General features: G+C 39.2%; 35 protein-coding genes and 1 pseudogene (2 of these 36 cut by a window edge). 23 read left to right on the top strand and 13 right to left on the bottom strand.

Going from position 1 to position 57,671, the window contains the following annotated elements; translation table 11 throughout:
* On the top strand, positions 1-11,262 hold the 3' portion of the coding sequence (locus tag R3E32_08260; protein ID MEZ4884702.1) for an SdrD B-like domain-containing protein. The gene continues 1,782 nt to the left of window position 1, outside the view; the window shows 11,262 of its 13,044 coding nt (coding positions 1,783-13,044); its start codon lies beyond the left edge, outside the window; its stop codon occupies positions 11,260-11,262.
* 1,236 nt (positions 11,263-12,498) lie between these two features.
* On the opposite strand, the gene R3E32_08255 is transcribed toward R3E32_08260, so the two are convergent.
* Positions 12,499-13,587, bottom strand: a complete 1,089-nt coding sequence (locus tag R3E32_08255; GenBank protein ID MEZ4884701.1) for a methyltransferase — start codon at positions 13,585-13,587, stop codon at positions 12,499-12,501.
* Positions 13,588-14,075: 488 nt separating this feature from the next.
* Positions 14,076-14,585, bottom strand: a complete 510-nt coding sequence (locus tag R3E32_08250; GenBank protein ID MEZ4884700.1) for a carboxypeptidase-like regulatory domain-containing protein — start codon at positions 14,583-14,585, stop codon at positions 14,076-14,078.
* Positions 14,586-15,444: 859 nt separating this feature from the next.
* Here R3E32_08250 and R3E32_08245 point away from each other — a divergent pair.
* The 10 genes and pseudogenes from R3E32_08245 to R3E32_08200 all read left to right on the top strand — a co-directional run bounded on the left by R3E32_08245 (position 15,445) and on the right by R3E32_08200 (position 30,836).
* Complete coding sequence (locus tag R3E32_08245; protein MEZ4884699.1) at positions 15,445-18,408, top strand: TonB-dependent receptor; 2,964 nt, start codon at positions 15,445-15,447, stop codon at positions 18,406-18,408.
* Positions 18,409-18,609: 201 nt separating this feature from the next.
* On the top strand, positions 18,610-19,881 hold the full coding sequence (pepT, locus tag R3E32_08240) for a peptidase T (protein MEZ4884698.1): 1,272 nt from the start codon (positions 18,610-18,612) through the stop codon (positions 19,879-19,881).
* A 146-nt stretch (positions 19,882-20,027) separates the two neighbouring features.
* Positions 20,028-20,618: an alpha-ketoglutarate-dependent dioxygenase AlkB gene (locus tag R3E32_08235; GenBank protein MEZ4884697.1), complete on the top strand. Its 591-nt coding sequence runs from the start codon at positions 20,028-20,030 to the stop codon at positions 20,616-20,618.
* Positions 20,615-22,030, top strand: coding sequence for an MFS transporter (locus R3E32_08230; GenBank protein MEZ4884696.1), 1,416 nt, complete (start codon positions 20,615-20,617; stop codon positions 22,028-22,030). The genes R3E32_08235 and R3E32_08230 overlap by 4 nt, the downstream gene beginning before the upstream one ends.
* 715 nt (positions 22,031-22,745) lie before the next feature.
* On the top strand, positions 22,746-23,150 hold the full coding sequence (locus tag R3E32_08225) for a hypothetical protein (protein ID MEZ4884695.1): 405 nt from the start codon (positions 22,746-22,748) through the stop codon (positions 23,148-23,150).
* A gap of 134 nt (positions 23,151-23,284) precedes the next feature.
* Entirely contained in the window at positions 23,285-24,277 is a 993-nt protein-coding gene (locus tag R3E32_08220; protein ID MEZ4884694.1) for a hypothetical protein, read from the top strand.
* 441 nt (positions 24,278-24,718) lie between these two features.
* Positions 24,719-25,087: pseudogene (locus R3E32_08215) on the top strand (group I intron-associated PD-(D/E)XK endonuclease).
* A 325-nt stretch (positions 25,088-25,412) separates the two neighbouring features.
* The gene (locus R3E32_08210; GenBank protein MEZ4884693.1) at positions 25,413-26,249 is read left to right on the top strand and encodes a DUF4249 domain-containing protein; all 837 of its coding nucleotides are present in this window, start codon (positions 25,413-25,415) and stop codon (positions 26,247-26,249) included.
* A gap of 22 nt (positions 26,250-26,271) precedes the next feature.
* The gene (locus R3E32_08205) at positions 26,272-27,372 is read left to right on the top strand and encodes an AAA family ATPase (protein MEZ4884692.1); all 1,101 of its coding nucleotides are present in this window, start codon (positions 26,272-26,274) and stop codon (positions 27,370-27,372) included.
* 389 nt (positions 27,373-27,761) lie between these two features.
* Positions 27,762-30,836: a hypothetical protein gene (locus R3E32_08200; protein ID MEZ4884691.1), complete on the top strand. Its 3,075-nt coding sequence runs from the start codon at positions 27,762-27,764 to the stop codon at positions 30,834-30,836.
* Between the two features lie 137 nt (positions 30,837-30,973).
* Here the strand turns inward: R3E32_08200 and R3E32_08195 are convergent, their stop codons facing one another.
* The 7 genes from R3E32_08195 to R3E32_08165 all read right to left on the bottom strand — a co-directional run bounded on the left by R3E32_08195 (position 30,974) and on the right by R3E32_08165 (position 36,050).
* Entirely contained in the window at positions 30,974-31,507 is a 534-nt protein-coding gene (locus R3E32_08195; protein MEZ4884690.1) for a dihydrofolate reductase family protein, read from the bottom strand.
* Positions 31,508-31,533: 26 nt separating this feature from the next.
* Positions 31,534-32,868 carry an acetyl-CoA carboxylase biotin carboxylase subunit gene (gene accC / locus R3E32_08190; GenBank protein MEZ4884689.1) on the bottom strand — a complete coding sequence of 445 codons (1,335 nt, stop codon included), beginning with the start codon at positions 32,866-32,868 and terminating at the stop codon, positions 31,534-31,536.
* Between the two features lie 108 nt (positions 32,869-32,976).
* Positions 32,977-33,492: an acetyl-CoA carboxylase biotin carboxyl carrier protein gene (gene accB / locus R3E32_08185; protein MEZ4884688.1), complete on the bottom strand. Its 516-nt coding sequence runs from the start codon at positions 33,490-33,492 to the stop codon at positions 32,977-32,979.
* Positions 33,493-33,569: 77 nt separating this feature from the next.
* Positions 33,570-34,136: an elongation factor P gene (gene efp, locus R3E32_08180; GenBank protein ID MEZ4884687.1), complete on the bottom strand. Its 567-nt coding sequence runs from the start codon at positions 34,134-34,136 to the stop codon at positions 33,570-33,572.
* Between the two features lie 38 nt (positions 34,137-34,174).
* Positions 34,175-35,170 (bottom strand): beta-ketoacyl-ACP synthase III, encoded by a 996-nt coding sequence (locus tag R3E32_08175; protein MEZ4884686.1) that lies wholly within the window; start codon positions 35,168-35,170, stop codon positions 34,175-34,177.
* Positions 35,171-35,270: 100 nt separating this feature from the next.
* A complete protein-coding gene (gene rpmF / locus R3E32_08170) occupies positions 35,271-35,459 on the bottom strand; it encodes a 50S ribosomal protein L32 (GenBank protein ID MEZ4884685.1) in 189 nt (62 codons plus the stop codon).
* Positions 35,460-35,480: 21 nt separating this feature from the next.
* The gene (locus R3E32_08165) at positions 35,481-36,050 is read right to left on the bottom strand and encodes a DUF177 domain-containing protein (GenBank protein ID MEZ4884684.1); all 570 of its coding nucleotides are present in this window, start codon (positions 36,048-36,050) and stop codon (positions 35,481-35,483) included.
* Between the two features lie 206 nt (positions 36,051-36,256).
* Here R3E32_08165 and R3E32_08160 point away from each other — a divergent pair, with 206 nt between their 5' ends.
* Both R3E32_08160 and R3E32_08155 read left to right on the top strand, forming a co-directional pair.
* Positions 36,257-37,450: an MFS transporter gene (locus R3E32_08160; GenBank protein MEZ4884683.1), complete on the top strand. Its 1,194-nt coding sequence runs from the start codon at positions 36,257-36,259 to the stop codon at positions 37,448-37,450.
* A 703-nt stretch (positions 37,451-38,153) separates the two neighbouring features.
* Entirely contained in the window at positions 38,154-39,641 is a 1,488-nt protein-coding gene (locus R3E32_08155) for a vanadium-dependent haloperoxidase (GenBank protein ID MEZ4884682.1), read from the top strand.
* A gap of 140 nt (positions 39,642-39,781) precedes the next feature.
* Here the strand turns inward: R3E32_08155 and R3E32_08150 are convergent, their stop codons facing one another.
* Positions 39,782-41,470, bottom strand: coding sequence for a hypothetical protein (locus tag R3E32_08150; GenBank protein MEZ4884681.1), 1,689 nt, complete (start codon positions 41,468-41,470; stop codon positions 39,782-39,784).
* A 104-nt stretch (positions 41,471-41,574) separates the two neighbouring features.
* Between R3E32_08150 and R3E32_08145 the strand changes: the two genes are divergently transcribed.
* The 3 genes from R3E32_08145 (at position 41,575) to R3E32_08135 (ending at position 44,178) form a co-directional block, all read left to right on the top strand.
* A complete protein-coding gene (locus R3E32_08145) occupies positions 41,575-42,255 on the top strand; it encodes a metal-dependent hydrolase (protein ID MEZ4884680.1) in 681 nt (226 codons plus the stop codon).
* A gap of 142 nt (positions 42,256-42,397) precedes the next feature.
* Complete coding sequence (locus R3E32_08140; GenBank protein ID MEZ4884679.1) at positions 42,398-43,186, top strand: AAA family ATPase; 789 nt, start codon at positions 42,398-42,400, stop codon at positions 43,184-43,186.
* A gap of 110 nt (positions 43,187-43,296) precedes the next feature.
* The gene (locus tag R3E32_08135) at positions 43,297-44,178 is read left to right on the top strand and encodes a ParB/RepB/Spo0J family partition protein (protein MEZ4884678.1); all 882 of its coding nucleotides are present in this window, start codon (positions 43,297-43,299) and stop codon (positions 44,176-44,178) included.
* A gap of 5 nt (positions 44,179-44,183) precedes the next feature.
* On the opposite strand, the gene R3E32_08130 is transcribed toward R3E32_08135, so the two are convergent.
* Together R3E32_08130 and R3E32_08125 are read right to left on the bottom strand one after the other, a co-directional pair.
* On the bottom strand, positions 44,184-44,558 hold the full coding sequence (locus R3E32_08130; protein ID MEZ4884677.1) for a hypothetical protein: 375 nt from the start codon (positions 44,556-44,558) through the stop codon (positions 44,184-44,186).
* A gap of 83 nt (positions 44,559-44,641) precedes the next feature.
* Complete coding sequence (locus R3E32_08125) at positions 44,642-45,208, bottom strand: YIP1 family protein (protein MEZ4884676.1); 567 nt, start codon at positions 45,206-45,208, stop codon at positions 44,642-44,644.
* 173 nt (positions 45,209-45,381) lie between these two features.
* On the opposite strand from R3E32_08125, the gene R3E32_08120 reads away from it, so the two are divergent.
* Positions 45,382-46,413, top strand: coding sequence for a DUF5683 domain-containing protein (locus R3E32_08120; protein MEZ4884675.1), 1,032 nt, complete (start codon positions 45,382-45,384; stop codon positions 46,411-46,413).
* A gap of 104 nt (positions 46,414-46,517) precedes the next feature.
* Here R3E32_08120 and R3E32_08115 read toward each other — a convergent pair whose 3' ends face one another.
* Positions 46,518-47,318, bottom strand: coding sequence for an SDR family oxidoreductase (locus tag R3E32_08115; protein MEZ4884674.1), 801 nt, complete (start codon positions 47,316-47,318; stop codon positions 46,518-46,520).
* A 107-nt stretch (positions 47,319-47,425) separates the two neighbouring features.
* Here R3E32_08115 and R3E32_08110 point away from each other — a divergent pair, with 107 nt between their 5' ends.
* The 6 genes from R3E32_08110 to R3E32_08085 all read left to right on the top strand — a co-directional run.
* Entirely contained in the window at positions 47,426-49,192 is a 1,767-nt protein-coding gene (locus tag R3E32_08110; protein ID MEZ4884673.1) for a hypothetical protein, read from the top strand.
* Between the two features lie 189 nt (positions 49,193-49,381).
* The gene (locus R3E32_08105; protein MEZ4884672.1) at positions 49,382-50,434 is read left to right on the top strand and encodes a hypothetical protein; all 1,053 of its coding nucleotides are present in this window, start codon (positions 49,382-49,384) and stop codon (positions 50,432-50,434) included.
* Between the two features lie 361 nt (positions 50,435-50,795).
* Entirely contained in the window at positions 50,796-53,780 is a 2,985-nt protein-coding gene (locus R3E32_08100; protein MEZ4884671.1) for a TonB-dependent receptor, read from the top strand.
* Positions 53,781-53,899: 119 nt separating this feature from the next.
* Positions 53,900-55,384, top strand: coding sequence for a RagB/SusD family nutrient uptake outer membrane protein (locus R3E32_08095; GenBank protein MEZ4884670.1), 1,485 nt, complete (start codon positions 53,900-53,902; stop codon positions 55,382-55,384).
* A gap of 162 nt (positions 55,385-55,546) precedes the next feature.
* Positions 55,547-56,830 (top strand): Ig-like domain-containing protein, encoded by a 1,284-nt coding sequence (locus tag R3E32_08090; GenBank protein MEZ4884669.1) that lies wholly within the window; start codon positions 55,547-55,549, stop codon positions 56,828-56,830.
* Between the two features lie 151 nt (positions 56,831-56,981).
* Positions 56,982-57,671, top strand: partial view of a glucoamylase family protein gene (locus R3E32_08085; GenBank protein MEZ4884668.1) — the beginning only. 1,317 nt of this gene lie beyond the right edge of the window; only the first 690 of its 2,007 coding nucleotides appear in the window; it begins with the start codon at positions 56,982-56,984; its stop codon lies off the right edge, out of view.

The raw sequence follows: 57,671 nt of genomic DNA, 5'->3' as shown, positions 1-57,671 counted from the left end.
GTTAGTGCAGGTAACCATACCATCACCTTAGAATATGAATACGTAAACAATGGCACACCTTCAGGTTCATTTTGCTCCAATACGGTTGATATTGAAGTCTATGATACCTTCAACATCACTTTGGGCAGTGCTTGTGAATTGGTCAATGGCGTTACCATCACGTCTGTCACAGGAGGACGAGACCCCAACAATACCGTAGGTGGAAGTTTTGTAGGAGCAAGCTACACCGTTTTCTTGTCCACAACCGCAGCACCCTTTGCGACCAATGATGTGAGTTCCAATGAGGGTAGCTTATCGGGAGCAGGTTCTTTTACAGGTGTTACCGAAGAAGATTATTTTGTAGTAGTGCAAGACGACAGAGGTTGTCAATTTTCCACACCTGTCACGAGTATAGATTTGAATGATTTCACGCTTACCAATGTCACTCTGCCATGTGCCAACAACACCATTTCGCTGCAAAGTACAGGTGGAAATCCCAATTGGACTTATTGGCTCTATGCGCTAAATGTTCCCTTCAATGGGGGGGTATCCGCATTAGCCCCTCCCATCACCTCCACTACTCAAAGCCTTGGCGTTTATACAGGAACATTCAACAATATTTTTGTGAATCAATACACCGTTTATGGGCAAGATGGAGACGGATGTGTTACCCTTTCCTTAAATGTGAATGTCTTTAACGAAGTCGAACTCAACGAAACGACAGCTAACTGCAATAGCTTCAATACAGTCAGTGCAACAGCATCAGGTGGTTATGCAGGTGCTTTTTATGTTCCAAACGTTGATTTTACCTACTCTTTGTTAGATGCAACAGGTACAACTGTTTTAGCAACGAACAATACAGGTACTTTTTCAGGCTTCAATGCGGGTTTATACACCATTGAAGCAAACGACAACAATCCTTCTGTTACCCCTTGTGTAGAAAGCATTCCCGTAGAAATATACAATCCGTGGAATGTGACATTTTCTACAGATCCTTGTGTAGGCGCAAATTCCATTGAAGTCACCAGCGTAACAGGTGGACGTGATCCCGCCATTACAGGTTTCACCGGCGCACAATACACCATTGTATTGTCCACAACAGCAGGGTCATTGACACCCGCTTTGGATCAAAACAATGTGCCACTGAGTTTTACCACCTCCAATCCCACCGCCAATATTCCCTTCATTTTTGACAACATTGTAGCCACCAATACCTACTATATCGTGGTAACAGACGGCATAAGTGACGGTAATGGTGCCTGTACATTCACTGTTGGCCCTATTGACTTGAGCGACCCAATCAATTTGCAGGTCACGCCCAATGCTTGCGATACCTTCAATACCGCAACAGCCGAAATAGTAGGTGGTGCCGTAGCCAATGATTTTTACCTTTATCCACTAGGTTCACCACTATTGGGTGCGCCGAATCCCCCAAATACGGCCTACAATCCTACGGCAGCAGCAAATGGGGCAGCTGATGACAGCAATGGCAACAATATGGCGATAACTGGTGTAGCAGTTGCCGACTTCACGAATGTCCCTGCAGGTAGATATACCTTGTATGCAGTGGACGGAAATGGTTGCCAAGTTTCTTCTACCAACATTGAAGTATATGATCCATTTGATATTGAATTCAATGGAGACCCTTGTTCTTTCTTCAATTCTATCCCTGTTTCGGCAGTAATGGGCGGACGTGATCCCGCCGAAGGTTTTGCAGGAGCAACTTATTCGGTTTTCTTATCTACAACTTCTGCACCCAATGCCACCAACGATGTTCCCAACAACCAAGGAGTTTTATCGGGACCTGGCACTTTCACAGGCATTGCTTCGGGGAGTTATTTTGTGGTGTTGGAAGACGATAGAGGATGTCAATATTCAGAGAATGTATCCATAGGGGAAGCAACTACTTTGGTTGCTACTCCAACAACTTGTAGCACTCCATCAGGCACAGCCCAAGCCACTATTTTGGGAGGAGATGTTTCTGACTGGACTTTTTATTTATACAATGAGTCTGGAACGCTCAATGCTGCTGATCCCGAAAACACTGCAAATGGTTGGGTAGCGACAGATGGAGGCACAACTGCGGGGAGCAATGTGATAGGCAACTTTAGTGGTATTGCAGCAGGAAGTTACACGATTTACGCACTCGACCAAAATGGCTGTTCTACTGAATCCTCAGTAGATGTGGAGATTTACGCTTCTTTTGTTCTGGACATTAAGGCAGATGCCTGTGGTTCGGGTGAAGTAGTGGTCAATGCGGTCAGTGGAGGCAAAGACCCCGCTGTTTTTGCAGGAGCAAGTTATGAGATTTATCTTTCCACCGAACCTGCTCCAAATGGATTACTCAATGTCTTTTCCAATGAATTGACACTTACAGGTGCAGGTACTTTTACAGGTGTTCCAGATGGCACGTACTACGTGATTGTGGAGGATGAAAACGGATGTCAATTTGGCGCACTGTTTACGATGGATGACCTAATTACAATTTCGCAACAAGGCGGTAGTTGTGTAGAAGGTCAAATAAACGTTACTACTACAAATGGCTCACCTGATTGGAATTTTTACCTCTATACACAAGGTGGCACCTTCAATGCCAACGACCCTACAAATGTAACCAATGGGTGGTTGGCAAGTGACTTGGGTGATGGATCTGGTAGCGACAATTTGGGAACATTCACAGGATTGGCAGAAGGAGCTTATATTGTCTATGCTGTTGATCAAAATGGTTGCCAACGCTCCTTAAACGTGGCAACATACGATTCACTAACCCTCACCGACATTACAGAAACCTGTGATTACGGCAATATTGCAGTAATGGCAAGCGGTGGTAATCCTTTGGTGTATAACTTCGGTTTGATCAATTCACTGCAACAATTAGAGGAAGTGAATGGCACTGGGGTATTTACCAACGTTGATTTTGGCACATATTCAGTTATCGTGAGCGATGCAAATGGTTGTACTACAACGCTTGGTGGTTTTGTTATCAATACCACCCCGATTGTATTGACAGCAAGTTCGGACTGTACGAATGGCTTCACTGCAACGGGGGGAGCAGGCAACTTCACTTATGCGCTTTATGCCATTCCCGCAGATACTTTGGTAGCTGAAAATAGCACAGGCGTTTTTACAGATGTCGCACAGGCCAACTATACCTTGATTGTAACGGACGACAATGACTGTACTTTTTCAAAAGTCGTGAATTGTGCGGGCGATCCATGCGATTTGGCGGCAACAGCAGCTACCGAATGTGTGGATTCAGAAACCTTCAATGTCAATGTGACGCTTTCTGGAACAAGTACCTATACGATTGACGATGGCGTAAACACTGCATTGACAGGTCAAACAGCAGGTACAATTGCAGTAGGGCCTCTGCCAAATGGGAATTACAGTATTACCCTTTCGGATGAAGTGAATGACTGTGATGAGATTGTATTGACAGGTTCGGCAGATTGCTTCAATTGCAATTTGCAGGTGACAACATCGGCGGATTGTGAGGACAACAATGGCTACAATTTGAGCGTCACTATTGCAGGAAATGGTAGTTACAATGTGAGCGACAATACCCAAACTTTGCTCAGCAATCAAACGGCTGCAACGGTAGTTTTAGACACGCTTATTGCGCCTGATGCTGATTATACTTTCTATGTAATCAGTACAATAGATGCTACTTGTGGCGATACAATTACGGTGAACAATCCTTGTGAAGTGTGTGATTTGGCGATTGAGTCCTTCAATACAAGTTGTACTGACACCGAAAATTTTGATGCGATTTTGGTTATTTCAGGAACAAGCACTTACACAATAAGCGATGGCGTACATCCTACTTTGACGGGGCAAGTTGCTGGTTCAATTGACTTAGGTAGTTTTCCGCACGATGTAGATTACACCTTGACGATTACAGACGAAAATGTAGCCAATTGCAGCCTGACCCAAACCTTTACACAAGATTGCTTTAGCTGCAATTTGAGCGTGACGGCTACTGAAGACTGTATTGATTTGAGTACCTATGAGGTGATGGTAACGGTGACAGGTAGTGGCACGTATTCGATTACGGACGGTGTTTCGACCAATCTCACCAACCAACCTGCTGGAACATATATAGTTGGCCCTCTATCCAATGGTGCATATAGTATTTCAGTAACGAGTGATACAGATTCCAATTGTAACCAAACGATAACAGGAGAGTTTGTTTGTTTCGATTGCGACATAGCTGGCAGTGTGGTGACAGAATGTTTGGATATTGATACATACGAAGTGAGTTTAACTTTTACAGGTGAAGGCACTTACACGATTGAAGATGGACTCAATGAACCTTTGACCAATCAAGTAGCTGGAACTTATACTTTTGGTGCGTTTCCGAATGGAATTTACAGCATTGAAGTAACGAGCGAAGTAGATGAAACTTGTACGCAAGTATTTACAGGTAGCAAAAACTGTTTTGAATGTGGCTTGGCGACTTCCAACATCGAAACCAATTGTATTGATTTGAGCAGTTATGAAGTTACCTTCAATTTGAGTGGAAACGGCACGTATGCCATTCAGTTCAATGGTCAAACGCTGACAGGTCAAACTGCAGGTACAATTACAGTGGGCCCTTTTGCAGAAGGAGCTTACAATATACTCATTTCGAGCGAAGAAGATTTGACTTGTACCCAATCATTGACAGGAGAACATACCTGTTTTGAATGTGATTTGGTAGTGAGCAATGTCGGTACAGATTGCTCGGACAGCAATACTTTTGAAGTGACCTATACTGTAGAGAGTTCGGGTACATTCACCATTTCGGATGGCATCAACCCTCCTTTGACAGGTCAAGTAGCAGGCACTTTTGTTTCGCCTACTTACCCAGAAGGTGCTTACAACATCACTATTACGAGCGAAACAGATGAAACTTGCACACAAACCATTGCAGGCACAAGAGATTGTTTTGTCTGCAATATCACTGTTTTTTCTGCAATACCAGATTGTATAGATGCCAATACCTTCAATGTGCTGCTGACATTTACAGGTGAAGGACTTTACACGATTACCAACAATACGAATATTACACTCGTCAATCAGAGTGCTGGTACGTTCAATTTAGGCCCTTTTAGCAACGGAATTTATGGACTCAACATTATCAGTGAAGAAGATCCTGCTTGTCAACAATCTGTGGCGGGCAACAATGAATGTTTTGAATGTGTCTTGCCCAGTTTTGCAACACCCAATTGTATAGATGACAATAGTTATGAGGTCATTTTCACGCTTACAGGGGATGACAGCTATACCGTTGCGTATGGCAATACTGTTTTGACAGGACAAACGGCTGGAAATTTGAGTGTTGGACCTTTCTTGAATGGAGGGTATGCAATTTCTGTAACGAGTGAAACGGACGACAATTGTACGCAAAATTATGTGGGAACGCTGAATTGTACGCCTGATGTGATTTGCGACCCTTCGGTGGTAGCTGTTCCAGAATGTGTGAACGAAAATAGTTACAATTTGAAGCTCAATTTGGGTGGAACAGGTACGTTTACCATCGAATACGGCAACAATGTATTGACAGGACAAACGGCTGGTGAAATTACAATTGGGCCATTCAATAATGCTACCTATACGGTAGTAATCACGAATGAAGCTGATCCAACATGCCAAGTATCCCTCATGGGTAGTCATAATTGTACGGAGTCACTGCCTTGTGATGTAGCGGTTACCTCTTCAACGACTTGTGCAGGAAATACAGGCTACAATGTGGAAATACAGCTCACAGGAACAGGCCTTTTTACGATAGATGATGGCATTAATCCTGCACTAACCAACCAAACTGCAGGACTGATTATTGTAGGCCCTATTCCTAATATTCCTTATACCATTTCCATTGTCAGTGAGGCAGACGAAACCTGTGCCATTGAAGTAAGTGGCTCGGACAATTGTACTTTTAATTGTGAATTGCAGGTAGAATCGTTTGTATCATGTATTGAAGGCTCCAATAACTTTGAAGTTTTGTTGAGCATTGCAGGGAATAGCACTTACACTGTTTCGGATGGTGTGAATCCTCCGCTTACAGGTGTAACGCAGGGAACTGTATTGGTTGGCCCATTTTCGGGTACAGATGGCGAATATGAAATCACCGTTTCCAACGAAGCCAATTCTTTCTGTTTCCAAACCATTTCGGGAATAAAATTCTGTGAAACGCCCTGTGATTTGAATGTTACACTCGACAACATAAGCTGCAATGACGATGGTACAACGACAGTAGAAATCACCATTGAAGGAAGCAGCACTTATACCATTAACTACGGATTTTTTGGGGAATCCATTTTTGGAGCAACTGCGGGAAGCTACGTTTTAGAGAATATTTTTATAGAATTTGAAGACTTTTTCAATCTATTTGTACAAGACGAAGTAGATTTTACATGTAGTGAAAGCATATCAGGAGCGGGAGCTTGTGCTGCCGATTGCAATTTGACGGGTGATGTGTCCATTGATTGTTTGGAGGAAGGCGGTTTTGATTTGACCGTCACTTTTCAAGGAGACGAAGCATCTGTTTACGACATTTTCATCAATTTGGGTTTTGGTGGTTTGGATACACTAGCATTAGGGGTATCTCCTGGTAACTATGTATTCGAGGACTTATCTGCCAATTTCTACAACGTGTCCATTGTCCAAAACGACCTCATTTTTGAAGATTGTTTTCTCAACTTCAATGGCTCGGTAGATTGTGTTTTGGTGACAGAATGTGATTTGGATGCCAACATTACTACCAATTGTCTTGATGATGAGAATCTTGAGATTGTAGTGACCATTGAAGGTACTTCTTCTTATTCGATTTCCATTGATGGTGATGTCATTGTCGCAATTAATGAAAACGGCTTGACAGCAGGGACATATACTTACGGTCCTTTTCAGGACAACAATGGCGGATTTTTTGGGTATTCGGTCTTCATTCAAGATGAGGTCAATGTGAACTTTGAATGTTTTGAAACTACTTTTATCAGTCGAAACTGCAATTCAGACTGTGATTTTGTGGTGGATTACGATGTCATTTGCAACAACGATTTTACCTTCAATGTAGAAATAACCCTTGAAGGTTCTTCTACCTATGACATATTTGGCGACTTCAATCCCGATCCCTTGTTCAATGTTCCCGAAGGAACCTATTTTTTGGGACCTTATCCACAAGATTTCTTCTTTTTCTTCAGTGTGAGTGACAACCAAAACCCCGAATGTTTCCAAGACATTTTCGGTACATCTAATTGTGACAACAATGTAGATTGTGACCTCAATGTCAATATTGCCCCAACTTGTGTAGAAGGAGAAGGTTCATTTACTGTTGAATTAAGTATCACAGGTTCAGATACCTATACGATTAGTAATGCAGGAGACGAAGTATTGACAGGTGTTGAAGCAGGGGCTTTTACCATTGGTCCTTTTGATAGTGGAACATATTCTATTGCCATTGTAAACGAAAACAATCCTTTGTGTTCTCAAAGTTTTGCAGGTGGATTTTTCTGTGAACCACCGCCACCATGCGATTTAGATGTCGACTTTGCAACCGTATGCAACAACGCCAATACAGGATATGCAATTGAACTACAAATCGTAGGCAGCAGCACCTACCAAATCATCAGCAATGGCGAAACAGTGGCTTCGGGATTCCCTGCCAACCCGATTACCATTGAAGGTTTTGCCAACAATGCTGCTTACGAAATAACCATTGTAGATGAAAACAATCCACTTTGTAAGCAAACTTTCTCAGGTGTTTATGCGTGTAGTGCAGCACCGAGTTGCGATTTGGGAGCAAACGTCAATGTGGTTTGTTTGGATGATAATTCGGGGGGCTACAATCTAGAAATTGAACTTATAGGTTCAGGTTCTTACTTCATCGAAACTTTTGTTGTACCTCCGCTTGAAGGTCAAACGGCGGGAACTATCACCATCGGCCCATTCTTCGACGAATTTTACAATGTATTGATTTTTAAAGAAAACAATGATATTTGTAACCTCTCCTTATTTGGGATTGCCGACTGCCAACCTGATTTCCCTCCCTGCAATGTCACCGTACAATTGGATATCAATTGTATCAACGGTGATGAATACGAAGTTACGATGCTTATTGACGGCAATAGCACCTACGATATTTACGAAGGGCTGTATGTCGATTTGCCTGACAACGAATTGATTCAAGGCAATGTTTCACCAGGGACTGTCACCGTAGGGCCATTTGAGAACGGAGTCTATGATTTACTTATTGTCGACCAAAACAATCCAACTTGTTATGTCGACTTCATTGGCTCCCGAAATTGTAACAACCCCAACGGTTGCAACATCAATGCAGGGGTAACAACGGTTTGTAATCCAGACAGTTTGAGCTTCAATGTCATTATTAATTTGGAAGGAACTTCAAATTATGAAATAACCGTATTCCAAGAATTGGGCGGGCCGATTGTCTTGAACCTCGAAAACCAACAAGCAGGCACCATTGAAGCAGGGCCTATTTTTGGAGATGAATACTACATTTTCATTCAAGACGAAGACCGACCTTTCTGTACACAAGACTTTTTGGGTATCAGAAGCTGTATTTCGGAAGAAACACCTGTTTGTGATTTGGAATTTGGAGCAACAACAGAATGTTTGGCAGATGGAAGTGGCTTCAATGTCATATTAGACCTCATGGGTTCAGGAACTTATGTCATTGAAGATGGCTTTATGGGAACACTCTTTGGCGTGGAAGCAGGAGAAATCGTTTTGGGACCTTATCCCAATGGCTTCTTCTACAACATTTTTGTGCAAAGTGAAAGCAATTTTACCTGCTTTGGAGGTTTGAATGGTTTTGCAGATTGTTCGGATGCAGTGTTGTGTGATTTGACCACAAGTGCTGCCATCAACTGCATTGCAGGAGATAGCTATACGATTGACCTCACGATTGGAGGAACAGGTACTTACAATGTCACCAGTAACTTGGGCAATCAATCGAACCTCAGTGCAGGAACTTATACCTTTGGCCCTGCGGCATTGAACTCCTACAATTTTACGGTAGCCAATGTTTTCAATTCTGAATGTCAACAAACGCTTTCGGGAACAGAAAACTGTACGGATGTAGTGCTGCCCTGCGACTTGTCTTTGACGGCGAGTACTGCTTGTACGGACAACAATAACTTTATGATTTCGCTCAATGTTGGTGGCTCTGATACCTACACTGTTTACAACAACGGACAGCCGATTCAAACGGGCGTAACGGCTGGTTCTTTGCAGGTTGGGCCGTTCAATAGTGGCACGTCCTACAACATTGAAGTGGTGAACGACAACAACGTCAATTGCAAGAAAAGTGCTTCGGGCATTCGCAATTGTGCGGTCACAACCAACTGCGATTTGACAGCTACTGCCGAAACGCTTTGTTTGGACAATGGTAGGTTTGAAATTGTGGTCAACTTTAGCGGAAATGTGGGTGACACCTACACCATCAATGATGGAGTGAACACGCCAATTACTGGACAAACGGGTGGCGAGGTCACCGTTGGCCCTATCTTCAATGGTACTTATGCAGTGGTCATCAGTAGCGAAAGCGATCCTAATTGTTCGCTGACCATCAATGGCTCTAAAGACTGCGAACAGGTTTTGCCGTGTGACATTGAAGTGACTGATGTGGAGGTGAACTGTACGAGTAGCAATGGTTATACGGTGACTTTTGAGTTTGAAGGAACGGGAACATTTACCCTTTCAGACAATATGAACACTACAATGACAGGTCAAGCGGCAGGCAATTATACCTTCAATAATTTCGCAAATGGCGATTATGCCATCACCATTACCAGCGAAACAACGCCCAACTGTTCCTTGACCTTCAATGGTTCAAAGGATTGTTTGACAGGTGGAGGCTGTGATTTGTTGGCGATTCCGAAAACGATTTGTACCGTCAATGGCGATTATTTGGTGGAAGTAGAAGTCAATGGCAGCAGTACCTATATGTTGAACGATGGTGTGAATCCTCCAACGACGAATCAGTCGAGTGGCAGTATCTTGATGGGCCCATTGCCGCAAGGGGACTATTTCATTACGGTTACGGATGAAACGGATGCCAATTGCAGTGTTACCCTGATGGGTACGAAAAACTGTCCAAGTCTCTTAGCGACTATTGGCGATATTGTGTTCAACGATTTGAATAAGAATGGCTTGCAAGATGATTTGGAGAAAACAGTGGGCTTGCAAGGCATCAAAGTAAGACTTGTCAGTACGGTCTTGGGAGATATAGCTACCGATGAGACGGATGCAAATGGTGCATATTCTTTTGCGGATGTTCCTGCGGGCAATTACTTCTTGGCTTTCGAGATTCCCGATGGTTTTGCAGCATCGCCGCAAGATGTAGGGTTGGATGATACGATTGACAGTGACATCAATGCGAATGGTATGACCACGATTTTCACCGTAGCAGAAGGAGCTACCTTGTCAAATATAGATGCAGGAATGTATGATGAGGGTGAATGTGCAGGCTTCGAAATCACCGTCAACGAAATTTGCCCAGACGGTACGACTTCTACTTTCTATCAATTGGTGCTTGCGATTCAAGGCGGAACGCCTCCTTATACGATTGATGTGGGTTCTTACTACTTCAACGACCAAATTACTCCTGCTGACTTCCCTTTGTTGCCTATCGGAACGATTCCCGTAGGTCAAGTTTATACTTTGGTGGTCACGGATACAAATGGCTGTCAGGAAGGGCCGATTACCAAAGGGGTGAATTGTGTAACCGTAGGCGTGGAGTTGGTGACCTTTGAAGGCGAGGTGCAAAAAGAGGGCAATTTCCTTCAATGGGTGACGGCTTCGGAAACGAACAACGACTATTTTACACTTTTGCGCTCAACGGATGGCGTTGATTTTGAAGTAATCGCCAAAGTAAATGGCAATGGCACAAGTTCGGCAGCCCATTCTTACGATTTCTTGGACCGCAACGCACCTGATGGTAGAAGTTATTACCGCCTCGACCAAACGGATTTTGATGGTACAAAAACGGCTTCTGATGTGATTTCTTTGATGCGTGGGGAAAGTGCTGTTTTTGAAATTGTACAAGTTTATCCGATTCCTGTGAGTGACCGACTTCAGGTGCGCTTCAATAGCCCGCAAGCAAAAGAAATGACGCTGCAATTGTACGATATTGTGGGGCGGGAGCTACTTGTAGAATCATTCACTCCAAAATCGGGCTTGAACAATTATTCGGTGGATGTGTCTGCTTTGCCAACAGGTACGTATTTGCTGGTGCTTTCCAATGGTTTGGAAAGACGGACGGTGAAGGTGGTGAAGGAGTAGGATTTATCATAGAATGGGAAAGCGGAAATTTTCAAAATTTCCGCTTTTTTTGTTTTGTTTGGGATGTACTCAATACACTGGAACGAAAATTATTTAATACTACTTCAAAACTGGCGCATCCTCCCCCTGTCCCCCTCCAAAGGGGGAATGTATTGATAGTGAGAAAATTTCCTCTTTGAAGGGGGACATAGAGGGATGAAAATTGACAAATTTTGTCATAGAACGATGTTAAGAAACTTCTGTGACACTGTACTCAATGCCGTGTAACGGAAATAGTTTGTTGATTTTTTAAGCGGCAAACTTCCGAAGTCTCAAATCATAGATTTTGTCAAAGAACCAATTATTTTATTGAAGTTTCTTGCCATTTTTGACCACTTTTCAGTTGAACGAAATTGGGTATAGGGGAAAAACTATGTTTTTTGCTTAACCCTCCAATCTTCTTAACTTTTACAAAATTGGAGGGTCAGGCAAATTTATACATCGACTGATTGTTTCATTTTAGAAAAGGTAAAAGAGCAAGTTGAAAAAGATGGATGAATCGCTGCGAAATTGCCTGAGTTATTGCATAGGACATCAATTACGAACCGTTCAGTATCCTGTAAAGAACTTATGTATATTTTCTCTACTTCGATGAAAGAAGTGTAATCAGAGGTGGTATTAGAAGGTCTCTGTACTCAATTTTATGCCAACTCAAATTACTTCTTTTGAAGTCGAAGCCTTTTTACGGTGCTAAGAGCTTCGGGTGTAATGCCAAGGTACGCAGCAATCATTCTTTGAGGTACTCTTTGAACAATGTCAGGATATGTTTCAACAAAATGTTCATAACGTTCAATAGCCGAAGCAAACATAAAGATATATTCTTTTCCTTTTTCGTCAATGGAATAACTTTTTAGTATGCCCGATTCTACTTTAAAAACTTTGCTGTTTTTATCCCCTTTTCGTTGAAGGATTTGTCCTTTTTTACTTTAATTCGTTTCATACTACAAAGTATCAACTTTAGTCCTTTACTAATGACATATAAATTAAAGGAATATCCATGCTTACTTCAAGATTCGGCATCGTTTGAGAATAGAAGGTTGGTGCATTACTCAAAGTCCGTAAACTATCGCCATCAAACGATTGAATGCGAGGGCTTACGAAAATTTGGTAAACTGCTATCACCGCATGAGGGAGAGTTATCCAATTGTAGAAATTCTTCTTTACTTTTCGCTAAAATGCTGACAAATAAATTATTAATTATCCCTGCTTATGCTTTAATACCCATAATTCTACCTCTTCTGTGGCACGCCAATATTGGTTTCTTTTTGTTTTTGCAGATGCCTTTTTTACTGATTTTTTAAAACATTTATCTAAGGTAAAACGAGATTCATTGAGCAACTCATTTTCTATCGGATGTTCTCTTGTCACATTTGTTATTTGACCTAAGTTAGAAAATAATAGTACAACTCTGCCATCTGGAAGCAATCTTTTCTTCGCTTCTTCAAAAAACTCAGGAAAAAGTTGGTTGTTATAGTAAATTGCTTCATCAAGACGATCTAAATCATGTGATGCTGGCAACCAAGGAGGATTGAAGACAATCAGCTCTGTTTGTTTTTCCCACGTACCAAATAAATGACCGCAAACAATCTCTATTTTCAAAGATAACTTCGTTCCTTTCATGGATTCCTTCAATCCAATAATGGCATTGGGATTCAGATCCGTACCATACGATTTTTGAAAGCCATACTTCATCAGTTGAAATGAAAGTATGCCACTTCCTATACCAACATCAATAGCTGATTTTTTGGGACCTTCATAGCGTTTTAACCAATTGTCAAAAAGTTGCAAATGTTCAAAACGAGTTGGAAAATAAACACCATAATAAGGATGAATCTTATTTCTCAAAACAGGAATGATTACACCCTTAAGATACCATTGCCAAGCACTGTTTAAACCTTGAATCTGAGGAAGGGTGAGTAGAAAGTCGTGTGATTCAGGGTATAATTTTTCCAACCATCCGATTAATGGAGCTTTCTTGACCACTAATTTGTGTTCATTAACTTCAATTAATACAAGATTTGATAATTTTTGATATTCTAAACGAAATGCCCGTTGTTCCAGAAAACCTTGATTTGGATGTTTTATTTTGAGATAAGATTGCAATTCATTTAAGAGATTCAAACCATTGCTATAAAATCCTTCTATTAAGACGTATTTTCCTAAAAGTAAAGTATCAATCGTTTCTTGAGCATCCGTTTCTATATTAAAATAGGCTAATTCTGCTCCAAACTCTATGGGTTTAGGTCTATTTATTTTTATGTCAGCATCTATCAATTCCTTGTTCATTGTACTAAGGTACTATATTCTTTAGTACGAAAGTGTTTAAAGAATATTCTGCCCTACACAATATTCTGTAAAGTAACTATTTTTCACCCTCCAAATATAAATTGTTCTTGGACAACCGCCACCACAACGCATCACACAATTTCAAAAAAAGGCTGGTGTATTGACAGAGAAATATCCTGTGTACCCAGTTTATCTTCAAAGAAGAAGTTATTTTGTGTACACAGGATTTTCATACTATAACCTTCTATGATCATGATTAATCCTATTGAATGGATTATTCAATCATCAATTTGATGCTGCTTAATCTTGTATGAGTGGAAATCTTTGCAATATAAACTCCTCTGACTAAATCAGCTACATTGATAGTCACTTTACGACTGTTTGGGTGTAGAACTGAAACCTGATTGCCGAGAATATCAAAAAGAGAGATGGTTGTAATAGTAAGTACCTAACCAGATTTAAAAGGATATTAAAATCTTCACAAGGGATTAATAATAAACATTTTGTGATTTTTGAAATGTACCAATAATTTTGATTAGGTACTTATTGACACCAGGAACAGTCCTAAGCACCTCTTCAGTACTCAATGGGTTGATATTTTTTAGGGTAATCGGGCTAATTTTAAAATTACTTCCCTTAAATTTTGCCTTAAAGTTATTTGGTGATGCACTAACGATGACTTCATCAAGGGTCGTATTTGCCCGCACCAATTCAATACTTCCTAATTTAGTTGTCTCAGGAGTTATTTCAAGCTGCATTTCATCATAACCCAAGTATTTGATGATGGCTATATCGTTTTCCTTTTCAGAAATTATTTGAAAAATTCCTTGTTCGTCTGTAACAGTTCCTGCTCCGCTTGCTTGTAGTTGGACTACTACTCCAATTAATGGTTGTTGGTCATCAGCATCTATGATTTTTCCCGATATGCTTTTTTGTGCAAAAGCCATAGTGCTTATAAATAGTAGAGCTGCTGTTAGGATTGTGACTTTTTTATTCATTATATGATTTTTTTGATTGCTGCCAACATTTTACATACCTGATGTGTCAACCTCTTTGAAGGTATGGCTCGGGTAGGTTATGCCTTCTAATACTCCTAAGAATAGTATTCTGATTGAAATGCGGAGCAGGCAAAGGGACTTTCACCGAATAAGGCTCACACATAAATCAGCCCCCCTTCGTTTATTTTATTGAAGTAGTCTTTTCATTTGTTCACGTACTTTATGTGACATCCGAGAGCCAAATTACAAAGATTATTCTTACCGCCCAAGTGCTTGGGGTTTTGTGGTGAATATTTCAAACTTGCCACAAGGTCATAGTGTTCCTTACTTTCCTTGTTCATAGAAACAAAATTAAATAACTCAATCAAATAATTTCCTGACTTTGAAGGCAAATCAATTCGAATCGTTTAGCTTGGCAAAAGTAGGATAAATATACAATTTGCCAATAGTTTTTCCTGCAATATAGGTCACTTCGTTTTTTCGAAATCGTGAAATGTCGAATATATATTCCTTGTGTTTCTGGGTTGGTAATTGTAACTGTATAATCGCTTTGAAGATAAAAAGTAAAACAGAAGGGGAGGGGGAAACACGTAATGCTTAAATAGCCAAATTGTTGAATAATAAATGATAAACATATATTTTTTTCTATCAATTAATCAAAGTAGCATTATCTGAGTTTGCCACTACCAAAATTTCTTAAATGTCACCCAACTTGCAACCCTATACTTACTTAGCACATCTTATAAATATAAATCATTAGAAAAAATACTAATGGTTCTACAAATTTTTACTACCTTAACATCCTATTTTAACAAAACAATCAATCCAATTATTTTATAAACCAAAATTCATTCATTCTATGCAAAATCTTTTTTACAAAAACTTAAGAACCCTATTAGTAGCTATATTGCTCCTATCACCATTTCTTCTTTTTGCCCAGCAAGGAACAGTAAGCGGGACAGTATCAGACGAAAATGGTTCATTACCTTCTGCAACGGTTGTTGTAAAAGGCACAACTATCGGTACAACAACAGACTTAGATGGAAGGTATTCATTGCGTTTAGAACCAGGTAGTTATGTCTTAGTTGCAAGTTATGTTGGATTTAGCTCACAGGAAAACTCCATCACCATTCAGACTGATAGGTCTATCACTACTAACTTTACACTTTCAGTAGGTATCCAAATGGACGAGTTGATTGTAACAGGTACTCGTACAGCGAATCGAACCAATACCGATGCCCCTGTTCCTGTGGATGTTATCAACGTCGGCAAACTGAGTGTGGCAGCTCCTCAAACAACTTTGAATCAATTGCTGCACACATCAGCGCCCTCCTTTTCGTCCAATACCCAAACAATTTCGGATGGTACAGACCACATTGATCCCGCCGCTTTGCGTGGTTTAGGGCCTGATCAGGTGTTGGTATTGTTGAATGGTAAAAGACGACATACTTCTTCTTTGGTAAACGTGAACGGTACATTTGGTAGAGGTAATGTAGGTACGGATTTGAATGCTATCCCTGCTTCTGCCGTAAAAACCATTGAAGTGCTAAGAGATGGTGCCGCAGCTCAGTATGGTTCAGATGCCATTGCAGGAGTCATCAACATCCGTATGAAAGACGATGTGAACAAATTGAGTCTCAACCTTACAACAGGTGCTAATTTTACCAGCGAAATTGGTGCTTTTGAAGGAGAACTAAAAGATCAAGATGGCGAAGTCGTCAATTTGGGCTTGAACTATGGTTTACCAGTTGGCGAACAAGGTGGTTTTATCAATTTCACAGGCGAATTTGAATACAGAGGAGCAACCAATCGAATGAAAGAATTTTCGGGCGGTATCTTCAATGGCTTAAATAGTGTGGAAAGAATCGCAAGAGCGGCAGGACAAGATGTAAGTCAATTGTCTATGCAGCAGTTGCAAGACTACTCTCAAAATGTTAGCTATTTTTCATCTGATTTGAAGAGTCAAATTGCCAATGCGCCTGATTTGGCAACTGTACAAGGTTTGTTAGGTGCAGACTTCACCACCGAAGAATTAGCTGCAAGAGGTCAAGTCAGAAGCGACTACAATATGCGTATCGGACAATCTCAACTTAGAGGCGGTAAATTCTTCGCAAATATGGCAGTTCCATTGGGCGAAAATATGGAGTTTTATAGCTTTGGAGGCATTGGCTACCGACAAGGTACTTCAGGATGTTTCTACCGATTGCCGAATCAAGATCGTACGACAACAGCCATTTATCCAAATGGTACAGTACCTAAAATCAATTCCAATATAAATGACAAATCTATTGCAGCGGGCATCAAAGGTATGATTGGTGATTGGAACATTGACTTTAGCAATACATACGGTCAAAACAGTTTCCTCTATTATATAACCGATACTCACAATGCAACAATGGGGGCTTCTTCTCCTACCGAATTCAATGCGGGAGGACACACATTTACCCAAAATACAGCTAACTTCGATGTTGCTCAATATTTTGACAGCATGGAAGGGATGAAAGGAATCAACGTAGCATTTGGTACAGAATTCCGATTTGAAAACTTCAAAGTCATTCCTGGAACCGAATCTTCATTTGGAAATTACGACATCAACGGTAATTTGGTGACTCCAACTACACCAAGCTCTTTGTTCTCAAAAGACCTTCTGGGCAGAAATCGTCCTTCAGGTTCGCAGTGTTTTGCAGGCTTCTTACCAACCAACGAAGTGGATGCCAACCGTTCAAGTGTGGGAACTTATCTAGATACAGAATTTGAATTTTCTGATGCTTTCTTGGTGAATGCAGCACTTAGATTTGAAAACTATTCTGACTTTGGTTCTACCTTCAATTACAAATTGGCGGCACGCTACAAAGTAGGCGACAACTTAGCCATTAGAGGAGCGCATAGTACAGGTTTCCGTGCACCTTCTTTGCACCAAATTCACTTTAGCCGTACTTCTACCATTTTTAGATTGGTGGATGGCGTATCGGTAGCACAAGAAGAAGGAACTTTTGCGAATACTTCAAGGGCTGCAAAATTGTTGGGTATTCCTCAATTGAAGGAAGAAACTTCTCAAAATTTCAGTTTGGGTTTCACACTTAAAGTTCCAGATGCCAACTTGCGTTTGACGGTTGATGCTTACCAAGTAAACATTGAAGACCGTGTGATTTTGACAGGTACTTTCAGTGCAGGTGGCGACGAAGAATTGCAGTCAATTTTTGAGCAAGCAGGTGCAACGGGTGCTAACTTCTTTGCCAATGCGATTGACACCAAATCACAGGGTTTAGACATTGTGGTTTCACACAGAACCGCTTTGGGTAATGGCTCTTTGACCAATGACTTGGCAGGTACGTTCTCAAAAACAGAATGGGACCAAGATGCAGGTATCAATGCTTCTGACTTGTTGAGAGAAAAAGGATTGGTGAATACCTACTTTAATCAAGAAAGTAGAATCTATTTGGAACAAGCTGTTCCGAGAACCAAATTGACACTGAGCAATACTTTGACTATGGATCAATGGACTTTTTACTTGCGTAACACCTATTTTGGTGAAACTACGGAAGCGACTACTGCCAACATTTTTGATGCAGATTTGAATCTAACTGACGATTCTATCAATCCTTATTATGGTGGTAAAGTCGTAACAGATTTGAGTGTCGGTTATAGCTTTTCAGATGACTTGTCCCTCACCATAGGTGCAAACAATCTTTTGGATGTTTACCCAGATGAATCCGATCCTGCTTTCCAATCAGATGGTCGTTTCATTTACACACGCCGTTCGCCTCAGTTCAGCACAAATGGTCGTCATATCTTTGCAAGAGTATTGTTTACTTTGCAATAGAATCTGATATTAAATACTTGATATTATAGTAAACGAAGCGGTGATTTTTCCATTAGAAGAATCACCGCTTTTTTTTAGAAACTTGTGACAAGGGTTTCCTTCAAGTTAGGAAACTCAAACAGGCGTTTTTTTGAAAAAGACATTGAGAAAAAACACTTACTTTTGTATGAATTTCATACAAAAAAAATTAACAATACAACAATGAAAACAGAGCTTCAAACAAATTCAATGCAAGCCTATCAACATACTGCAAAGAATCGTTTTTTGAAATACGTACAAATAGACACCCAATCTGATCCAGATTCTCCCACTTGTCCTTCAACGGCAAAACAGAAAAACCTCGGTAAAGTATTGGTCGAAGAACTGCAAGAGATGGGCATTGACGATGCACATTTGGACGAACATGGTTATGTATATGCTACGATTCACAGCAATACGGACAAAGATGTGCCTGTTTTGTGTTTTTGCTCTCACATGGACACCTCTCCTGATTGCAGTGGCGAAAATGTGAAACCCATCGTACATGAAAGATATGATGGTTCGGACATTGTTTTACCCGATGATACGGATCAAATTCTCACCCTTCAAAACCATCCCAAACTGAAATCTCAAATCGGCAACGATGTCATCACGGCAAGTGGAACTACTTTGTTAGGAGCAGACAATAAGGCGGGTTTGGCAGCGATTATGAGTGCTGCAAATATTTTGGTGAATCACCCCGAAATCAAACACGGCAAAGTTCGCATTTTGTTTACGCCTGATGAAGAAATTGGTCGAGGCGCAAACAAGGCGGACATGAAAAAACTGGGCGCAGATTTTGGCTATACGATTGATGGTGAATCTGCTGGTACTTTGGAGTGTGAAACATTTTCGGCGGATGGTGTGGTCATTCACATTGAAGGAAAAAGCGCACATCCTGGTTTTGCGAAAGGCAATATGGAAAGTGCTATCAAGATTGCTGGTGAAATCATCGCTCTTTTACCCAAAAATCGCCTTTCTCCTGAATCTACTGAGGAAAAAGAAGGTTTTGTGCATCCAACCGATATTGTAGGTATGGTGGAGTCGGCGACTTTGAAGTTTATTGTTCGAGATTTTGACACAGAAAAATTGAAGCAACATGAAGCGGAACTGGAGGATATAGTCAAAACTGTGATGAAAAATTACCCCGAATCGAGCTATCGTTTTGAAGTCACCGAACAATACCGCAACATGAAGGAGATTTTAGACCAATATCCACAAGTGGCTGAATATGCTTTGGAAGCTATCCGAAGAACGGGTTTGAAGCCTGTCCAAAAAAGCATAAGAGGCGGTACAGACGGTTCTCGTTTTTCGTTTATGGGCTTGCCTTGCCCCAATATTTTTGCAGGAGAACACGCTTTTCATTCTAAGCACGAATGGGTTTCGGTGCAGGATATGGAGAAGTCTGCGGAGACGATTTTGCAGCTTTGTCAGATTTGGGAGGAGAGGGCTTGATTGAACATGGAGACATAGAGGGTTTTTGCTCACTGGATTTGGGATTTTGAACGGAGAGACAGGGAGATGGAGAGATTTTTTGTAGGATGGAACATGGAGACATAGGAATTTGATTTTTATAGAGTTGGGATAAGTTAATGTGAATAATGAATACACTATTTGAAACTATACGGTTAAATACAAATTATTTGGTTTTTACATCTGAAAAACCTGTCTCTAATTTTGTATTAGATGATGCTACCTTTCTGAAAATATGGGATTTGCATCCCGAAGAATACCATATTGTAAAAATTCACGGCAAAGAAATTCCTACGCCAAGATGGCAGCAAGCCTATGGAAAAAATTACCGCTATACGGGTTCTAAAAACAATGCACTCCCTATTCCAGACATACTAAAAGTTTTTTTGGAGTGGTCACAAGAAAATATTGATGAAAGATTGAACGGGCTTTTGTTGAACTGGTATGATGGCTTGAAAAATCACTACATTGGAGCGCATCGAGATAGCACAAAAGATTTACAAGAGGGGAGTCCAATTGTTACGATTTCTCTTGGAGAAGAACGGGTTTTCAGAATGAGACCTTACAAAAACAAGGGTTTCAAGGATATAGAAATACGGAATGGAAATGTGATTGTTGTGCCGTGGAATACGAACCAACATTGGACACACGAAGTACCTCACTTCAAAAAATACAGTGGCAAGAGAATTTCGATTACTTTAAGAGCCTATTCAGAATGAACAAACCTTCTTGGTTCAACCGCCTCTTCATCAATAGCAATGTTTTCAACCTTTTTACTGGTCAAACCATCTCGCAGTCAGGGGATTCTATTTTTGAAATCGCATTGTTGTGGATGTTATTAGAGTTGACAGGCTCGAATGCTGCAACTGGTTTGATAGCGATGTCGGGATATTTACCGAGTTTGTTGTTCGGTCTGTTCAGTGGGGCATTGGTAGATAGGTTTGACAAGCGACGGATTATGTTGTTGGCAGATGTAGCGAGGGCAGTTTTGGTGGCATGTATCCCAATCTTGTATTATGTGGGTGGTTTGAATGGTTTGATTTTGGGGCTATTTACTTTTGCTATTGCTTCTTTCAATACCTTGTTCAACCCTGCTCGGGATGCTTTGGTGGGGAGAATCGTACATTCTGACAAACAACTTCAAGCCAATTCTTTGATTCACACTTCTTGGCAGTATGCACTGTTTGTAGGGCCAGCTATTGCAGGTTTTTTGCTGTTGTTTGTGAATGAGGTACAGTTGTTTTTGGTGGATGCTTTGACGTTTTTGTTGTCGTTTTATTTTATTTATCGGTTGAATGAACACAGAGGTGTGGAGGCACTGAGGCACACTGAGCGTGAAATTGAACTCAGAGACACAGAGACGCAGAGGTTTTTGGGAGTTGAACACGAAAGCTCGGAAACCTCGGAGACGCAGAATGCAAAACTTTGGCAACAGTTGGAAACTTTGCCAATGGAACATGCCGAAGAAGTCGGTACAGTTGAAGCGAAGCAAACAAAAAGTAGGAGGAAAGATATTGAAGTGGTGATTCGAGAGAGTTTACAGGATATGCGTGAAGGTTTGGCGTATGTGAAGGGGGATAAACGTTTGCTGGCTTTGGTGTTGATGACGATTTCCAATAATTTTTTTCTGATGGGACCTGCGGTGATTGGTGCGCCGATTTTTGTGCGGGAGATATTGAAGAAGGGAGTAGAAAGTTATGCTTTTGTGCAGATTGCGTATGGGATTGGGATGGTCTTGGGAACGTTGTTATTAAACTATTACAGCCGATTTTTTCGCAAAAGTTCGATTCTTTTGTGGGGTATTGCTTTGGATGGGATTACCTTTTTGCCTTTGTTGTGGGTGACGACTTTTGAAGGGATGTTTTTGACTTTGGTGATTCACTGTTTGGCGATTCCGATGATTATTGTGACCCGACCCACGATTATTTTGCAGCTTGTGCCGAGCGAAATGCAGGGGCGGGTTTTTAGTATGATTGGGGTCAGCGTGCAGGGAATTACCGCTGTTTCGATTGCGCTGACAGGCATTGCGGCTGCTACTGTTCCGATTAATGTGATTTATGCAGTTATTGCGGTGGCTGCTGCAATGACGGCTTTGATTGGGGCGAGTGTGAAGGAATTGAGGGAGTTGTGATGGTTTTTTGAACAGGAACGGATAGATAAAAAGGAACTCTTTTTAAAAAGATCAAGCAGTTTTTAATAAAAATTAGGTTGTTTCCAAAAAAGGTGCTATATTTGCAGCCTCTTAATGAAAGAGATAGTTCTTTCTAAATATCGCGGAGTGGAGCAGTAGGTAGCTCGTCGGGCTCAAAGAAATGCAAATTGAATGTTGAATCAATGAAACACTTTCAATGATTTGTTAAAATTCGATTTGTTTGGGCGGCATAAAAAGAAATTTTTATGTGTTTATCTGTCAAATTCGGGGAAATCTTTAGTGTGATAATCCCGAGCCAAGTTTTGAAAGTAAGCAATTGTTTTCAAAAAAGGTGTAGAGACTGGTTGGCAGACATCTTAACAATTCGGCTGAAGATGAAGGGACAGTCCAGACTACAAATCCTAAGCAATTAGGAGCAGTGAAAACTGTAGTGGTAGGCATAACCCGAAGGTCGCAGGTTCAAGTCCTGTCTCCGCAACATTAGCAAATGCTATTAACCCCTGTAAATCAGTGATTTGCAGGGGTTTTTTAGTTTAAGTGCGTAAGATTTGCGTAAACTTTAACTTTCTTTGAAGTTGGTATTTTTTGACATTAAAATGACATTAAAATGACATTAAAATCCACCAAACCCCATACTTTTAGTATCTTTATTAAGGTTTTTTAATAACACTACAAGGTTAAAAAAGGATAGAAAATGATTAAAACAAAATGGTTGATATACACAGTTGCCATTGGATTGCTTCCTTTTTTATTGAGACTTTTAATGTTTGTAGTTGGTAAAAATGCAGGGTATGATTTTTTAATGAATGAATCTGACTTTATTACCTTTGGATTAGTATTAAATCTCACTAACCTAAATGAATTAGAACACAAAAAAGAAAGTGTTTGGAAAACTCAAATGATAGGATTGGCAGCAATTCAGGTAGCTGTATATGCAGGTATTTTAGTAATTTCTTACATTACTGAATTTCCAAAACAAGAGATAATTAGACCTCATATACTTTTTTATTGTTCTCTTATACTTTCAATAATATCATTTATCTTTAGTTATAGTATCTATGATAGATTAAATAAACTATCAATCAATGAGCAGTCCTGAAATTATACTAATATTAATCACAAGCATTATTGGATTGATTGTTTTATTTGTTTCATTCAAAACAATAATTGAAACAAGAAAGAAATCTATTAAGGACTACCACAATAATAAGAAAATACGAAAAACAAGATTCGATGAAAAAAATTAAATCATTCATTTACTTAGATAATCAAAAAATGTATTCTATTTCTTCACAACTTTTTGAAGGACTTACTGAATATTTGGTAAAATCAAAAAGTAAGAAATATACAGATGAAGAAAAACAAAAAGGAAATTTGATGAGTGGTAGGTTAATGGCAGATATTATTGAAGAATATACAAATCATACTGAAAAAAAATTCCTACATGACTACTCATACACTATTTTTGAAAATGCTTTAATCAATGAAAAAAAAGTATTGTCAATTGATAGACAGAATATTAGTAGCCAAATCAAAGAGATTAATGACTTTCATTTTGTAAAGTTGACTGGTCAAATTGTATTTAATGATTCAAAAATGCTTGTAGAAACATTTAAAAATTTCAACCAGTTAGGGGAATCAATAGGATACATAGCCAGTCAAGAAAAAAACAAAAAAGTTAATGAATTAGAAAAAACTGTTTCACAAATTAAAGATAGGAATAAAAGAAATAAAGCTAAACAGTTACTTTCATCTAAAACAAATTCAAAAAAACAGTTACTTGAATCTGGTTTAAATATGGATGACAAGTTTTTAGAAAGTTTAGTTTATGTGATTAATCATATGTATAAATCACAATTTGAAGTCCAAATTCCATTTCCCAGTGAAATTGAAAATTACTTATTTACCTCAATCATAAACAGAAATTTTTTGAAAGAAAATGAGTATGAAGTTGTAGGAAAATATTCACGTGAAACCGAAAAGCCATTCACTATATTTGGAATATTGACACAAACATCAAGAAATTTAAATGAGCCAACAAGATTAGAAATATTGAAGAATAACCTTGAATTAAGTTATGATATTCAAGGTAAGAAAAAGCAAGGCAACATAAAAGAGGCTATTCTTAATATTGTACCGAAATTAACAGGACTTGAAAAAGGGTTTATTGGAAGGTTAGATTATGAGTACATTATAGATCCTATTGCTATTTACAGAGAATTGTAATTCTTTTCATTTTTTTTATAACACGATTATAGCCTGCTTACAAAACGAATTTTCTGTTTCCAAATACTTGCTCGCTTACCCCTTTTCAAAAACGAAAATCACAGTCCGTAAACTACTTGTAAACAGTATGTTTACGGACTGTTTACAAGGGGAAATTCCCATTTCCGAACAGTTCGCTTTTTGGGTTCGCACAAAAACACAAATTGCACACCTAAACCACTCGTTTACAAGTCCGCTTACGATGTGCAATTATTTCGTCCAAATTTTCGTTTATTTTCTTTTTGCGCTCTTTTCATCGACTTTAATTCGTTTTCCAATCGTCTGGTGTTGGCATTTTTTAGCTCTACAGTCACTCCAAAATTCAAAATTTTTCATTATCAATTCTCTGAAATCTCCATGTTTTTTCGTATCTTATAAATTGATTAATAATTAATTATAAGTATGAACACAAAATTAAAAGGAGACATTGCAGAACAGGCTGTTATTTTATATGCGTTAAAACAAGGATGGGGAGTATTACAACCTGTTGGTGACAGACTACCTTATGATTTGGTTTTGGATGTTGAAGGTAGATTGATAAAAGTACAAGTAAGAAGTGCTTGGTAAGATAACAATAAAAACAACTATGTGGTAGATAATAGAAGAACCAAAACAAATAGTCGAAATATGGTTCGTTCCGTCTACTGTTTGCATGATTTTGATTTTGCAATTCTTTATATCGAAGAACTACATGTCTTTTATGTAATGCCATGTGAGGTATTCACAAGTTATGGAAGTGAAATTCATTTGGTCGAGGATGATAAAAGATAAAGAAAACCAAAATCTGCCATTTATAGGGAAAAGTGGGAGATAATGGCGTAATAAGTAACTGAATTCACATCTATGATTTTACTTACAATCACAACCTCTGTATAGAAGACTCTACACAACAATTGAAGGTAAACCTCTCTATCCCCACATTCCATTCTCCAAAAAAATATAGCCTAATTCCCCAAAACCATCTTATTGCTTTTTTTAGTAACTTCGCTACCAGTATTTTTGTGAAATTGCATGTTCTCATTTTACTGCTTTTTTAGATAGCATTTTTGCAGGCAATTTTTTATCTGAAGCGTTATTTCTCAATACCTTACCACAGATGCACATATCTAAACTAACAGATGAATTCGTAAACAACCGCATGAAGAAATATTGCATTGTTTTTATAGCCCTATTTGTTGTTTTTTGCAGCCTGTTTTTGTGGTCTTGCGAAAAAATTGTAGAAATTGACCTCCCGCCGATTGAGAGTCAGTTGGTGGTAGAATCTTACATTGAGCCCAACTTACCTTATATCTTGTCGCTGACCGAAAGTGCGAGCTATTTTGATGTAGGTGCATTTCGATCCATTGCAGATGCCACTGTGACCATCAGTCATTTGGGTGTGACAGATACTTTGGTATATATTGACACGTTAAATTTTTATATAGGAACAACGGGAGTGGTGAAATTTGACAAATTTCCGTATGAATTGCAAGTCAAGGACGGTTTGGGTAGAACGGTCAGCGCAAGGGCTACTTTTTTGGATGTGGTGAGAGTTGATACTGTCACCTATTCTCTCAATGACTCGGCACAAGCATCGGTCATTATGTTTTTTGACGATCAAATGGATGTAGAAAACTACTACCATGTTTGGTTTGACAATGCACAATCCAATAGCACGGACTCTCTTTACCATTGGTCTTTTTCGGACAAATCTTTTGAAAATCAGCGAAGCTTGAGAGGCACAGGCTTCAATTTTGACCAAAACGACACGATTACCGTTCGGCTCTACAACATTTCAAAGGACTTTTACGACTATCTCGAAACTGTGGGGGATGCCATCAGCGCAAATGGAAGCCCACTTGGACGAGCAGCAAGAATTGAGTCAAATATTGAAGGTGGCTTGGGGATATTTACAGCACTTTCTTTTGATGAAGAACAGATTATATTGAAGTGAAATTGAAAAATTGATACATACAATGGCACAAGGTACAGTTTATATTGCGGCAACGAATCAGCATGTAGGTAAAACGACTTCCACTTTAGGGCTGATGAATGCTTTGAAGAACAGGAGTCGGGATGTGGGTTATTGCAAACCCTGTGGGGAAAAATTTCTGGAAGTAGATGGTCATAGGGTGGATAAAGATGCGGTTCTGTTTGCAGATATAATGAATTTTTCGTTAGAACCTCGTATTCACAGTCCGATCATTGCAGGGGGAAGTATGGTGACAGACTACATTGACCAACCCAATTACCAAGAGTTAACTGAGTCTCTGCAAAATGCGGCAAAAATATTGGAGAACCGCCATGAAGTAGTGGTGTATGAAGGAACTGGACACCCCGGGGTTTGTTCGGTGGTGGATTACTCCAATGCTCAGGTAGCCAAGTTTTTGAATACAGGTGTGGTGCTGATTGTGGAAGGTGGAATTGGGAGTACGGTGGATCGCTTGATGCTCTGCAAACATTTTTTTGCTTACTCTGGCGTACAAGTTCATGGCGTGATTATCAACAAAGTGTTGGAAAACAAAATGGACAAGGTGCAAAACTACTTACACAAACGCTTGGAACAGTTAGGGATTGAGATTTTTGGTTTTTTACCCTTCGAAAAAGAGCTTGCCTATCCACAAATGTCAACGGTGAAGAAAACACTGAGGGGAGAGATTTTCTGCGGTGAGGAAGGAATGGGCAATTTGGTGCAGGATTATTTGGCAGGTTCACTGACCGAAAGACAAGATTTGGACAAAAATGTACAGTACCTCCTCATGGTCAGCAGCCGACGACTGAACGCCGCATTGGACAGACTTCGAGCTTTTTGGAAACAACAAAATACGGAGCCACACCTTGCTGGATTGGTGCTGACAGGCGACGATGAGGTTTCTAAGAAAAATGCGGATTTTTTGAAACGACACCACATCGCAACAATACGCACCAACTATGATACCTACGAGGCGATTACCAAACTCAACCAAATTGAAGTGAAAATCAACACTAAAACTCCTCAAAAGGTGAAACGAGCGATTGAATTGTTTGACAAACACGTGGATGTGGATCGGATTGTGAAGGTGATTGGGTTGGGGTAGGAAAGAGCAATAAAAAAAAATCTGCACTTTATGCCAATAAAACTAATTATTGATTACACTTATAACAAGACCTACAAGTATTAAGGATTCAATATAATTTAGTTAAAAATATTTTTTTTAAAAATATGTATTTGAGCAAGTGATTCTTTAATTCAAGATTGACCGAACACTACTAACCAAAGTTAATTGCCTGTGCCGCTAACTACTTCAACAGTTGAAGCGGGAACTATTCTCAATTTAGACAGGTTTATCATTCTTTCAGCTTTTTACCCACAAAAAGGATTATAAAATAAATAATTAGCGTATTTTAGATTTTTCTTTTGAGAATGTTGATGCTTTTGCAAATTGCCAAAAATCCCAACACATTCCAATCTTATTTTTAAAAAAATATGGAAAACATTTTTTTCTTACTAATATCCTTTGCTGCCCTTTACATCCTACTTCTCATTGGCAACCGCAAAATGGGGGAGCGTTATCGACAACATTGGTGCGTGTATCTCTCTATTTTGTGGATGATTGGTTCTGTGTACCTTTTCTTTGAATTGGATTCTGTATTGTACGACATTGAAGGCTTCAAAGCCTATGCAGAGTTGGTTTATACGCTTTTGATGATTGGAGTTTTTGCGCTTATCAAGTTGGTAGTCAATGAGGGAGGACGGATTTTTAAAGGAAAACAAGCAGGTCAACCTTCAATTCCAAAGTGGTCACTTGCCTACAAACAAGACCCCAAACAAGGTTCGGTATTGAAGAAAGAATGGGTCTATCCTGGTATGTATTTCGGCTATCTTCGATGGTTTGGATTGGGTTTGTTTTTGGTCGTGTTTTTCCTCAAAATTGTAGAAGCCTACAACGATGATTTTCCTACTTTTTCAGCTTTAGGCGGTTTTTCACTGCTCATTGTGGTAGAACTTTTTTGGTATTTGCAACACCCACGAATTGAATCTCCCGAAGACATGCCCGAAACCAAACCTACCCTTGAAGTGCCTCTGGACTATTACAATCTTTGGGAGGAATACCAACGAATCTGGGAAGAAAAAGTATTGGTAGCTTGGTACTACAAGGCAAAAGGAATAGAATTGCATCCACCTTCAAAAATCGATATTATTGAAGCCCAAAACCTCATTAGTGCTGGTTATAAGCTGAATATCAATGATTATCATATCATTGAAGAACTTACCAAAAGAACGGATTTATTGATTGATGATGTGATTACTGACCATACAGCTCCGATTTTGTTCACCGTTTTCATGCGGCGATTGATGGATGGAGAGAATATTTTGGTATTGACTGCAAAAAGATGTTATGCCAATTCTGAATACCACCAAGAAATCATCGAATGGATCAACGATTGGTTCTACAAACTTACCTCCAATCGTGATTTTTGGAAAGTGCAGATTTTCAATAAAGTAGAAGACGTTGAACTCGCTTCTCGCATTATTGTGAGTTCGGCAGACGATATTTTGGAGAAAAACATCGTGTCGCATCAATGGTTTGACCAATTGAAGACCGTTTTGTTTTTGAATGGCACCGAAATTTTTTCCGAATCGCTGACCTCCAATAGCATCTTGTTGAGCATTTTGCGTGACCAATCTCCTAATATCCAAAGTATTGTACTCTCCAATTATCGAGAAGCACTGCAATCTTCGGTCATGCGAAATTTGGATGTCAAAAAAGACTTGGCAGAGGTGCGGATGCGTCATTTGATGCCCCGCAAGACGTTTGTGATTTGTTGGCAATTGGAAGGTGATAGTTTTTTCCAACACAAAGTATTGAGTGGACACATCGAAATGTTTTTGGGCGCAGAAGCAGTATTGGCTCTGTTACCGAGAAGGGAGCAGATGAAAAACATCGAATTGGTTGGACAACAGGAACTTCCATTTTACGAATACCTCGAAGAACTCGACAACAATGCAGGTAGTTTGATGCAAACGCCTGTTTCTTCACGCACATTGAAGCAAAAAGCAGTGCAAGAAGTTGGACACGAACAGGTTAGTTTTTTGATGAAACCTTTCGACAATAGCTTTATTTTGGCGAGAGATACGGACTTCAATCTGATTACGACCCTCAAAAAATGGGAAGTATATGCACAAGATCAGGCATTTGTCCACGTTGTTTCCCCCCCCTATATGCTGCGTTCTTATTTGGCAGACAACATCGAATACTTTATCAAAACTCCTATATATCCACTGAGTTCCCGCAAAATGATCAGCCGTTTTGAAGTAGCTCGAACCCTGTTGGAGCGCATGGTTAATCACGACCTTTCAGAACGGGACATTTTGGAGCAGTTGAGTTGGATCAGTCCAGATGCTCGTTTTGTCAAACAGGAATTGCACAAACTTTTCAAAATTGCGTTTAGTATCGACATTGTAGCATCCAACTATTTGTCTATCAAAACTGTATTTGAATTTGACAAAGCAGATGACCGTTTCCGAGAAATCGTCAAATACCGTTTGCAGCCCAAAATCAAAGACGACATCAAACTGAGTTTCTTGCGAAATGTGCAAATCAGCGACCAAGCTAGAAATGTTTTGCAGGTGACTTCCTACGATTTGCTGTTTCAAAACTACCTACCCGATCAAACCCATGCCTTTAATGGTCGCCCCTTCAATGTGCGGGGGTATGACCACAACAATCGGGTGCTGCGAGCGAATCACCATCCTCCAGAAGCGGTCATTGCGTATCGCCCTGATTTGGAGGTGACTTTGCACAAACTACGTCCGCCTTTGACCAATTCACACCACAAAGAACCGAGCAGTCGAATGAGTTTGGATTTGTGTGAAGGCACTTTTGATGTGATAACAAAAGGTTATTTCAGCTTCAAAACAGGCATTAGTCTTGTCACCAATGCATTTAACTATACAAGAGTGGGTGAAAGAGAAGTACCTGTGCGTGAATATCATCTGGGACGAATTGCTATCTTGACCATAGAGATGGACGATAGTTTTGAAAAAGAAGAAGTGTTGCAAGTCATTGCTACTTTGTCAGTATTGTTAAATGAATTGATGTGGTCACTTTTCCCTGAAACGCATCAATATGTGATGGTTGGTTCACCTCTGAATGAATTGACTGTCAAAGGAGATTTTGATAAACTTTTTCCAAGTATGAAAGTAGCGGATACACGCCCTTCAATGGAAGAAAAGGTGATTCAACTGTTGATTATTGAAGATGCCCATCAAGACTTGGGATTGGTACAAAGCATTTTTGATCAATGGGATTACATCTTGCGAATTTTGGATGATTACCTTCAATGGTTGCTTGATAATAACGAAACCAATGCAAGTCCTGCTCTTGCAGATGATGAACAGATTTTCCGCAAACGCAAAAAGGAAAAAATGGGATTTTTGCAATATGGCTTGGAAAAATTGCCCGATTTCATTGATTTGGAGAATACAGCAAAATTGTTGCGTAGTTTATTGGGTACTAATTATATGACTTCTTCGAGAGGAGATTTTTATAAGAAGTAAGTGGTAAACGTTTCAATTCATGGCAATTTTATTGGATTGGGAAGCCGCTTTTTGGGGGGGAACTGTGTTTTTAGTGTAATCTTTTCAAAGTCTAAAAAGAATATACTATCGAAGTCTCATTTCACAGATTTTGTAATTTAATGCTTTTCATACACCAACTGCACCGCTCCAGTTTCAAAGGAAACCACCTCTTTTAAGCCAAACGGAATTTCTACGTCTTTCACTCCTGTTCCAAAAAGTGGAATTCCGCTTCCCAAAACCATAGGCATCACCGACACAATCATTTCATCTATTAGCCCATTTTTCAGAAAAAAGCCATTTAGTTCTCCTCCTCCAACAAGCCAAATATCTTTACCCTCTTGCGTTGTCAGTTCTTGCACAAACTCCACTATATTTTCACTTACAAAAGTTGCATATTCATCCACACCTGATTGAGTTCGACTAAACACATAATTGATTTTATCGGCATAGGGAAAAGGAACATCAAAGCCAAGGATTTGTTGGTAGGTAGCATTGCCCATTAGGGTCGTGTCAACGCTTTTCAAGAAGTCAAAATAACCATAATCAGTTGGATTAGGATTGGGAATCGTATCGAGCCATCCTACGCTGCCATCTGATTTGGCAATGTAGCCATTAATACTCGTAGCAATGTAAAGTTTGATTTTCCGCACGAGAATGAAATAAAAATTACAAATCTTTAGTATTCAAAATCATTCAAGAAACTGGTATTGAAGTTTCCTTCCCTAAATCGCTCATCATCCATCAATTTGAGGTGAAAAGGAATTGTAGTTTTCACACCTTCAATGATAAATTCTTCCAATGCTCGCTTCATTTTAGCAATAGCTTGATCTCTATCATTGGCGTGAACGATTACTTTTGCAAGCAAAGAATCGTAGTAAGGAGGAACAGTATATCCTGCATGTATATGCGTATCTACACGCACACCATGACCTTTTGATGTATGCAATTCTGTGATTTTACCAGGACTAGGTCGAAAATCGTTGTAAGGGTCTTCTGCATTGATACGACATTCAATAGCATGACCAATCGGATAATAATTTTTTCCAGAAATTGCTACACCTGCTGCCACCTTTATCTGTTCTTTGATAAGGTCAAAATTAACAACCTCCTCTGTAACAGGATGTTCTACTTGTACACGGGTGTTCATCTCCATAAAGTAGAAATTCCTGTATTTATCAACCAAAAATTCTATTGTACCCAAACTTTCGTAGTTGATAGAATTTGCAGCTTTGATAGCCGCTGCACCCATTTTTTCACGAAGTTCATCATCCATGAAAGGCGAAGGAGATTCTTCCACTAGTTTTTGGTGGCGGCGTTGTATGCTACAATCTCTTTCTGATAAGTGACAGGCCTTGCCGTATTGATCGCCTACTATTTGAATTTCAATATGTCGGGGTTCTTCAATAAATTTTTCGATGTAAATCCCATCGTTTCCAAAAGAAGCTTTTGCCTCTTGACGTGCGCTGTCCCAATGCTTCTCAAAAGCAGAGGCATCCCATACTACCCTCATACCTTTTCCTCCACCACCTGCGGTTGCTTTCAAAATAATAGGATAGCCGATTTCATTTGCTATTTTTTTTCCTTCTTCTATATCGTGTATCAATCCGTCAGAACCTGGGATAACAGGTACACCTGCTTCTCTCATGGTTTGCTTTGCGGTGATTTTATCCCCCATACTTCGAATCATTGAAGCAGTAGGGCCAATAAATTTGATATTGTAATCTGCGCATATTTCTGCAAAGTGGGCATTCTCTGCCAAGAATCCATATCCTGGATGAATGGCATCTGCATTTGTTACTTCAGCAGCTGCCATGATATGTGGTACATTGAGGTAAGAATCCTTGCTAGAGGGAGGTCCAATGCAAACGGCTTCGTCTGCAAAACGGACATGTAAACTATCCTTATCGGCAGTAGAATAAACAGCTACTGTTTTGATACCCATTTCTTTGCAGGTACGAATAACACGCAAAGCAATTTCTCCTCTATTTGCAATAAGTATTTTTTGAAACATCGGTTACTGATTGTCAATCAAAATGAAAACCAAAATCAAAAGTCTATGTTTTTGACACAGAATTATTTGAGTTTGAATTTGAATTTATTTTTTGAATTAGAGCTTTCTCTAGGCAAGTTCTACACGGAATAAATCTTGGTCGTACTCTACTGGAGACGAATCGTCTAACAATATTTCTACAACCTTACCATTTATTTCCGACTCTATCTCGTTGAAAAGTTTCATGGCTTCTACAATACATAGAACATCTCCTTTTGAAATGGTATCACCAATTTTGATGAAAGGAGGTTTGTCTGGTGAAGAAGACCGATAAAATGTACCAATCATAGGTGATTTGATGGTGAACAGCTTATCGTTGTTGGACTTTTCGGTTGTACCAACTGCATGTTCTTTTGCTTCTTGATTAGGAGTTGCACTTACAACAGTTGCTAAAGGAGCAACAGGTGTTGGCATCTGTGATGTAGAAGGAAAAGAAACGCTACTGACCGATTTGCCTTTGTTGACTGCTTCGGTATATGCCTTAGAACGAAGGCTTATTTTGAAGGTCTCTGTTTCAATTTTTAATTCGCTTAGATCTGTTTGATCAATCAGTCTAATTAATTCTTTGATTTGTTTGAAGTCCATAGTGAGGATTTTCTTTCTGTAAAGATGTAAATGTTGGCTAATTTATGCAAGGAAAAACATTTCTTTTTGCAAATATACTAATCTCTGACCCTTTCCATATAGCTACCATCAGCAGTGCTGACCCTAATTTTATCTCCTTGATTGATAAACAAAGGTACATTGACTTCTGCTCCTGATGCAAGTGTAGCAGGTTTGGTCACATTGGTAGCGGTATCTCCTCTTAATCCTGTTTCAGTATAGGTTATTTCTTGGATAACATACTGGGGGAGTTCACAAACCAATGCTTTTTCTTTTTCAGCATGAAACAAAATATCTACATTTTGCCCTTCTAGTAAAAACTGAGGAGCATTGATCATGCTTTCTTCGAGTGCTATTTGACTATAGGTTTCATTGTTCATAAAATGATATCCCATCTGATCGTTGTACAAATACTGATAGGTTCGTCTTTCAATTCGTGCTTCGGTTACTTTATAACCCGATGGAAACGTACGATCTACGACCTTACCTGAAACCAAATTTTTTAGTTTTGTTCGCACGAAAGCAGGGCCTTTTCCAGGTTTTACATGCAAAAACTCAACGATTGTCCACAATCCATGGTCAAGTTCCATGCTGAACCCATTTCTAAATTCTGAAGTAGAAGCCATTATTTATTAAATATTTTTATGTTATTTTTTCTAATTTCTTAGGAATTGTATGCCCATTGAAGGTAAACAGCTCCCCATGTAAAACCACCTCCAAAGGCAGCTAAAATAATATTGTCGCCTCGCTTCAACTCTTTTTCCCAATCCCACAAACAAAGAGGAATCGTTGCCGCAGTTGTATTTCCATAGCGTTCAATATTGAGCATTACTTTATCTTCGGTCAATCCCATTCTACGTGCAGTAGCATCAATAATGCGTTTATTGGCTTGATGCGGAACCAACCATGCGACATCTTCCCCCGTCAAATTGTTGCGTTCCATGATTTCAGCAGATACATCTGCCATATTTTTCACTGCAAATTTAAACACTGCTTTCCCATCTTGGAAGATATAATGTTCTTTATTCGTAACTGTTTCGATACTTGCAGGACGTTTAGAACCGCCCGCTTTCATGTGTAAATGTTTGGCACCCGATCCGTCTGAACGCAATATTTCATCTTTAATCCCCACACCTTCTTGAGCTGGCTCTAAAAGCACTGCTGCAGCACCATCTCCAAAAATAATACAAGTTGTGCGGTCTTCGTAATTTACAATTGAAGACATTTTATCAGCACCGACTACAACAACTCTGCGATAAGTGCCTGACTCTATGAATTTTGCGCCAACTGACAATGCATATAGAAATCCTGAACAAGCCGCTAATATGTCAAAACTTCCGGCAGGTGCAGCACCAATTTTGTGGCATATCAAATTAGCAGTGCTGGGAAAAAACATATCAGGTGTAGTTGTTGCACAAATCAACAAATCTATGTCCGTAGGTTGCAGATTTCGCTTTTCTAGCAATCCTTTTACTGCTTCTACTGCCATATCGGAAGTCCCTAAGCCTTCGCCCTTCAATATTCGACGCTCTTTGATACCTGTTCTCGTCACAATCCATTCGTCGTTGGTATCTACTATTTGCTCTAATTCTTTATTCGTCAATACATAGTCTGGCAGGTAACCATGAACACCAGTGATGGCTGCTAATTGTTTGGACATGCGATAAAATTCTGTAAATAAGTGAATTACAAAAAAATTGTGCCACGATTAATGAGCATATCAGTCGTGGCACTATTGAATAGACAGTGAGTTTCAGAGCTTATTCCGAAACATTGTCAATCACCAACTGACCTTTGTAGTAAAGTTTACCTTCATACCAATGAGCTCTGTGAAAGAGGTGTGTTTGGTTGGTTGTTGAATCTTTTGCAAGTGTAGGTGCTACTGCTTTCACGTGTGTTCTACGCTTGTCTCTTCTTGTTTTGGAGATTTTCCGCTTAGGATGTGCCATTATTTTAAACTATTTAAAGGATTAGTTATTATTATTATTATCTTTTAATTTTAAAAGTGCTTCCCAGCGAGGATCGGTTACATTTTCTTCTGAATGTTGATTTTTTTTCAAAATCTTTATAATCTTCGCATTGCACTTCTTTCCGTCTATACTATCATCGCTGCAATTCTTTCGAATCGGCAATGACAAAACAATGATTTCGTAGATTAGATGGGCTACATTGATAACTATGCTATCAGTTGGTATGCTCAAGATATCCAAATCACGTTCGTCTGATATATTTTCCGCTTGTTGAATTTGAATAATTATTTGATCTTCAACATCAACTCCCAAATTAAAGTCATCGGAACACCTATCACACTCTGCTTTTATTTTTCCTTCAATTTGAAAATCCAATTCAAAGAAATTGTGTTTTTTATTGAATTCTAAATCAACTTCTAACACACCTTCTTCAATAGGGGAATGTTCAAATTCTTTGAAAAAACTGGAATCAATAATATACTGAAACTGATGAACTCCTTTTTTCAGCCCCATAAAAGGGATGTTAAAAGTCTTCAATGTCCCACTATTCCGTTCTAATAAATGATTCAAGGAACGAAAATTTTAGTTTTTTAAAAAGCGGTGCAAATGTACGTAAAAAATTGCAAATAACCATCGTCTGAAAACATTGTTTGCTTCATCTTGTTTGTGATAGTTTGCAGCCTATACCGAATAAGGCGCAAAATAATCTATTTTTCAAATATTCATCCTACTCATTCAACCTTAGTTTGAGCTTTAGAGCTTCAATGATTTACTTTATGAAACAAGAACGGTTTATTTTATTTCTATTGGCGACTATCAACTTCACCAATATTGTAGATGTAATGATAATGATGCCTTTAGGTGATGTTTTTATGAAACTTTATGATATAAGTCCGCAGCAATTTAGTTGGTTGGTTTCTTCTTATGCTTTGGGTGCATTTTTTTCAAGCCTGACAGGTATGTTTCTGATTGACCGTTTTGACCGAAAAAAAGCCCTATTATTTATTTATTGTGGATTCACAATTGGGACTTTTTTGTGTGCATTTGCTTTTAGTTATGTCAGTTTTTTAATTATTCGATTCACCACAGGCATATTTGGAGGTATGATTGGTGCTTTGGTTTTGTCGGTGGTCAGCGATATTTATCCTTTTGAACGACGCGGCTCAGCAATGGGCATTTTGACTGCGGCCTTTTCAGCCGCTGCCGCTTTGGGTGTTCCTTTGGGCTTATTTCTGGCAGAAAAATTTGATTGGTATGCACCATTTTTGTTTGTATCTGGCACAGGGATCATCATTCTCACCCAAATAGTGCTTCGTTTTCCTGTAATGACGGAACATTTGCAGCACAGGGTTAAGAATAAATCTCTGATAAGCGTAGTTACCGACATCACAACAGACTCCAATCAACTGTATGCTTTGCTTTTGGGTATTATATTGGTTTTGGGTCATTTCATCATCATTCCGTTCATTGCACCTTATATGATTCGCAATGTAGGCTTTACGCAAGGGCAAATCACTTGGATGTATTTTGCAGGCGGTCTGGCTACTGTTTTTTCTGCCCCTATAATTGGTAAATTAACCGATCGCTTTGGTGCATTGAAGTTGTTCTATGCATTGATGATTATTTCTTTTATACCTGTTTTGTTGATTACCAATATGCCTCCTATACCCGTTCTTGTAGCACTTATCGCTACAACCTTATTTTTTATATTGGGTAGCGGTCGAATGATTCCTCCTCAAGCAATGATTACGGCAAGTGTAGGACCCAAAAATCGAGGTAGTTTTATGAGTGTCAAGTCGGCTTTCCAGCAGTTGGGAATTTTCTTGGCTTCTATCATTAGTGGCGCATTGGTGGTCGACAATGGATCGGGGACTTTATCAGGCTATCATTTGGTAGGTTATTTGTCTATTGGCATTAGCTTAATAGGTCTTTTGTTGGCAAAAAAATTGAAGGTGGCGGCAGGGAATTAGCTTTAATATTGCTGCGGATTTATTTGTAACTCCCATAAAATAATTTGCTATACAGCATTTTATAACACAAATTAATATAGATAACTCTATTTGTAAGTCCCTTGCTCTTAACGAACTTATTTTACACAAATGTCTTTTTTACCTTCTTCTGATCCTTTCTTTACTGTCTTAAAATCCAACTTTAACACTTCATTCTTTGCCAACAGGAATAAAGGTCAATGAATTGTGTGTAAAATTGATTCTTCAACACTTACTTGAATATTGGAGACGATTTTGAGAAGTACTAAATATCAAAAATTTCATTAAAAATAAACTTGGTTGTTTTACTTTGAAAGTATAGAAGAGTAATTTGAAATAGATTTTTATAAATTATGATTAATTTATTATTTTAATTATTTGTTAAATAGAAACTTTTCAGGTTAGTTGTGTAAAGTGTTCTTAGAATAGTTCTCAAAAAAAGACATCCGATATTTATTTTTATGTAATTAAGTAATTCATAGTCATTGTAATATAAATAAAATATTTTATTTACTTAGTTAATTGTTCAATATAACCTACCTATTTGAGGGTTGCTACTATTTCAATTTTTCCTTACCTTGTGCGGAAAGATTGATATCTATTAATCCATACAAATTATTTACTTTTCATACATTTTATTATATAAATACTACCCGTATTTTTCTTGAAAATAAAAATATCACAAATGAATAAATTAATATTTATAGCACTCTTAGGTATATTCCTCCTAAACGGATGTAAAGATGCGAACCATCAAAAATCTGACTCTGCAAAGAGTGGAATTACCGAAGAAGAACCCAGAGGAACAGACAATATCGCTTACAAATGGGGTGAAATAGCTCTAACGGCAACTGCAAATGATACCGAAAAATTCAAGCCTCGTCCTACCATCACTTCACGTTATTTGGGTCTAATTTTCACAGCAGTTTTTGATGCGTGGTCGAGATATGACTCCACTTCAACACCTGTATATCTTACAAATGTGGAGAGACGACCCGAAAGTGAGCAAACACTCAAAAACAAAGAAATTGCGATAAGTTATGCTGCACTTAGAGCGATGAATGAGTATTATTACTCCGATAGTGTGCTTTTTGAGCAGTTTATGAAGGAATTGGGATTTGATCCCAACAATCACTCCATGGATGCTACTACGCCAGAAGGAATTGGAAATTTGGCCGCCCAAGCTGTTATTGAAGCAAGAAAACACGATGGGGCGAATCAGTATGGCGAAGAAGAAAACTCCAATGGGCAGCCTTATTTTGACTATGCAGGTTACCAACCTGTCAATTCAGTAGATAAAAATGTAGATCCCAATCGCTGGCAACCCAAGTATTTTTCAGATGGGAAAGGAGGTAAGTTCGCACCTGGTTGTTTGACACCTTTTTGGGATAAAGTCAAACCAATTGCTTTGAAATCATCAGATCAGTTCAGACCAGGCCCTCCACCAATGATAGGTTCAGAACAATTGGAAAAAGAGGTGCAGGAAGTGATTGAACTACAAGCCAATTTAACCGACGAACAGCGGGCATTGGTTGAGTTTATGCGCGATGGACCAAAATCTGTTCAGCAGGCAGGTCACTGGTTGAATTTTGCACAAGATGTTTCGAGAAGAGATAACCATACATTGGATGAAGATGTCAAAATGTATTTCCTCAATCAAGTTACCGCAATGGATGCATTCATTGCTTCTTGGGAATCAAAAATGTATTACGATTTTGCTCGACCTTATGCCCTAGTTCACCAATACTACGAGGATCAGGTTATCAAAGCTTGGGGAGGTCCAGAAAAAGGAATGATGGAGATGAAAGGGCAGGAGTGGCGACCTTATTCACCCGAAACTTTTTTGTGTCCTCCATTTCCTAGTTATGTTTCTGGGCATAGTACCATAAGTGGGGCTTGTTCAGAAGCCCTGAAACTATATACAGGAAGTGATAAATTTGGAGAAGAAGTGGATTTGGTGCCAGGTATATTGACCGAACCTGATAACTTGGGTGATACCATCACACTTCATTTTCCTACCTTCACAGAAACGGCAAATATGGCTGGAATATCAAGAGTGTTAGGAGGTTACCATATTCAAGCCGATAATGTTGCTGGTTTAGAATTGGGTAGAAATGTTGCCCATGAAGTTTGGAAATTCTACAATAAGCATATTGAAGGAACAACCATGTAAAATATAGGTTTTCTTCGATTTATACATAAGTACTTGAGATGAAATCTTTTAGGCTTCTAAAAGATTTCATCTCAAACTTATCGGTGGAATTATACAATGTTTTGATAATCAACAGTTAATGAATATTCTTGGCATTGTACTCAAAACAAGTCCTTTCGCTGCTGAAAATTTAAGCGCATTCCCAAACCTACAAAATTTTCGGAAGCCGAAATGCCACTCAACTCCTCCTTACTATTGCGGAAAGTATAGTGAAAATCAAGGAAAAAATTGAATTTCATCATATACGAAAGCGTAAAATCACTCAACAAAATATTGGTTTGATTGCCTTGCAACAAAGAATTCCCATATTCCATTAGTCGGGTGTCATTGGGCGTAAAAATATTGCCGCCATAGTTGTCCTCTGCAATATCTGCTCCATATTGAGCATACATCAACCGCCAATCCATAAACACATTTTTTGCTGTACGGTAGCGAAATACCCCCAAAAACTCTCTGAAATTTGCCCCCAAAGGATGCGCCAAAGGCTGGTTGAAATGCGTATAATTTGCTTGTTGCGTTTGATGTGTGTAAGTGTAAGGGCGTACCGTATTGAATTCAAACTGAGCATCTAAATTTGAAATATTTGCTACATCGATGTACTTCAATCCCATCTGTACGCCAAACTTGTTGCCCCACCAACCATCACCACTCGTCACTTCTCCAAACCGCAATTCGTCCAAAACCAACTGTCCATACAGTGAAAACTTCTGAGCTATATTGGCTTTGTAGTCCAAACCCAACAACACATTGTCGGCGCTACCCAAATGAAATTCAACAGCTCTGTAAAAAATCAAAGGATTCAAATACTGCATTTCAAATCCTGTATCTCGCTGAAATACTACGGCCTCAAAAACGCCCAAGTTTAGCCATTTGGTTGCATTGAAGCTGAGGTGGTGCATAGCAGCATATTTTGAAGGTAAAAGAGCATCTGCACCTCGATCGAACTGTGAGGTCAATTCCATGAAAAGATTTTGGTAGTTGAATTTCCATATTTTAGTATTGACCTTCAAAAAGAAATAATTGTTGGAGTAATCAGACAAGAGCAGCGAACGGATACCATTGCCAATGAAGTTTTTATCGTGTCCCATTTGTAGGCTGATTTGCTCAATTGGGCTGAAAGTGATGTAGCCATTGGCGGTGTAATAATCGTGACCAAACGCAAACAAATTGTCTCCAATACCACTTTCAAACTCCTTGAATCGCCCTTCACCAGGCACTGCGCCAGCTTCTCTTATTCGATCTTCAATGTAATTTGGAAACGATGATTGATTGTCAGTCAGCGAAGTATAAAAACCGAGTTTCTGCCCTATCCATCCACGAACTTCTACTCCCTTCTGATTTTGGTAGCGCAGTCCATCAGTGTCCGAACTTTTACCCAATTGCAGATGTAGAATGGGATTCACCTTCACCAAAAAATCATTCCCATCACGGTGGTAATAAAAATCGGATTTGTATTGGTAAAAATGTTTTAATAAAGGTTTTTTACTCTCTATCAAACCTCTATCTTCTTTCCATTCGTTGTTGTTTTTGTAGAGATAATACTGGTTCAAGCGGTCTAAACGCCCAAAATTGGCACTATTCATCGTATCTGCTGATTCGGCATACACGACCGCATCTAATCGACTGTAAGGCTTCAAAGACGTATGAATTTGATTGCTCACATTGCCTGATTTGATTTCGATACGGTCAATCAAATGATAGTCAATCGCATTCAACGGAATATTGGTATGCTGTGCTGTAAGCATTGAAGTGATTAAAAAGCAAGTAGTTAGGGCAAGTAGTTTTTGCATTTTGTGGTATTTATTGGTTTTTCTTTGTTATTTTTGTTGCTTGATATGTAGGAATCGTATCTTTAGGTTTTCATTTTTTTTGTAACCTGATAAAATCCAAACTTATGCAGTTCACTTTTTATGGACATTCGTGTTTTAGTGTCACTATCAAGGGCAAAAATATTCTTTTTGACCCATTTATTACACCCAATCCCAAAGCAAAAGATATAGATGTTAACAGTATCGAAGCAGATTATATTTTATTGTCGCATGGACATGGTGATCACGTAGCCGATGCCTTGACAATTGCAAAAAATACAGGTGCTACGATTGTTTCTAACTATGAAATCATAGATTGGTACAAAAGTCAGGGTTATGAAATCGGTCATCCTTTGAATCATGGAGGTGCTTGGAACTTTGATTTTGGAAAAGTAAAGTATGTCAATGCCATTCATGGGAGCGTTTTACCCGATGGTACTTATGGCGGTAATCCTGGTGGTTTTGTGATTACTTCTGACGAAGGCAATTTCTACTTTGCAGGAGATACCGCATTAACCATGGATATGAAGCTGATACCTAAGATTACAAAATTAGATTTTGCTGTTTTACCCATTGGTGATAATTTTACAATGGGCTACAAAGATGCGATTATTGCAGCTGAATTTGTGGAATGTGACAAAATAGTGGGTGTACATTACGATACTTTTGGTTATATTGAAATTGACAAAGACGTTGCAAAAGCAGCTTTTACTTCAAAAGGAAAAGAATTGATTTTGATGAAGATTGGTGAAACGAGAGATTTGTAATCAGTAATTTATGTGACCAGTGATTGGTTATTAGTTGAGTTGCATTGTTTTTTTATACAATTGATTCAATATTATAATATTGCACAACTGATAACCATTCACTAATCCACCAGTCACCATACTATACAAGCAAAAAAAAAATATGGCAGCAAAAATTATTACGATTGCAAATCAAAAAGGTGGAGTTGGGAAAACCACAACAGCCATCAACTTAGCAGCGAGTTTGTCCATTTTGGACTACAAAACGCTCTTGGTAGATGCTGACCCGCAAGCAAATGCAACTTCAGGGGTGGGAATTGACCCTAAAACGGTGAAAGTGAGTATTTATGAGTGTTTGATTGGCAAAGCCGACATCAAAGACAGCATCAAAAATGTGGACAGCCCCAATATGTATTTGCTGCCTTCACACTTGGATTTGGTCGGCGCAGAATTGGAGTTGATAGACCATCCCGAACGGGAAATATTGATGCGTAAGGCTTTGCAGACCATCAAAAAAGATTTCGATTTCATCATTATTGATTGTTCTCCTTCTTTGGGTTTGATTACCCTCAATGCACTGACGGCTGCCGATTCGGTTTTGATTCCTGTTCAATGCGAATATTTTGCACTTGAAGGATTGGGTAAACTGCTGAATACTATTACAATAGTTCAAAAGCGTTTGAATCGAAAACTACAAATTGAAGGTATTCTACTGACCATGTTTGACACCCGTCTTCGTTTGTCAAATCAAGTTATTTCGGAAGTAAAGCGACATTTTGCAGGGATGGTTTTTGATACAGTTATTCATCGAAATACAAGATTGGGAGAAGCACCAAGTTTTGGCAAATCGGTGATTATGTACGATATACAAAGCAAAGGTGCAATCAACTACATCAATTTGGGCAAAGAAGTGTTGAAAAAGAATGGATTGAAGGTGGTAAAGTTTGGGTGAGAGAACGATGGACGATTTATCAACCCAAAGTATCAACTTAACATCGACAGAATCAATAGAAAAAGCATCCATCTGTAAATATCAAATAGAAACAACAGCATCAAAATAGTATGGCAAAAAGACCTAAAAAAGAAGCATTGGGAATGGGCATTCGCTCACTATTATCGGACTTCAACAATGCGGAAGACGAAAAGGAATTGCTCAACACCGTTCTGGAAATACCTTTAGAAGACATTGAAGCGAATCCCTTTCAACCTCGGAAAGATTTCGGAGAGGAATCACTGCAAGAACTGGCGGACTCCATCAAAACTTTGGGATTGATTCAACCGATTACCGTTCGAGAATTGGAAAACGGTAATTTTCAGTTGATTGCAGGAGAACGACGGCTTCGGGCTGCAAAATTAGCAGGCTTAGATACGATTCCTGGTTATGTGGTTTTGGCGAATAAACAGTTTATGCTGGAAGCAGCTTTGGTGGAAAACACACATCGTAAGGACTTGAATCCCATCGAAATCGCCATGAGTTACCAACGTTTGATTGATGAATGTAAACTGACTCACGAACAGGTTTCGGAACGAGTCGGTAAAAAACGCTCGTCTATTACCAACGAACTTCGCTTATTGAGTCTACCTCCGATGGTAATTGCTGCACTGAAGAATGGCGATCTCACCAAAGGTCACTGCAAATATTTGCTGAGTGGTGAATTGAAGTCAGAAGATCAAATTGCTATTTGTCAAGAAATTATAGAGAAAGAGTTATCTGTCCGTCAAACGGATGCTTTGATTAAAAGTTGGCAAAGTGCCAAGAAGAAGCCTTCTGCTTCAAAAGACGATAAACCCGATTTGTTCCTGCAAAGGGTGACGGACGATTTGGCCCGCTATTTTGATACAAAGGTCGAAATCAATGCGAATCCGAAAGGCAAAGGGAAAATTACCATTCCTTTTGGGTCGAATGAGGAATTGAATGAGTTGTTGAAGAAGATGAAGGGGTGATTTGTTCAATGCAAATAACCTTCTCTTTTACAATGCCAATAAGAATATGATAAATCATTATACTTCAATAAATCCTTCATTGGTTCAGCACTGTAAATACACCCTGCACAAGTATTCACTAATGTACTGCTTTCTCTTAAACGTTCTATTGTTTCGACATCTTCTACTTCAATAGGTATTCCCATTTCGCAAAAATAGTGCATACCTTCTACTCCAAAAGCTTGAATTTCAGGATATGGAGAATAAAGCCATTTTTTGAGTTCTACATAGTTTCTCGAATTCACAAGTTCAAACATATCAATAGCAGATTGCGGCATCGGGCTATCCCCTATAAACCCACAGCCTCCCGTACTGTATAAATAGGGGCTTCTTGGATTCAACTGTCCATAAATGGAGATGGGGTGTAGAGCAAATAAGAGCAAACAGAAAAGTAGCAGGGATAATTTCAGTCTGACAGTAATTTTCAACTCCAACTAAAAACATAAAAAATGAGTGCAAGTATTACCACATATAGTAGTAACAATGGAAGCATAGCCAACAAAGTCTGTTTCCAATTAAATTGATTGAATAGCTTAACCCCTTGATAAACAATATTGGTTGATGCAATCCATCCTAAAAAAGATATGGAGTTGATAAAATGGCTTTTATTCCAGTCGAATAAATTCCAATCCATTTCATTTATAAATACCACCACAATGAATCCAAACAAAGTGGGAATCAACGAATATGCGACCGTTGCTTCAATCTCTGTAAACGCTGCTTTTCCTACTATTGTATTTCCTATCCAATAAATAACTGAACTTAAAGCAAATACAAAAAACAAGGTAATAGCAATACCCAAACATAAACCTCCAATCTGCACTAAAAAAACTGCTTCACTTGTGTTTTGCACATCGTTTAGGATAGAAATAATTACGCTGTAAGCCACGATAATCCAAATACTTTTTCTATGTAAATCATCGGAATATTCTTTTCCCAGTTCCTTCAAAGTAGTCACGGGATTCCATAAGATATTAAGAAGTGAAGTCATTGATTTTTAGTTTTTATTTTCTGCAATATATACTAAATGAATCCAATAATCAAAAGCTATTATTGATAAAAAACACGAAGCAACGCCCAACCCCAAACACTTCGTCAACTACTCCAAAAACAATATCGTATCTTTAGCTCTCCAAATAAAAGCGATTTTCAAAAACGGAATACATGCGTACAATCCAATTTCTCATCCCTTTCTTATTCCTACTCTTGGGCAATCCCCTAAACGCCCAAGAACTCGACCCTGTTCAAATTATACCACCCGATACCATCCCTACTACTGCCATAGACAGTATTCCATTAGTAAGCATCAATGCTGATTCAGTGGTCATTGCAGCGAGGAAAAACCCAACCTTGCTGCCCGATTCTGTCTTGCGAAAGCACTCCAAACGGGCGGCAATGTGGTCTTTGATTCCAGGAGGTGGGCATCTTTACAACAAACAATATTGGAAAGCACCCGTTTATGCAGGGCTTTTTGTAGGGGGAGCAGCCACCACAATTCTCCTCAAAAGCGAGTACAATACCTATCAAAACGCCTACAAAAGTCGTCTGGACAATCAAGTGCTGCAAAATCCTGATTACCAAGAAAGCGCACAAACTGCAAATTTAAGTTTGGTAGAATTGCGGGAAAAACGAAGAACAGCAGGGCGAAACTATACCGTAGGGTTCACCAGTACCGCCATTATCTATGGTGCCAACATCATTGATGCCTTTGTCAGCTCCGAAATCAAACGCAAAAACCGCCCACATTCTCCCCTTCGTGCGGCCACACGCTCGGCATTATTGCCAGGATTGGGGCAGGTGTACAATCGCAAATATTGGAAAATTCCGATTATTTATGGACTCTTGGGATTCACAGGTTATCTAGTTGTCGACCACTTCAAAAACCGACAACTCTTTCGAGACCAATATCTTGCCCTTACCCGTGAAGGCTATGGTGACCCGCCATTGACCTCCCCTTTTTACCAAACAGACACAAATGCCCTCAATGCTTTTGAAAGTCGTGACCGTTTGTTGTCCATTTCCATTCTGTTTACAGGCTTGATTTATGCCATCAACATCATTGACGCAACGATTGACGCACACCTCTATGATTTTGATGTAAGTGACGATTTGAGTATCCGAGTCGAACCTAATTTTGCGCCCGATGAATTTGGCAGAATGGGATTTAGAGGAGTAAGATGGGTAGTGGATTTTTAGCCAGTGAAGATTGGAGCTAAGATTCTACAAATCAATTTATAAAAAAATATCTAATGAACTTATCGTTTTTGGATTAAATTCACTTAATATCTAATTACCAATCACTAACTAACCTTCGATTTCCTAATAAAATAATTGAAAATACTCGGAACAAACCGCTTCGCATAAATCGCTAATTTTTCAGTTCCTCCAATATACACCTCTTCTTTTTGACCTTCAATCGCCTTCAATGCTTTTTGAGCGAACACATCTGCGGGCATCCTTTTGTACGCACTTTCTTCCTCCTCACCATACAAACCGCCGTCAGCCGTCAGTGATTTGGTCAGCAAATTGGAGGACACAAAACCTGGGCAAATCATGGTAATCTTCACCCCATCCTTAAAAACTTCAGCTTGCAGAGCATCAAAAAAACCGTGCAAAGCGTGTTTTGATGCCGCATAAGCCGAACGCATAGGCGTTCCAAACTTACCCGTCAAAGAGCTAATCACTGCAATTTGTCCCGATTTATTGGCAATCATATTCGGTAAAACAGCTTTGGTAACAGCCACTGTGCCAAAATAATTAACATCCATAATTTGCTTATGTACTTCCATTTCGGTATCTTTTACCAAACCTCTAAAACCTCGTCCACCATTGTTGACCAAAATATCTATTTTGCCAAAATGCGCAATACTTTTGGCTGCAATTGCAGGAAGTTCATCGTGTTTTGCGAGGTCGAGAGGCAAAATGAATACTTCTGCCGATTTGTTTTTGCAGTTGTTTTTCACCCTTTCCAATTCAGATTCCCGACGAGCAGAAATCACCAATTTTGCCCCCCTTTCATTGAAGGCATAAGTCAAGGCTTCTCCAATTCCAGAAGAAGCACCTGTTACCCATACGACTTTGTTTTGATAGTAATTTGCCATAAGCGCAAATATAAGGAGAAAGGCGAATTGAATAGGAAGTAATTTTTATTTTAACTTTGGATAATTCTTCCATCAGTTACAAATTGAAGGACAAACAAGTGCTTTGAATGAAAAAATTAGTGATGTACCTATTGTTGTGCCTTTTTTCATGGACTTTGACCGCCAAAGAAGTGCCAAAGGTGATTCATTTCTCTAAACAACAGTATGCAGGGCAAAATCAAAATTGGTCTATCACTCAGGGGCAAGACCTGCAAATGTATTTTGGAAATGCACAAGGACTATTGCAGTTCAATGGAAGTCAGTGGAATACACTTCAAATTCCGAATCAGCAAATTGTTCGTACAACCTATTGTGATACCGAAGGCAACATTTTTATAGGAGGATTCGGAATGTTTGGTTATTGGCACACCGAAACCGATGGCAAATACCACTATATTTCTTTGGTCGAAAAAATTTCAGAACCACGCATTTACGAAGAAGAAATTTGGCATATTTTTGAACACGAACAACACATTTATGCTCAGTCCTTTTCGATGATGTATCGCTTTGACCGTGATGCAGATACAGTGATGGTTATCAAGCCACCTTCCAACATCATGTTTGCAAGAACGCTTCAAAATCAACTTGTTGTACCTGTGTTAACAGAATGTTTGTATGAACTTAGTCCTCAAAATACTTTTCAAAAAGTCCGCAATAGTCAACTTTTTCAAGATAAAAAAGTGGCTGCAATTTTGCCCACTATTAGTGAAGATACTTATCTGATAGGCACACAATATTCAGGTATTTTTCAATATGATGGTAAAAACTTCAAAAGTTGGCAACTGCCTATCAACGGTTTATTGAAGCAATACCAACTCAACAAAGGGATTCGCCTACAAAATGGAGATTATGCGTGGGGAACCATTCGCAATGGCGTGTACATCACCGATTCTGTTGGTAATATTCGTTACCACCTCAACCAACAGAACGCCCTCCAAAACAACACCATATTGGCACTTTTTGAAGATTCAATGTGCAATCTTTGGGTAGGCTTGGACAAAGGCATTGACTTAGTAGTGTTGGATGCACCAATCGTATATGCCCACGACAAAAATGGTGAAATTGGCACCGTTTATACCGCAATTCTCTTTGAAGAACAGCTATATATAGGCACTAATCAAGGTTTGTTTTATAAGCCGTGGCAATCAGATTTTAACCAAGATTTTCAACACATTGAAGGAAGTCAAGGGCAGGTTTGGGATTTGCAGTTACTCAATGGGCAACTACTTTGTGGACACAATTCAGGAACTTTTTTGGTCGAAAACCATCAGTTGAAGCCCATTTCATCCGTCACAGGTGGTTATCGCTTGATTGCACATCCCCATATAAAAAACACACTTTTACAAGGAACTTACACAGGTTTGGTAGTCTTCAAGCAAGATGAACAAGGTAGCTGGATTTATTCCAATCGCATTGAAGGAATCAGCATCCCTTCCAAGAAAATTGGTTTTGACAAAAATGACTGGCTTTGGGTAGCACATCCCCAAAAAGGACTGTTTCGCACAAAACTAAACCAACAATTGACCAAGGCTGAAAAAATCCAATCTTTTGATTTACAAGACGGTTTGCCTTCTGTATTCAACCTTTCCTTATTCGCTTTTGAAGAAAAAATGGTGGTCAAATCCGATTCGCTTTTTATGACCTTCAATGAGGATCTACAAAAGTTTGAGCCGATTACTTCAATGAACAATATTGTATTAGAATCAGGAAAATATGAATTTACAAGAGGAAAAAAGACAGACTGGTTCAAAATTTATCCCAATTATATCCAATACTTCAATGGCAAAGACGAACTGCAATTGTATATTAGACTTGTTCGGCTCGATAATCAGTGAATAATAAATTATTGAAAATATTTAATGATTTATTATTTTATGCTTAAAACACTCATAAACAAATGTTTTGAAAAAGAGTCCTATATTTTGATTATAACAAATGTTTTTCAAGAGGAAAATAATTGCACACAACAAATCACTTTTCACATAACTCTATCATAATCAAATCCGTACAAGTCTATTTCATTAGTGCCCAACCACGAAAAAATTGTCTTGCTCAATGACACCACTTATTTGCTTTGTTTAGACGATGGTTACGGACTATTCTATCCCAAAAATCACCACGATAAAGATTCATCCCACAATGATTTAAGTACATTGCAGCCGATGATTGGTCATTTACAAATCAATGGCAATACCATTCCCTTCAATGCGGTCAATGAGCTACCTCAACCTATGATTTTCACACCTTCTGAAAACCATCTTCAATTTCAATTTGCAGTCCCTCACTACACTTATCCAGCAAAAATACGCTACCGACTACAAGGCTTTGAAGAAAAATGGTCTGCATGGGACAACCATACAAACAAGGAATACACCAATCTAGGTAAAGGTACTTATGTCTTTGAGATCCAATCCGAACTATCAAAAAACATAACAGCATTTACATTTGAAATTGAACCCCGATGGTACGAAACCGCTTGGGCAAAATTTTGTTACATGGGAATTTTCATTGCCTTGCTCTACATATTGCTGCAATGGCACGAACGCCGTTTGGAATACCAAAAAAGGCAACTCGAAGTAAAAAGAGAACGAGAACTCCACCGCCAGCGCATCGAAGCCAACAATGATCGACTCCAAATAGAGAATGAAAATAAAACCCGACAGTTGGCAGATTCGACCATGAATCTTGTCCGCAAAAACGAAATTCTTATCCAACTCAAACAAGAACTCAACAACTTCAAAACCGACTCAAATGGTAAAACAAACAAAGCAGAAATCAAAAAATCACTGCAATTGATAGACGAACACATCAGCAGTGAGGATGATTGGTCGGTTTTTGAAGCCCATTTCAATCAGTTGCATGGAGAATTTTTCAAAAGACTAAAAAACGATTTTCCTGAATTGACACCGGGCGACCTTCGATTGGCAGCTTACCTCAAAATGAATTTATCTTCCAAAGAAATCGCTCCCTTGCTCAATATCTCCCTCCGAGGAGTAGAAAACAAACGCTACCGATTGCGGCAAAAAATGGGCTTAGATCCTTCAACCAACTTGACCGAAATGATGATTCAATATTGAAGCAAGAAAGGAGTAAAACCTCTATCACATTACCTTCTCAAATCACTGAATCGTTCCTTCATTTCGATTTATATTCTATTTCTCGTCTATGCTAAGATGGTGAGGTGTTTTTCTCGCTTTTTTTATCACACAGAAGTTATGAAAGAGTGCATTAAATTCATTATCAATAACTAATCAAAAATTGAATTGACAAAAATATACCCAAAAAACAGTAATGGCGTAGTAGTAGTGAGGTATTTTATTCGTTTTTCGACTTCAAAAACTATAAATTTGTTGGATAGTAAAACGAATCACTAGCCAGATTCATCTGCCTAAAGCAATGCACAAACAAAATGTTAAATCCTAACAAACTTATCTTTATATGGGAAACTATAAACCTTTACTCTTACTCAAATTTGTCGTTTTAGTTACTTGTTTAATCTGTTTTTACTCCTCTTCAATTTATGCCCAACGAACCGTCACAGGTCAAATCACAGGAAGTGATACCAATGAACCACTTCCTGGTGTGAATGTGGTGATAAAAGGTGCTGCGAAAGGGACGGTTACTGACTTTGATGGAAATTTTACACTGAGTGTAAATGTTGGTGAAAATATCCTTGTTTTTTCCTTCATTGGCTATAAACCACAGGAACTAGACATTAGTGGGCAATCGGTTATCAATGTTCAATTGGCAATAGATGCTGAGCAATTGGATGAAGTCGTGGTAGTTGGTTATGGCACCATGCGAAAAAGTGACCTGACAGGGTCGGTCTATTCCGTCAAAGGAGAAGACTTGGTGAAAGTACCCGATGCCAATGTCATTCAAGGACTTCAAGGAAAAGTTCCCGGCGTACAAGTCAGCAGTGTTTCGGGAAACCCCGGTGAAAATCCAGTGATTCGCATTCGAGGAGTGTCAACTTTTTTGGCTGGAGCATCTCCTGTTTTTGTCGTAGATGGAGTAATCCTAAACGACATTGGTTTTCTCAATAACAACGACATCGAATCCATTGAAGTGCTTAAAGATGCTTCTTCAACAGCCATTTATGGAACAAGGGGTGCAAATGGAGTAATTATCATTACCACCAAAAAAGGCGCAAAAGGCAGACCTGTCATCAATGTTGGCAGCACTTACAGTTTAGAATATGTGCCGAATACCATAGATTTATTGGATAGCAGAGAGTTGGCACAAATTGTCAATCTGATTCAGCCAGGACGCTTCAACAATATAGACATCCTTCCAAATACCGATTGGCAAAACCTTATCTTTGAGGACAATGCGCCTATCCAAAAATACGATTTGTCTATTTCGGGTGCAGACGACAAATTTGCCTATTATTTGGGCGGAAGTTACTATGACCAACAAGGAATTCTCTCCAAATCTGACTACCAACGCCTTTCATTGAAGCTCAACAGTAGCTTTAAAGCCAGTAGTTTCATCACCTTAGGAACCAATCTCACCTTTTCAAAAGAAGACAAAACTAATCCTCCTGGTGTAGTTGCAGCCGCATATCGTGCTTGGCCAACCTCCGAGCCATTCGATGCAGATGGAAATTTTTTAGAGATTGATGGGGCAGGTAATCCATTGGCAACCATCGAATATTCCAATGATTCGTTTGATCGATATAGGGCTGTGGGGAACTTATATGCAGATGTGAATTTCCTAAAAGACTTCACTTTCCGTACCAGTTATCAAACAGATTTGCTCTACTTCAAACAGACCATCTTTTCGCCTGTGTTCTTCGTTTCGCCTACTCAACAAAACGAAATCAACGACTTGACGAAAACCACCAAAGACGAATCTACATGGATTTGGGAAAACACCTTGCGATATGACAAAACATTGGAGAACCACCGCTTTGACGTACTCGTAGGCTACACTTCTCAAGAAACCAGCAAAGACGAAACTCGAAATACGGTGGAGGATCTCATCAGAGAGGACCCAGAATTTTGGTATATCAGCGCAGGAGACGCAACAACACTTGATGCAACAACCTCTCTGGAAAACTATTCTTACATTTCCTATCTTTTTCGATTGAATTATGTCTTGAATGACAAGTATTTATTTACAGGAACTTTTCGTCGTGACGGTTCTTCCAAGTTTGGGCCTAACAACCGTTATGGAAATTTCCCTTCTTTGGCTTTGGGATGGCGCTTGTCAGAAGAACCTTTTTTAGCAGAATCAGGATTTAGCACATTGAAATTAAGAGGAAGTTGGGGAATCAATGGCAATGACAGAATACCTTATCAAGCACGGTTTTCGAGAGTGAATAACAACGATTTGGAGGCAGTCTTTGGTTTTGACGAAGAGCTTTTTCCCGGGGCTACGCTAACCGATGCGGGCAATCCAGATTTGCAGTGGGAAAATACCGAAACCTTCGATGTGGGTTTAGACTTTGGATTGTTTGACAACAAATTGACAGGAGAAATTGAATATTACAACAAACAAACCAACAAAGTACTCGTGCCACTTTTACTACCTGCCCATTTTGGCAATGGCGCATTTCGCAGGGTGAACTTCAATGCTGCCGATGTCAACAATTCGGGCTTAGAATTTTATATCAATTGGAAAGAAAAACGAGGCAACTTCAATTACAGTCTGGGCTTTTTGGGTTCTACCGTAAAAAATGAAGTAACAGATGTAGGTGCTGCAGACGAATTCATACAAGACGGAAACCTAAACAATGGACAATTGATTACCCGCACCGAAAAAGGCCTGGCAGTAGGAACTTTCTTTGGCTACAAAGTAGCAGGTGTATTTCAAAACGAAGGCGAATTGACCTCTTTCCCAAGATTATCAGGTCAAGATGTAGGTGATTTTCGTTACGAAGACATCAACAACGATGGTGTCATTAATGCAGACGATAGAACCGTTATTGGGTCTTATATTCCCGATTTTATGATGGGCGTGAATCTGCAATTTGGCTACAAAAACTTTGAATTGCTGGTAGACATTCAAGGACAATTTGGCAACGAAATCTATAACGGAAAACGTGCTGTCCGTCCCGAACTTTACAACTACGAAGCCTCCATTCTTGACCGATGGACAGGTGAAGGCACGAGCAATACCGACCCCCGATTGACCACAGGTGGTGGAAATTACACCCCTTCAGATTGGTTCATTGAAGATGGTTCTTTTGTACGTCTTAGAAGTATCGCATTGAATTACACCTTACCTGCCTCTCTCAGCGAAAAGCTGCACCTCCAAAGAGGAACTCTTTTTGTGAGAGGTACCAACCTTTACACCATGACCGATTTTACGGGTTACAGTCCCGAAATCGCCAGTCAAAATGTGTTGTCATCTGGTATAGACTTAGGAACATATCCCGTAACGGCCGTATATTCTGCGGGAATTAATTTAACTTTTTAAAGATATTCACTCAAATACAGATTAAGACTACAAAAGTTTTAAAATTTTTTGTAATCTCTATCAAGGTCTTAAAGAAGATCTGTGAAACCCCAAAACCCAATTTAAATCTGTGATAAAAAATGAAAAAAATTACGATATACTTATTCATCTTCCTTGCAGCAATCAGCAACTACCAATGCTCCGAAGACTTTTTAGACAAAGGATTGCTTTCTGAAGTCGAAGAAACCGATTTTATGACAAGCGAATCCGATGCCATCTTAGCCACCAATGCAGCCTACAATGTACTGCGAGATTGGAGGTATCATGGAGGATATCCGATTTTGGACATCATGTCAGACGATGCTAGGAAGGGTAGCAACCCAACAGATGCTATTCAAATTCAAGCATTTGAAAATTTTTCTTACACACCCAGCGAAGGAGCAGTAACGAATTGGTTTACGACCCTTTATTTAGCGGCCAAACGCTGCAATTTGGTGGTCGAACGTGCTCCTGATATAGATATGGATGAAACATTAAAAAACAGATTAATTGGCGAAGCACGATTTATCAGAGCACTCACCTACTTCAATTTGGTTCGATTGTATGGCGGTGTTCCCATCATTACAACCATCAACCCCGAAAGAAAAGTAGCCCGTAACACTGCCGAAGAAGTCTACAACCTCATCAAAGAAGACTTGCTTTTTGCAGCTGAAAACCTGCCCGAAAAAAGCCAATACGACTCCGAAGATATGGGAAGATCTACACGAGGAGCAGCCAAAGCATTGCTTACGAAGGTGTATTTATACCAAAAAGATTTTGTCAATGCCGAAAAATACGCAATTGAAGTCATCAACTCAGGTCAATATTCCCTTGAACCCAATTTTGAACGAGTATTTTCCAAAGATGGTGAATTCGGTTCAGGTTCTATTTTTGAAATTGGCGCACGTCCCGAAGACTTTCAAAATGGCGGACACCAATATGGCAATACGCAAGGGTTTAGAAGTAATCCCAACAGAGGATGGGGCTTCAATCGTCCATCTTGGAATTTAATCACTTTCTTTGAAGAAGGCGACCCTAGACTCGATGCAACAATCATTTATATAGGCGAAACCTTGGATGGTATTACGATGGGCAACGATTCAGCTACCCCTGATACAACTTATGCAGATACAGCCAAAACAAAAATCCTCGAGATTGAATGTTACAACCAGAAAGTATGGATTCCAGGCACAGGCCCTTTGGAATCTTGGGACCACAATGTGCGGGTGCTTAGGTTGGCGGATGTTATGTTGATGGCAGCCGAAGCCATGAATGAAAACGGTAAAACTGCCGAGGCTTTGACTTATGTAAACAAAATCCGAGAACGTGCAAGAGGTGGAAACAACAACATTTTGCCTGATATCACTTCAACAAGTCAATCTGATGTGCGAGATGCAATACTACACGAAAGACGGGCAGAAATGGCAATGGAACAAAACCGATTTTTTGACTTAGTTCGTACAGGACGAGCCGCAGAAATTTTAGGGCCATTAGGATTTGTAGCAGGAAAACACGATTTATTCCCTATTCCTCAAAGCGAAATTGACTTGTCAGAAGGATTGCTCACACAAAATCCCAATTGGTAAATAAAGACAATATGTATGCCTAATACTACTTTGTAGAAAAAGTATGTATTTTTATTTAAAAATCAGGATGTAAATGCTTTAGAATGCCCATAAAAGAAAATCGAAAGCAAACCTAAAATTTATTGATAATTTTTATTTTTTTACGTTAAAATTTATTCGTTTATGAAATCATTAAAATTTTACCTATTGGCCATAGTTGCAATGGGTGTTTTATTTAACACAGGTTGTCAAGAAGATGACCCTTCTCCACTGAATGTACTAACTATCAATGCGGCTGGTACGGATCTTCAAAGTGGTACACAAACAGTAATAGACTTGAATGGAAGTTCTGCTGCAACAGATGTTCCTTTAGATGCAACCATTACCATTACTTTTGACACAGATATTGATGTTGCTACTGCAACCAGTTCCAATGTTAGCATCAGTTCTGCATCTGGTAGTGTTGCTGCTACAGTTACAGGTTCAGGTAAAGGAATTACCATTACACCCAATGCAGAATTGGCGAGAGGAACAGACTATACGCTTACTTTAACTTCAGGTTTAGCAAGTTCAGACGGTGGAGGTTTTACTTCTACAACCCGTAGTTTCAAATCCGCAGGACGTTCTGACGTTGCTCCTCCAAAAGAAGCAGACCAATTGGCATATTGGAACTTCAATGGTAACTCCAATTCTTCTAACAACAACTACAATGGTACAGACATTGCAGTAACTTATGGTGCAGACCGATTTGGAAACCAAGAAAGTGCGGCATTCTTTGATGGTGATGCGAGCATCATTGAAGTAGCCAATGGTGACCAATTTTTGAAAGGTGGAAGTTTTACTTTAAGTTATTGGGTACGAGTGGATTCTGTTGACCATGTTGGTGGACACTTTGTTATGGGAATTGGTGATGTTTATGGCTTTTTTATTGAAGTTCAAGGTGGTTTAGGTGGAATGAAAATCACTCAGAGATACGAAAGTGCAGATGCTACACTTGCCAACGATTTCTTTGTGAATGCAGACGGTCAAGATGCCAATAATGGCGGTTGGATTGGAGTCGAATTTGAAAAAGACCTTACTCCAACTAATGGTTTGGGTTCTTTACTTGATCAAAAATGGGCACACATGGTTTGGGTGTATGACGCAGGTACCAACAAGCGACACGTCTATATCAATGGTCAATTGATTGAAACTGACAACTTGAACAGCCCACCAAGTCCAGCTTTGAACAACATTACCGGTGTTACTTTTGATGACAGCGATGCAGGTACAGATGTCATTGGAAAAGGGTTGGCTTTCGGATTTAACCACGACATTGCCACCACTCACTGGGACAATGAACCTTGGGGTGGATACGATTTTCCTGATGCCAATCACTTCAAAGGTGGTTTGGACGATGTGCGTATTTTCAGCAATGCTTATTCTGCAACAGATGTAGATCAGTTGTACAATGCTGAAAAACCATAATCATTGCATTGATTTTCAATTTATTAACCATTAGTATTTTTTACTAAAAATCAAATATCAAACCTCAAATATCGTATATCCACATTGTGAGATGTAAGATTAAAGATAGACGAGGTTTGATGTTTGATTTATCAATTCTCCATTTCCCCCTATGAACCCTTTCTCCAAAACCTTTCTTTTTCTTTTCTTCAATGTATTGCTGCTGATTACCGCATGCAAAAAAGATGGTGGAGACACGCCAAAACCTACTCCCGACAAACTGCAGATTACCGCAGCAAGAGTTGGTATCCTCAATCTGCAATCCAATCAGACAACAGAAAACATTGAAGTCGGCAAACCCATTGTCATTAACTTCACCCATGCCATTCAACTATCATCGGTCTTAGGAGGAAATTTTCAACTGCAAAGCCTTGCAGGAGAAGCGATAGAATTGACCTACTTTTTTTTGGACAACAACAAAACCATCTCCGCCCAACCTAAACAAGAATTGCAGACTTTCACCGATTACCAAGTCATTCTCAACGATAAACTCAAAGGAGAAAACAACGAAACCTTCGATGGAATCACCTACAATTTCAAAACTTTGCGTCCAGATTTAGAACTGCAATCCATCACCCTCAATGGCGCAGACTTCAATGTAAACGGACGCATCATTGACATTCCACAAGAAAATATAGACATCCAATTCACCTTTTCACATGAAGTAGAATTGGCAAGCCTAAAAGATAAAATACGATTGATTGGCGGCAGTCATAATGTACCTCTCGACTTGACAACCGTTGAAACAATACCCCATACCTTCAAAGTCAACAATCTTGAAACATTGCAGCACATCACCGCC

This window comes from Chitinophagales bacterium, from assembly GCA_041392475.1.
Lineage (GTDB): Bacteria > Bacteroidota > Bacteroidia > Chitinophagales > UBA2359 > JAUHXA01.
Note: the sequence above shows the minus strand (reverse complement) of the source record. Positions and strands in the feature narration are given on the sequence as shown.

Excerpts from the sequence above, each read along its gene's own strand:
- R3E32_08255 (MEZ4884701.1), bottom strand. The coding sequence starts at position 13,587 with ATGAACAAGGAATTGATAGATGCTGACATAAAAATAAATAGACCTAAA.
- R3E32_08250 (MEZ4884700.1), bottom strand. The coding sequence starts at position 14,585 with ATGAATAAAAAAGTCACAATCCTAACAGCAGCTCTACTATTTATAAGC.
- R3E32_08245 (MEZ4884699.1), top strand. The coding sequence starts at position 15,445 with ATGCAAAATCTTTTTTACAAAAACTTAAGAACCCTATTAGTAGCTATA.
- pepT (MEZ4884698.1), top strand. The coding sequence starts at position 18,610 with ATGAAAACAGAGCTTCAAACAAATTCAATGCAAGCCTATCAACATACT.
- R3E32_08235 (MEZ4884697.1), top strand. The coding sequence starts at position 20,028 with ATGAATACACTATTTGAAACTATACGGTTAAATACAAATTATTTGGTT.
- R3E32_08230 (MEZ4884696.1), top strand. The coding sequence starts at position 20,615 with ATGAACAAACCTTCTTGGTTCAACCGCCTCTTCATCAATAGCAATGTT.
- R3E32_08225 (MEZ4884695.1), top strand. The coding sequence starts at position 22,746 with ATGATTAAAACAAAATGGTTGATATACACAGTTGCCATTGGATTGCTT.
- R3E32_08220 (MEZ4884694.1), top strand. The coding sequence starts at position 23,285 with ATGAAAAAAATTAAATCATTCATTTACTTAGATAATCAAAAAATGTAT.
- R3E32_08210 (MEZ4884693.1), top strand. The coding sequence starts at position 25,413 with ATGCACATATCTAAACTAACAGATGAATTCGTAAACAACCGCATGAAG.
- R3E32_08205 (MEZ4884692.1), top strand. The coding sequence starts at position 26,272 with ATGGCACAAGGTACAGTTTATATTGCGGCAACGAATCAGCATGTAGGT.
- R3E32_08200 (MEZ4884691.1), top strand. The coding sequence starts at position 27,762 with ATGGAAAACATTTTTTTCTTACTAATATCCTTTGCTGCCCTTTACATC.
- accC (MEZ4884689.1), bottom strand. The coding sequence starts at position 32,868 with ATGTTTCAAAAAATACTTATTGCAAATAGAGGAGAAATTGCTTTGCGT.
- accB (MEZ4884688.1), bottom strand. The coding sequence starts at position 33,492 with ATGGACTTCAAACAAATCAAAGAATTAATTAGACTGATTGATCAAACA.
- efp (MEZ4884687.1), bottom strand. The coding sequence starts at position 34,136 with ATGGCTTCTACTTCAGAATTTAGAAATGGGTTCAGCATGGAACTTGAC.
- R3E32_08175 (MEZ4884686.1), bottom strand. The coding sequence starts at position 35,170 with ATGTCCAAACAATTAGCAGCCATCACTGGTGTTCATGGTTACCTGCCA.
- rpmF (MEZ4884685.1), bottom strand. The coding sequence starts at position 35,459 with ATGGCACATCCTAAGCGGAAAATCTCCAAAACAAGAAGAGACAAGCGT.
- R3E32_08160 (MEZ4884683.1), top strand. The coding sequence starts at position 36,257 with ATGAAACAAGAACGGTTTATTTTATTTCTATTGGCGACTATCAACTTC.
- R3E32_08155 (MEZ4884682.1), top strand. The coding sequence starts at position 38,154 with ATGAATAAATTAATATTTATAGCACTCTTAGGTATATTCCTCCTAAAC.
- R3E32_08150 (MEZ4884681.1), bottom strand. The coding sequence starts at position 41,470 with ATGCAAAAACTACTTGCCCTAACTACTTGCTTTTTAATCACTTCAATG.
- R3E32_08145 (MEZ4884680.1), top strand. The coding sequence starts at position 41,575 with ATGCAGTTCACTTTTTATGGACATTCGTGTTTTAGTGTCACTATCAAG.
- R3E32_08140 (MEZ4884679.1), top strand. The coding sequence starts at position 42,398 with ATGGCAGCAAAAATTATTACGATTGCAAATCAAAAAGGTGGAGTTGGG.
- R3E32_08135 (MEZ4884678.1), top strand. The coding sequence starts at position 43,297 with ATGGCAAAAAGACCTAAAAAAGAAGCATTGGGAATGGGCATTCGCTCA.
- R3E32_08125 (MEZ4884676.1), bottom strand. The coding sequence starts at position 45,208 with ATGACTTCACTTCTTAATATCTTATGGAATCCCGTGACTACTTTGAAG.
- R3E32_08120 (MEZ4884675.1), top strand. The coding sequence starts at position 45,382 with ATGCGTACAATCCAATTTCTCATCCCTTTCTTATTCCTACTCTTGGGC.
- R3E32_08115 (MEZ4884674.1), bottom strand. The coding sequence starts at position 47,318 with ATGGCAAATTACTATCAAAACAAAGTCGTATGGGTAACAGGTGCTTCT.
- R3E32_08110 (MEZ4884673.1), top strand. The coding sequence starts at position 47,426 with ATGAAAAAATTAGTGATGTACCTATTGTTGTGCCTTTTTTCATGGACT.
- R3E32_08100 (MEZ4884671.1), top strand. The coding sequence starts at position 50,796 with ATGGGAAACTATAAACCTTTACTCTTACTCAAATTTGTCGTTTTAGTT.
- R3E32_08095 (MEZ4884670.1), top strand. The coding sequence starts at position 53,900 with ATGAAAAAAATTACGATATACTTATTCATCTTCCTTGCAGCAATCAGC.
- R3E32_08090 (MEZ4884669.1), top strand. The coding sequence starts at position 55,547 with ATGAAATCATTAAAATTTTACCTATTGGCCATAGTTGCAATGGGTGTT.